Annotated in this window: 69 protein-coding genes, 2 other RNA genes and 1 pseudogene (2 of these 72 cut by a window edge); 18 read left to right on the forward strand and 54 right to left on the reverse strand. The window is 57.7% G+C overall.

What is annotated here, in order from left to right; genetic code table 11:
• The 35 genes from BFL40_RS32315 to BFL40_RS33515 form a co-directional block, all read right to left on the reverse strand.
• Positions 1-467, reverse strand: the 5' portion of a protein-coding gene (locus BFL40_RS32315; RefSeq protein WP_071487748.1) for a phage tail sheath C-terminal domain-containing protein. The gene continues 637 nt to the left of window position 1, outside the view; the window shows 467 of its 1,104 coding nt (coding positions 1-467); its start codon is at positions 465-467; its stop codon lies off the left edge, out of view.
• Positions 464-658 (reverse strand): DUF2635 domain-containing protein, encoded by a 195-nt coding sequence (locus BFL40_RS32320; RefSeq protein WP_071487749.1) that lies wholly within the window; start codon positions 656-658, stop codon positions 464-466. The genes BFL40_RS32315 and BFL40_RS32320 overlap by 4 nt, the downstream gene beginning before the upstream one ends.
• Positions 658-1,224 (reverse strand): phage protein Gp37, encoded by a 567-nt coding sequence (locus BFL40_RS32325; protein WP_071487750.1) that lies wholly within the window; start codon positions 1,222-1,224, stop codon positions 658-660. Before BFL40_RS32325 ends, BFL40_RS32320 begins: the two co-directional genes overlap by 1 nt.
• Positions 1,224-1,715 (reverse strand): phage protein Gp36 family protein, encoded by a 492-nt coding sequence (locus tag BFL40_RS32330; protein WP_071487751.1) that lies wholly within the window; start codon positions 1,713-1,715, stop codon positions 1,224-1,226. Before BFL40_RS32330 ends, BFL40_RS32325 begins: the two co-directional genes overlap by 1 nt.
• Entirely contained in the window at positions 1,712-2,245 is a 534-nt protein-coding gene (locus tag BFL40_RS32335) for an HI1506-related protein (RefSeq protein WP_071487752.1), read from the reverse strand. The genes BFL40_RS32330 and BFL40_RS32335 overlap by 4 nt, the downstream gene beginning before the upstream one ends.
• A gap of 9 nt (positions 2,246-2,254) precedes the next feature.
• Complete coding sequence (locus BFL40_RS32340; protein WP_071487753.1) at positions 2,255-3,148, reverse strand: Mu-like prophage major head subunit gpT family protein; 894 nt, start codon at positions 3,146-3,148, stop codon at positions 2,255-2,257.
• Positions 3,149-3,173: 25 nt separating this feature from the next.
• Positions 3,174-4,142: a phage protease gene (locus BFL40_RS32345; protein ID WP_071487814.1), complete on the reverse strand. Its 969-nt coding sequence runs from the start codon at positions 4,140-4,142 to the stop codon at positions 3,174-3,176.
• Positions 4,143-4,398: 256 nt separating this feature from the next.
• Entirely contained in the window at positions 4,399-4,953 is a 555-nt protein-coding gene (locus BFL40_RS32350) for a phage virion morphogenesis protein (RefSeq protein ID WP_071487754.1), read from the reverse strand.
• A 103-nt stretch (positions 4,954-5,056) separates the two neighbouring features.
• Complete coding sequence (locus BFL40_RS32355; protein ID WP_071487755.1) at positions 5,057-6,343, reverse strand: PBECR2 nuclease fold domain-containing protein; 1,287 nt, start codon at positions 6,341-6,343, stop codon at positions 5,057-5,059.
• On the reverse strand, positions 6,343-7,899 hold the full coding sequence (locus BFL40_RS32360) for a DUF935 domain-containing protein (protein WP_071487756.1): 1,557 nt from the start codon (positions 7,897-7,899) through the stop codon (positions 6,343-6,345). Before BFL40_RS32360 ends, BFL40_RS32355 begins: the two co-directional genes overlap by 1 nt.
• A complete protein-coding gene (locus BFL40_RS32365; RefSeq protein WP_071487757.1) occupies positions 7,899-9,452 on the reverse strand; it encodes a hypothetical protein in 1,554 nt (517 codons plus the stop codon). Before BFL40_RS32365 ends, BFL40_RS32360 begins: the two co-directional genes overlap by 1 nt.
• Positions 9,449-9,961, reverse strand: coding sequence for a DUF3486 family protein (locus BFL40_RS32370; RefSeq protein ID WP_071487758.1), 513 nt, complete (start codon positions 9,959-9,961; stop codon positions 9,449-9,451). The genes BFL40_RS32365 and BFL40_RS32370 overlap by 4 nt, the downstream gene beginning before the upstream one ends.
• Positions 9,962-9,964: 3 nt before the next feature.
• Positions 9,965-10,276 (reverse strand): hypothetical protein, encoded by a 312-nt coding sequence (locus BFL40_RS32375; RefSeq protein WP_071487759.1) that lies wholly within the window; start codon positions 10,274-10,276, stop codon positions 9,965-9,967.
• Positions 10,273-10,584: a hypothetical protein gene (locus tag BFL40_RS32380; protein ID WP_071487760.1), complete on the reverse strand. Its 312-nt coding sequence runs from the start codon at positions 10,582-10,584 to the stop codon at positions 10,273-10,275. Before BFL40_RS32380 ends, BFL40_RS32375 begins: the two co-directional genes overlap by 4 nt.
• A complete protein-coding gene (locus BFL40_RS33505) occupies positions 10,581-10,865 on the reverse strand; it encodes a TraR/DksA C4-type zinc finger protein (protein WP_369679263.1) in 285 nt (94 codons plus the stop codon). Before BFL40_RS33505 ends, BFL40_RS32380 begins: the two co-directional genes overlap by 4 nt.
• The gene (locus BFL40_RS32385) at positions 10,783-11,424 is read right to left on the reverse strand and encodes a hypothetical protein (protein ID WP_071487761.1); all 642 of its coding nucleotides are present in this window, start codon (positions 11,422-11,424) and stop codon (positions 10,783-10,785) included. Before BFL40_RS32385 ends, BFL40_RS33505 begins: the two co-directional genes overlap by 83 nt.
• Positions 11,421-12,056, reverse strand: a complete 636-nt coding sequence (locus tag BFL40_RS32390; RefSeq protein WP_071487762.1) for a transglycosylase SLT domain-containing protein — start codon at positions 12,054-12,056, stop codon at positions 11,421-11,423. Before BFL40_RS32390 ends, BFL40_RS32385 begins: the two co-directional genes overlap by 4 nt.
• A 2-nt stretch (positions 12,057-12,058) precedes the next feature.
• Positions 12,059-12,346, reverse strand: coding sequence for a putative holin (locus BFL40_RS32395; RefSeq protein WP_235864737.1), 288 nt, complete (start codon positions 12,344-12,346; stop codon positions 12,059-12,061).
• Positions 12,346-12,663: a hypothetical protein gene (locus BFL40_RS32400; protein ID WP_071487763.1), complete on the reverse strand. Its 318-nt coding sequence runs from the start codon at positions 12,661-12,663 to the stop codon at positions 12,346-12,348. Before BFL40_RS32400 ends, BFL40_RS32395 begins: the two co-directional genes overlap by 1 nt.
• 122 nt (positions 12,664-12,785) lie before the next feature.
• Positions 12,786-13,091 carry a hypothetical protein gene (locus BFL40_RS33990; protein WP_139213531.1) on the reverse strand — a complete coding sequence of 102 codons (306 nt, stop codon included), beginning with the start codon at positions 13,089-13,091 and terminating at the stop codon, positions 12,786-12,788.
• 192 nt (positions 13,092-13,283) lie between these two features.
• Positions 13,284-13,727: a Mor transcription activator family protein gene (locus tag BFL40_RS32410; protein WP_071487765.1), complete on the reverse strand. Its 444-nt coding sequence runs from the start codon at positions 13,725-13,727 to the stop codon at positions 13,284-13,286.
• Positions 13,724-14,143 carry a gp16 family protein gene (locus BFL40_RS32415; protein WP_071487766.1) on the reverse strand — a complete coding sequence of 140 codons (420 nt, stop codon included), beginning with the start codon at positions 14,141-14,143 and terminating at the stop codon, positions 13,724-13,726. The genes BFL40_RS32410 and BFL40_RS32415 overlap by 4 nt, the downstream gene beginning before the upstream one ends.
• A 21-nt stretch (positions 14,144-14,164) precedes the next feature.
• Positions 14,165-14,234: hammerhead ribozyme type II (locus tag BFL40_RS32420), an RNA gene on the reverse strand.
• Positions 14,233-14,637 carry a hypothetical protein gene (locus tag BFL40_RS32425; RefSeq protein ID WP_071487767.1) on the reverse strand — a complete coding sequence of 135 codons (405 nt, stop codon included), beginning with the start codon at positions 14,635-14,637 and terminating at the stop codon, positions 14,233-14,235. The genes BFL40_RS32420 and BFL40_RS32425 overlap by 2 nt, the downstream gene beginning before the upstream one ends.
• 5 nt (positions 14,638-14,642) lie before the next feature.
• Positions 14,643-14,713: hammerhead ribozyme type II (locus tag BFL40_RS32430), an RNA gene on the reverse strand.
• Positions 14,712-14,957 carry a hypothetical protein gene (locus BFL40_RS32435; RefSeq protein WP_071487768.1) on the reverse strand — a complete coding sequence of 82 codons (246 nt, stop codon included), beginning with the start codon at positions 14,955-14,957 and terminating at the stop codon, positions 14,712-14,714. The genes BFL40_RS32430 and BFL40_RS32435 overlap by 2 nt, the downstream gene beginning before the upstream one ends.
• Positions 14,958-15,016: 59 nt before the next feature.
• Positions 15,017-15,658: a DUF3164 family protein gene (locus tag BFL40_RS32440; protein WP_071487769.1), complete on the reverse strand. Its 642-nt coding sequence runs from the start codon at positions 15,656-15,658 to the stop codon at positions 15,017-15,019.
• Between the two features lie 3 nt (positions 15,659-15,661).
• The gene (locus tag BFL40_RS32445) at positions 15,662-16,045 is read right to left on the reverse strand and encodes a hypothetical protein (protein WP_071487770.1); all 384 of its coding nucleotides are present in this window, start codon (positions 16,043-16,045) and stop codon (positions 15,662-15,664) included.
• The gene (locus BFL40_RS32450) at positions 16,038-16,529 is read right to left on the reverse strand and encodes an HI_1489 N-terminal domain-containing protein (protein ID WP_071487771.1); all 492 of its coding nucleotides are present in this window, start codon (positions 16,527-16,529) and stop codon (positions 16,038-16,040) included. Before BFL40_RS32450 ends, BFL40_RS32445 begins: the two co-directional genes overlap by 8 nt.
• Positions 16,529-16,711, reverse strand: coding sequence for a hypothetical protein (locus BFL40_RS32455; RefSeq protein WP_071487772.1), 183 nt, complete (start codon positions 16,709-16,711; stop codon positions 16,529-16,531). The genes BFL40_RS32450 and BFL40_RS32455 overlap by 1 nt, the downstream gene beginning before the upstream one ends.
• The gene (locus tag BFL40_RS33510; RefSeq protein ID WP_074851709.1) at positions 16,695-17,069 is read right to left on the reverse strand and encodes a helix-turn-helix domain-containing protein; all 375 of its coding nucleotides are present in this window, start codon (positions 17,067-17,069) and stop codon (positions 16,695-16,697) included. The genes BFL40_RS32455 and BFL40_RS33510 overlap by 17 nt, the downstream gene beginning before the upstream one ends.
• Complete coding sequence (locus BFL40_RS32460) at positions 17,069-17,806, reverse strand: hypothetical protein (RefSeq protein ID WP_071487773.1); 738 nt, start codon at positions 17,804-17,806, stop codon at positions 17,069-17,071. The genes BFL40_RS33510 and BFL40_RS32460 overlap by 1 nt, the downstream gene beginning before the upstream one ends.
• Complete coding sequence (locus BFL40_RS32465; protein ID WP_071487774.1) at positions 17,806-18,528, reverse strand: AAA family ATPase; 723 nt, start codon at positions 18,526-18,528, stop codon at positions 17,806-17,808. Before BFL40_RS32465 ends, BFL40_RS32460 begins: the two co-directional genes overlap by 1 nt.
• Positions 18,529-18,588: 60 nt before the next feature.
• Positions 18,589-20,622: a Mu transposase C-terminal domain-containing protein gene (locus BFL40_RS32470; RefSeq protein ID WP_071487815.1), complete on the reverse strand. Its 2,034-nt coding sequence runs from the start codon at positions 20,620-20,622 to the stop codon at positions 18,589-18,591.
• Positions 20,615-20,959, reverse strand: coding sequence for a helix-turn-helix domain-containing protein (locus BFL40_RS33515; RefSeq protein WP_074851707.1), 345 nt, complete (start codon positions 20,957-20,959; stop codon positions 20,615-20,617). Before BFL40_RS33515 ends, BFL40_RS32470 begins: the two co-directional genes overlap by 8 nt.
• Here BFL40_RS33515 and BFL40_RS32475 point away from each other — a divergent pair.
• Positions 20,959-21,834 (forward strand): S24 family peptidase, encoded by an 876-nt coding sequence (locus tag BFL40_RS32475; RefSeq protein WP_235864735.1) that lies wholly within the window; start codon positions 20,959-20,961, stop codon positions 21,832-21,834. The genes BFL40_RS33515 and BFL40_RS32475 overlap by 1 nt on opposite strands.
• 190 nt (positions 21,835-22,024) lie before the next feature.
• Here BFL40_RS32475 and BFL40_RS32480 read toward each other — a convergent pair.
• Together BFL40_RS32480 and BFL40_RS32485 are read right to left on the reverse strand one after the other, a co-directional pair.
• Positions 22,025-22,189: pseudogene (locus BFL40_RS32480) on the reverse strand (winged helix-turn-helix domain-containing protein); the annotation flags it as partial.
• A gap of 45 nt (positions 22,190-22,234) precedes the next feature.
• On the reverse strand, positions 22,235-22,441 hold the full coding sequence (locus BFL40_RS32485; protein ID WP_071487777.1) for a DUF1127 domain-containing protein: 207 nt from the start codon (positions 22,439-22,441) through the stop codon (positions 22,235-22,237).
• Positions 22,442-22,511: 70 nt separating this feature from the next.
• Here BFL40_RS32485 and BFL40_RS32490 point away from each other — a divergent pair, with 70 nt between their 5' ends.
• Complete coding sequence (locus tag BFL40_RS32490; protein ID WP_071487778.1) at positions 22,512-23,393, forward strand: LysR family transcriptional regulator; 882 nt, start codon at positions 22,512-22,514, stop codon at positions 23,391-23,393.
• Here BFL40_RS32490 and BFL40_RS32495 read toward each other — a convergent pair.
• Positions 23,383-24,132 (reverse strand): sulfite exporter TauE/SafE family protein, encoded by a 750-nt coding sequence (locus tag BFL40_RS32495; protein WP_071487779.1) that lies wholly within the window; start codon positions 24,130-24,132, stop codon positions 23,383-23,385. The two genes, BFL40_RS32490 and BFL40_RS32495, sit on opposite strands and share 11 nt — an antisense overlap.
• Before the next feature lie 109 nt (positions 24,133-24,241).
• On the opposite strand from BFL40_RS32495, the gene BFL40_RS32500 reads away from it, so the two are divergent.
• The 3 genes from BFL40_RS32500 (at position 24,242) to BFL40_RS32510 (ending at position 26,348) form a co-directional block, all read left to right on the forward strand.
• Positions 24,242-25,192 carry a LysR family transcriptional regulator gene (locus tag BFL40_RS32500; RefSeq protein WP_071487780.1) on the forward strand — a complete coding sequence of 317 codons (951 nt, stop codon included), beginning with the start codon at positions 24,242-24,244 and terminating at the stop codon, positions 25,190-25,192.
• Between the two features lie 80 nt (positions 25,193-25,272).
• The gene (locus tag BFL40_RS32505; RefSeq protein ID WP_071487781.1) at positions 25,273-25,725 is read left to right on the forward strand and encodes a MarR family winged helix-turn-helix transcriptional regulator; all 453 of its coding nucleotides are present in this window, start codon (positions 25,273-25,275) and stop codon (positions 25,723-25,725) included.
• Between the two features lie 203 nt (positions 25,726-25,928).
• Positions 25,929-26,348: an organic hydroperoxide resistance protein gene (locus tag BFL40_RS32510; protein WP_057710901.1), complete on the forward strand. Its 420-nt coding sequence runs from the start codon at positions 25,929-25,931 to the stop codon at positions 26,346-26,348.
• A gap of 66 nt (positions 26,349-26,414) precedes the next feature.
• Here the strand turns inward: BFL40_RS32510 and BFL40_RS32515 are convergent, their stop codons facing one another.
• Positions 26,415-26,987 (reverse strand): elongation factor P, encoded by a 573-nt coding sequence (locus BFL40_RS32515; protein WP_071487782.1) that lies wholly within the window; start codon positions 26,985-26,987, stop codon positions 26,415-26,417.
• Positions 26,988-27,036: 49 nt separating this feature from the next.
• Positions 27,037-28,170: an elongation factor P maturation arginine rhamnosyltransferase EarP gene (earP, locus tag BFL40_RS32520; RefSeq protein WP_071487783.1), complete on the reverse strand. Its 1,134-nt coding sequence runs from the start codon at positions 28,168-28,170 to the stop codon at positions 27,037-27,039.
• 165 nt (positions 28,171-28,335) lie between these two features.
• Here earP and BFL40_RS32525 point away from each other — a divergent pair, with 165 nt between their 5' ends.
• Positions 28,336-28,704, forward strand: a complete 369-nt coding sequence (locus BFL40_RS32525) for a hypothetical protein (RefSeq protein ID WP_071487816.1) — start codon at positions 28,336-28,338, stop codon at positions 28,702-28,704.
• Between the two features lie 5 nt (positions 28,705-28,709).
• Positions 28,710-29,192, forward strand: coding sequence for a GreA/GreB family elongation factor (locus BFL40_RS32530; RefSeq protein ID WP_071487817.1), 483 nt, complete (start codon positions 28,710-28,712; stop codon positions 29,190-29,192).
• 5 nt (positions 29,193-29,197) lie between these two features.
• On the opposite strand, the gene cysB is transcribed toward BFL40_RS32530, so the two are convergent.
• The 5 genes from cysB to BFL40_RS32555 all read right to left on the reverse strand — a co-directional run bounded on the left by cysB (position 29,198) and on the right by BFL40_RS32555 (position 33,125).
• A complete protein-coding gene (gene cysB, locus BFL40_RS32535; protein WP_003189876.1) occupies positions 29,198-30,172 on the reverse strand; it encodes an HTH-type transcriptional regulator CysB in 975 nt (324 codons plus the stop codon).
• 103 nt (positions 30,173-30,275) lie between these two features.
• The gene (locus BFL40_RS32540; protein WP_071487784.1) at positions 30,276-30,776 is read right to left on the reverse strand and encodes a universal stress protein; all 501 of its coding nucleotides are present in this window, start codon (positions 30,774-30,776) and stop codon (positions 30,276-30,278) included.
• A 70-nt stretch (positions 30,777-30,846) separates the two neighbouring features.
• Positions 30,847-31,764: a 5'-nucleotidase gene (locus BFL40_RS32545; RefSeq protein WP_071487785.1), complete on the reverse strand. Its 918-nt coding sequence runs from the start codon at positions 31,762-31,764 to the stop codon at positions 30,847-30,849.
• Between the two features lie 15 nt (positions 31,765-31,779).
• On the reverse strand, positions 31,780-32,742 hold the full coding sequence (locus BFL40_RS32550; RefSeq protein ID WP_071487786.1) for a putative 2-dehydropantoate 2-reductase: 963 nt from the start codon (positions 32,740-32,742) through the stop codon (positions 31,780-31,782).
• On the reverse strand, positions 32,739-33,125 hold the full coding sequence (locus BFL40_RS32555) for a YbbN family protein (protein WP_071487787.1): 387 nt from the start codon (positions 33,123-33,125) through the stop codon (positions 32,739-32,741). Before BFL40_RS32555 ends, BFL40_RS32550 begins: the two co-directional genes overlap by 4 nt.
• On the opposite strand from BFL40_RS32555, the gene BFL40_RS32560 reads away from it, so the two are divergent.
• Positions 33,124-33,558 (forward strand): PilZ domain-containing protein, encoded by a 435-nt coding sequence (locus BFL40_RS32560; protein ID WP_071487788.1) that lies wholly within the window; start codon positions 33,124-33,126, stop codon positions 33,556-33,558. The two genes, BFL40_RS32555 and BFL40_RS32560, sit on opposite strands and share 2 nt — an antisense overlap.
• 131 nt (positions 33,559-33,689) lie before the next feature.
• Positions 33,690-34,766 (forward strand): 3-deoxy-7-phosphoheptulonate synthase, encoded by a 1,077-nt coding sequence (locus BFL40_RS32565; RefSeq protein WP_071487789.1) that lies wholly within the window; start codon positions 33,690-33,692, stop codon positions 34,764-34,766.
• Positions 34,767-34,844: 78 nt separating this feature from the next.
• Here BFL40_RS32565 and BFL40_RS32570 read toward each other — a convergent pair whose 3' ends face one another.
• Complete coding sequence (locus BFL40_RS32570; protein WP_064451529.1) at positions 34,845-35,126, reverse strand: GNAT family N-acetyltransferase; 282 nt, start codon at positions 35,124-35,126, stop codon at positions 34,845-34,847.
• 597 nt (positions 35,127-35,723) lie between these two features.
• On the opposite strand from BFL40_RS32570, the gene oprI reads away from it, so the two are divergent.
• Positions 35,724-35,975, forward strand: coding sequence for an outer membrane lipoprotei OprI (oprI, locus tag BFL40_RS32575; RefSeq protein ID WP_003172710.1), 252 nt, complete (start codon positions 35,724-35,726; stop codon positions 35,973-35,975).
• Positions 35,976-36,110: 135 nt separating this feature from the next.
• Here oprI and BFL40_RS32580 read toward each other — a convergent pair whose 3' ends face one another.
• The 3 genes from BFL40_RS32580 to BFL40_RS32590 form a co-directional block, all read right to left on the reverse strand.
• Positions 36,111-37,082 (reverse strand): L,D-transpeptidase family protein, encoded by a 972-nt coding sequence (locus BFL40_RS32580; protein WP_071487790.1) that lies wholly within the window; start codon positions 37,080-37,082, stop codon positions 36,111-36,113.
• 82 nt (positions 37,083-37,164) lie between these two features.
• Entirely contained in the window at positions 37,165-37,458 is a 294-nt protein-coding gene (locus BFL40_RS32585; protein ID WP_057703783.1) for a hypothetical protein, read from the reverse strand.
• Between the two features lie 58 nt (positions 37,459-37,516).
• Entirely contained in the window at positions 37,517-38,122 is a 606-nt protein-coding gene (locus BFL40_RS32590) for an arylesterase (RefSeq protein ID WP_071487791.1), read from the reverse strand.
• Positions 38,123-38,132: 10 nt separating this feature from the next.
• Between BFL40_RS32590 and BFL40_RS32595 the strand changes: the two genes are divergently transcribed.
• Entirely contained in the window at positions 38,133-38,816 is a 684-nt protein-coding gene (locus BFL40_RS32595; RefSeq protein ID WP_071487792.1) for an ABC transporter ATP-binding protein, read from the forward strand.
• A complete protein-coding gene (locus BFL40_RS32600; protein WP_071487793.1) occupies positions 38,816-41,326 on the forward strand; it encodes an ABC transporter permease in 2,511 nt (836 codons plus the stop codon). The genes BFL40_RS32595 and BFL40_RS32600 overlap by 1 nt, the downstream gene beginning before the upstream one ends.
• 45 nt (positions 41,327-41,371) lie before the next feature.
• Here BFL40_RS32600 and greB read toward each other — a convergent pair whose 3' ends face one another.
• Positions 41,372-41,845: a transcription elongation factor GreB gene (gene greB, locus BFL40_RS32605; RefSeq protein ID WP_071487794.1), complete on the reverse strand. Its 474-nt coding sequence runs from the start codon at positions 41,843-41,845 to the stop codon at positions 41,372-41,374.
• Between the two features lie 125 nt (positions 41,846-41,970).
• On the reverse strand, positions 41,971-42,972 hold the full coding sequence (locus BFL40_RS32610) for a hypothetical protein (protein ID WP_071487795.1): 1,002 nt from the start codon (positions 42,970-42,972) through the stop codon (positions 41,971-41,973).
• Positions 42,973-43,214: 242 nt separating this feature from the next.
• On the opposite strand from BFL40_RS32610, the gene BFL40_RS32615 reads away from it, so the two are divergent.
• The 3 genes from BFL40_RS32615 to BFL40_RS32625 are packed head-to-tail and all read left to right on the forward strand — an operon-like array spanning position 43,215 to position 46,624.
• Complete coding sequence (locus BFL40_RS32615; RefSeq protein WP_071487796.1) at positions 43,215-44,141, forward strand: ABC transporter ATP-binding protein; 927 nt, start codon at positions 43,215-43,217, stop codon at positions 44,139-44,141.
• The gene (locus BFL40_RS32620) at positions 44,138-44,863 is read left to right on the forward strand and encodes an ABC-2 transporter permease (RefSeq protein ID WP_071487797.1); all 726 of its coding nucleotides are present in this window, start codon (positions 44,138-44,140) and stop codon (positions 44,861-44,863) included. The genes BFL40_RS32615 and BFL40_RS32620 overlap by 4 nt, the downstream gene beginning before the upstream one ends.
• Before the next feature lie 15 nt (positions 44,864-44,878).
• The gene (locus tag BFL40_RS32625; protein WP_071487798.1) at positions 44,879-46,624 is read left to right on the forward strand and encodes a Gldg family protein; all 1,746 of its coding nucleotides are present in this window, start codon (positions 44,879-44,881) and stop codon (positions 46,622-46,624) included.
• A gap of 18 nt (positions 46,625-46,642) precedes the next feature.
• Here BFL40_RS32625 and BFL40_RS32630 read toward each other — a convergent pair whose 3' ends face one another.
• The 3 genes from BFL40_RS32630 to BFL40_RS32640 form a co-directional block, all read right to left on the reverse strand.
• A complete protein-coding gene (locus BFL40_RS32630; RefSeq protein WP_071487799.1) occupies positions 46,643-46,951 on the reverse strand; it encodes a hypothetical protein in 309 nt (102 codons plus the stop codon).
• A gap of 260 nt (positions 46,952-47,211) precedes the next feature.
• On the reverse strand, positions 47,212-47,646 hold the full coding sequence (locus BFL40_RS32635; RefSeq protein WP_071487800.1) for a DoxX family protein: 435 nt from the start codon (positions 47,644-47,646) through the stop codon (positions 47,212-47,214).
• A 103-nt stretch (positions 47,647-47,749) separates the two neighbouring features.
• Positions 47,750-49,171: an MltF family protein gene (locus tag BFL40_RS32640; protein WP_071487801.1), complete on the reverse strand. Its 1,422-nt coding sequence runs from the start codon at positions 49,169-49,171 to the stop codon at positions 47,750-47,752.
• A gap of 236 nt (positions 49,172-49,407) precedes the next feature.
• On the opposite strand from BFL40_RS32640, the gene BFL40_RS32645 reads away from it, so the two are divergent.
• From BFL40_RS32645 to BFL40_RS32655, 3 genes are all read left to right on the forward strand, one after another.
• Positions 49,408-50,214, forward strand: coding sequence for a TatD family hydrolase (locus tag BFL40_RS32645; protein WP_071487802.1), 807 nt, complete (start codon positions 49,408-49,410; stop codon positions 50,212-50,214).
• A 96-nt stretch (positions 50,215-50,310) separates the two neighbouring features.
• Positions 50,311-51,792, forward strand: a complete 1,482-nt coding sequence (locus BFL40_RS32650) for a methyl-accepting chemotaxis protein (RefSeq protein WP_071487803.1) — start codon at positions 50,311-50,313, stop codon at positions 51,790-51,792.
• Between the two features lie 198 nt (positions 51,793-51,990).
• On the forward strand, positions 51,991-53,075 hold part of the coding region annotated (locus tag BFL40_RS32655; protein WP_071487804.1) for a DUF6531 domain-containing protein (this coding region is incomplete at its 3' end). The annotated region continues 2,064 nt past the right edge of the window; 1,085 of 3,149 annotated nt are visible.

A 53,075-nucleotide genomic window follows, 5' to 3' on the forward strand; every position in this document is an offset into this window, starting at 1 on the left:
GCGGTATTGGCTGCCACTCCGATGATGCCTTGCTGCTCCATCGAGTTGGTCCAGGTCTCAATATGCGTACGCAACGCAGTAAGGGCTGTCTGGCTGTACCAGGCAGGAACCAGAATCGTGAAGCCACCCATGGCCGTGGCGTCCAGCGCCGCCTTGATATCGGGCTCAGCATCGCCCTCAACAGCCACGCCCACCGCAGAGATAGAAGCGTACCGGTAGGCGCCGATAAAGGCGGCGGCCATTTCTTCGGCCACGGTGCCACCGAACAAATCTCCGGCCTCCGGCGAACTGTAGAACGGTGTTGGGATATTGGCCTCAACCGTCGCGCCCTCGCCAAGCGGAACGATCAGGCACACGTTTTGTTTGTTGGTCGGCAGGTTCCGTACAGCCAGGCGAAGGTTGAACTCCATGTAAACGCCAGGCTTACGAATGGACGCCGGGATCGTGTCGAATTCAATCATGCTCATTCAGCGGACTCCTTTGCGACTTGTTTGGCACTGCCGCGCGATTGCTTCGCGGGCACCAGAAGTTCTTCCGCAGCCAGACGGCGTCGGTAGTAAGAGGTATCCGGCACGTCGACTGCCTCTTCCCCCTCGATGTATTGGAATGGATCTTCTTCCATAGGCACCCGATGACCAGGTGCAGCGATTACGTGCATTACACGTCCCTCAATTCGATATGGTCTGTTACCACCGGCTCGGGGTTGCCCGATGGCGTGTGGTACTCCAGGGACATGCCCAGGAAGTCCGGCAGATCCTCTTTCGGCTTCTCCCAATCCAGCTCGATCACGAACGACTGGCCCAGGACTGAAAGGTGGTCATTGGCAAACTTTCCGTTGACCAGGTTGGAAAGCTCCGTTGGCTTGATCGCAGCACGGCCCTCCCAGGGCTGCCAATCAACCAGCTTGTGCATGCAGGCTTGCCATAGGTCATAGCTGCCAATGTCATTGGGGCCACTACCGCGCCGGGTTTCCCGCTCACCTCGGGGGTGGCGGGTGGCGATAATCAGGCGGAAGGTGATTGGCACCGTGTAACGATCCTGGCTACGCCGTTGAAACGTCGCCTTTGGGACCATGAGCAAAACGGCAGGGCAACGCTTGAGTAAATCGGATAACAGGTCTGGGTCGCTCAGTTCACCGCCGTAGCTCTGAACCTTGAGGCTCCGCAGTTTGGCGGCCAGCTCGTTCAAGCGGGTCTCGATCAAGTCCTCCAGTTCGCCCAGCATCACAACGCCCTCAGCGTGCGGCGATCCATCAGCCGGGGCTGGCTGATGATCTGCATACCAGATCGGCCAGCCTCGGCCGCACCACGCTCTTTGTCCTCCTGGGCCAGGGTTTCCAGGCGCTTCAAGACATCCTTGTAAAGCACCCGCACGGTCGACTCTTCCCGCCCTGCGTCGTCGTACAGGTGATACCGAGCGATCTCCGCAAGGTCTGCCGTCACCCACTCCGGGGCGTCCTCCCCGGCCGGGCGGAAGCGCAGGTAAAACGAAACCTCACTGCGCGCCCGTGTCACTGCGTCGGCGATCCGTGCCAACGCCATGACCGCTATTGCCACATCGTCGGCATCCCAACCGTCCAAGGGTTCGCCCGCTGCCGCTGCTGTCAGCAACTCCGGCTCAATTACCCGTTTGTTGTCAGGCACTGAAACTTGGGTGATGTCCCTGGCACCGAAGCGGATCAAGAGCTGGCTAGCGGACGGCAGTGAGAGGTTCATTTCGCAGAATCCTTTGCTTTCGGCGAGCGGGCCTTTTCAGGCTTTACTTCCACCGACAGAACCTTACCCACCGGCTCGGTAGCGTCTGCTTGGATTGGCTCTGCGGGCTGCACCACTGGAGCAGTCAAAGGCGCGGGACCGGTTAATGGATCAACGGCATGGTCACTGGCGCCGCCCAGCACGGGTTCCGTACCTCCAGTCTCAGGCGCTCCAGCCACATGGACTGGCTCTGCGGCGACGGCCAGTGATGCAGCCACAGGCGTAATGACTGTTTCAGACGCTTGCGACTGGGTAGCTGGAGCGGCGTCGGGCGCTTGCGAAAGCGCAGCTTTCGAGATGTCTGCATTGGGCTCGTCCTGTACCTGGTCGAATTCATCCTCCTCATAGGCAAGGATCAATTGAGGCTCTTTGATCAGGGCTTTCAGTTGTTCTTCCGTGAAGAAGTCGTCCGCGTACTTGGTCGGCTGGCTTGGGTGCGCGATACCACAACGGCGGAAACCGTTGTGCTTTGCCTTAATAATGATGGTCATACCGCCCCCTTAGCCCAGCCAGCTCGGCGCCAGTACCTCGGCGGTGCCTGCCCACTCGTTGCCGTTGTCGGCGTCTTTAACCAGGATCTTGCGGGCCACACCTTCCAGCTGGGACGGAACGACCAACAGGCCTGGATTAACACCGAGAGGACGGCCGCCGTCAGCGCGGAAGTTCTTCATTGCGGCACGAGCTGCGCCGTAGCTTTCTGCGGTAAGCGGAGCTTTCGAGCAATAAGCGAACTGCCAGAAGCCAAACCCGACGTTGGCGCGGGCGTCGACGCCATAGCGGTACTCGTCACGCATGAAGACCTGTTCGTCGTCCATGCTGGTCATCGCTTTCAGTGCGTAGTCACGACGCTTCTGAAAGATCAAAGGCTTGATTGCGCGGCTGACATCGAGCAGATACCAGGCAGGGCCTTCACCATCCTGATAGTTGCTGACAGAGACCGCCGTACCGGTTCCATCGGTATTTGGATAGACAGGGTGGTCCACGTCGAAGAAGTTCTGGCCGTCGTAACAGAGCGTGGATAGCCCCGCTTTCAGCAGACCAAACACCAGTTCATCAGGGTGCGCGGTAGATGCTCGCCCCATCTCCTGGAACAGCGGCTTATACACGCCGATCTCATCGTCTTCGATGGAGTCACGCGGAACACCGACAGAAGACTCAAACTTTTTGTTGGCGATGGAGTAGCTGTGCGCCGCCATGTTCTTGAGGACACGCTCGCCGATCCACTCACGGAAGGTCGGGAACTGGCCCAGCCAACCATAGGTATTACTGGCCGAGGACGACGGCACCAGAGTGGCGATGCGCTGCCAGTCGGTAGGGGTTGCGGCCTGGGCATTTTGAAACTCTGCCTTGAACGCGGTGAACAGCGCCTGCAAGGCGGCGGTAGTGATAATCATGAAACGCTTCCTATATAGAGGGGAGTTACGCCTTGCCCTTGATGAATTCCGATTCGCTCATGCCCAGCAGCGAAGCGACCTTTTGCTCTTCGGTGTTGAGCGCGGTTTCGGTGTTATCGGGCTTACGTTTGCCCAGGTCCGTCGGATCGCCCACCGATGGCGCCGCCGCTACAAAGTCTTTCAGGCGCTGCAAACCCTCAGCGTCCTGGCAGCTAGCGCGGTGGTACTCCAAGGTCGCAGGAACGATCTTCCCGGTCTGGGTGGCTGCGGTGAGAACGGCGTCCACTTCCTTGTCGTGGTCAGCTTTCTGGAGCTTGACCAGTGCTTGCTCTGCGTTGGTCGCTCGACCGCTCAAGGCGTCGTAGTCCGCACGCGGAACGAACAGGGCCAAATTCGGCTGTTCGGAGTTGGCCGCTTGGGCGGTCTTGAGTTTGTTGATAGCCGCAATGGCCTCTTCTTCGGTGGCGGTCTCGGGCAGGCCGAGCAATGCCAAAAGCGCTGGTGAAAGTTTCACTGGCGTAGTCTCCGGGTCTTCTTGGTTGAGTGCTGTCAGGAGGAAATTCGGCTTATTGGTCAGGCCCGCGCTGACTAGGCGCGCAATGCGCATGGTCACGGAGTCGTAGTCGAATACGGGGGAGAGAAAGCGGTACTCGCGGTTGATGACCTGGAGCGAGGCACGAGGCGTCCAGTCGACCTGGCCCCACAAGGCACCGTCGCGGATTTCCAATTGCTTGATCCAGCCACCGGCCGGGGCGTCTTCGCCTTTCGTTGCGCGGTGCTGAGTGGAGTGCTCCCAGTCAATCGGTAGATCAATGGCCCGATCAGTGAAACTGGAAAGCACCAGGGCCTGGCCCTGTTCATCGAACAGCCACTGACGGCCGTCGCGACCGGAAACAGTCGGGCCTGCCGGAATCAGCTCGACCCACTCCGGCGCCTTGCCGTCAGAGACGGTTGCGGAGAGGTCGGTATTGAGTGCGAGAAGTGTCTTTTTCATGCCGCCAGTTTGGGCGGCCAGGATCAAGCGGAGAGTTTCAGGACGGCTTAAGGTTTTAGCCGTTGAAGAAAGGGTGATCGGTGTATCGGGGGAGCCCATTCTATACGTATAGAATGAATTACTGCGCAGCCCCCATGCAGTTTTAGCCCTACGGCCAAATCTAACGCATCTCTAACGGTAGTTCGTCAGACTGCCCGCCATGGTTGTACCTGCAAGCCCCCTAAAACGCCGTCAGCGGGCTTTCTCTGAACTCGACCTACAGAGGTTCCGAAAGGTAGTCGGAGATGATGGCGAGGATCTCAGCATCATCCTCAGACGACAGCCCCAAATATGGACGGGCTGGCATCACCGTGGAGTGCGCCCCACGAGTAACCCACTGGGCAAAGTTGGACTTACTGCGCTTCACAAAGCGATTGCCCACCGTGCCGTTCTTGGCACTGAAATAAACCTGCTGTGATCGGGCTGCATGGTCGATCTTGCCGCCGAGCTGGTGAATGGCGCCATAAGGCCGATCCGTACCGAATTCTAATGTGTTGCCACTAACGTGGTGTCGGATGGTGTCCTGCAAGTCCCCGCCCTGACGTAGGATCTTGTTATTACCTTTTCTTGCGATGGTTGACGCAGCCAGCGGCGCCCAGGGCGAGCCGTCGGGGGCGACCTGCTGACGAAAGCGATTGTCGGTCGACTGGTGCAGGTACTCGGCGATGTCCAGCAGCGGGACGCTCAAGTCCTCCAGCCGGTCAGCCAACTCATTGAGGGCCGCACTTGCCCGGCCGTCGTCTAGTCCAACATTTAGCATTGCACCCGCCACTCTCACCTCCTACTATCCAGTTACCCCATTGAGTGAGCAGTCCCCGCCAGGACCTCCAGGCCTACACTCAGGGTTTAATCGCGTGTGGCGGCGCGCGGTTTCATCACTTCTTATCGATCTGTGGCCTGCGGTACAGCCGAACACCGATCCTCAGTTGTTCCAGGTAGTCAGGATCATTTGACTCCGGGGAGAACGTCGTTACCCCGTCCCATCCATCGTCACCCACTTCAAATACAGACAGCGCCGGTACTGGCTCACCGTCGATCTGGTAGCGCGAGATGTACCGGCGCCGGACCACAGCTTTGTTCCTGGAATAGAGCCATTCCAGCCTTACCCATACCTCGTCAGGGTCTTTGATCGCGTCGGCCAGGAGTAACAGTTCCCGTGCGTGCCCGCGCTTCCTGATCTTTAAAGCACCGGTTTTGGCATTAGTGAACAGCTCCCGGCCGATCACCACGGCATCTCCCGTCACGTCCTTGAACACGACAGGCGCCGCCTCAGTTGCGCCGAACTCTGCTAGGAAACGGCCTGCATACTCGGAGTCAGTTAAGCCGGTGGGCAACAACCGATTCGCAGGCATCTCGCGGGCTGCTGGAAGTGCACCAGGTGCGCGTCGGTTGGGCAGACCCGCACCCTGCACGCTACTGGCCCGCGCCCCTGGATCGGGTAACGGATCGTAAGCTCGTAGCGGTGGCACTGCGGCATTGAGGCGCGATTGACCTGGCGCATAGTCAAAGCCCGGATCAATCCCTTTGGGCACACGAACAACACGCGGGCCATTGGGGCTGTTCACACCGATGGTCCGATCCTCGTACTCCACAACAGGTGATGGGCCGACCGTCAGCCCCATGCGGTCAACGTCGCGTTGGCTCGCCATGAACTTCTTGCACTTGCAGCCCCAACCATTCTGGGGCGAGTGGGTCGCCCACCAGGGATCATCCAACGGTAATGTTGTTCCATCCCAAAACAGATGCTCAGCTCTCGGGTGTGCGCTGTCGCCGTGCCGGTAGACTCCATATGGTCGACGCTTGCGTAACTCTGGGTCGGCCATCTGAGTTTCACGACCGGCGTTATAGGACTGACGCAGGTTGGTCTCATAGATCACACGGGAACGCCACCCACGGCCACCTTTGTATTGCCAGCCGTGCCTGCCGACGACCTGGTCAAAGTCTTTTCTGAACTGTTCCAGGGTCAAGCCTTGGCTGATCGCCTTCTCTACAGCGCCCCGCATGTCGCCCAGCAGATCACGCTTTGTGGCCCCAGCTACCACAAAGGCCCAGTCATGCTCGACGTTGTAGATGTCAGTCCAGGCCCGAGTCGGGATATCTGTCTTGCCCCGGAAATAGTCGATTTGTTCCTGGAACGGAAGGGAGCCATGAGAGACTGCCATTACAGCCCCCTCAGAATATCGGCACGGCCAGCCAGGCTGGCGGCTGCCAGGCCATCCGCCATAGCATCGGCCATCTGGTTTGTAGTAATTTCAGGATAGGTTTCGACCAGCCGATCCCGGAACTCCTCCAGGCTGCCGACCGAGTCCAGCAGCTCCTTGATCCGGTCGACCATGTCGTCCATGTAGGGACCGGTTACAACCTCCAGAACATTAACCTGGCCATCTACAATGTCTGGCACTGCGGAAGGCTTTGGAGCCGCTTGCTCCCGGTTTGCAGCCCGCGCCAGTGGCAAGTCTGCACCAGGTGACGCCACGCCTAGCAGCTCGGCCCCCTCGGCAGGCTCAGGAATATTGAGCTTGTCACGGACAACCGATTGCTCGACCTTCAACCCCAGCGGCACCAGTTCCTTGAGTGCTTCGATCAGGATCTTGGTATTTTCCGGCTGCGGTACATCAATAATCAAACGTGGGTATGGTCGGCCAGGTGCAAAGTTCAGATCGCACCAGGGGCGTACAAAGTAGCGGTTCAGCGTATTGGATTCGGCCTTGGCGTCAGCTTGGAGCAGATCAAGACGCACCTCGTTGTGAATCGTAGCCTGTGCCTGACTGGAGCCATCGTCCGTAGACATGGTCTGACCAACCACCGCCTTGCTGATCTGCTTATCCCACCACTCGGCCAGGCCTTTGAAAAAGTCCCCAGCACCGGCCACATTCGCGGCCTGGGTGAAATCAATGCGCATGCTTTCTGGAATTACCGCCGCCGCATCACTGCCCAGGTTGGCTACCGCCGACATCAGGGTGGAGATATCTTCCTTGCTGGCTCCTGGTCCGTACCGACCTACGCGCATGGGCATGCCAAAGATGTCAGCGAAGCCCATCCAGTCTTTCCAGGTCCACGCTTTGCACATGTAGCCCACGGCTGCCAGGCGCGCCAGACCACCCCGGATCGGCAAGCCCGAACGAATACGCGGCAGGTGGACGATGAACTTGCACGGCGCCAACGCGACGCCATTTACCGGATCTGCCTCATCGAGCAAGCGCAGTTCCCGGCCCGTGTCGCGGTCGAACTGAAAGAACCGCTGGTCACGCGGCTCAAACCGTAGCGGGTTCCAGATCTTGCCGCTGCGGTCCCACATGATTTCCGAGACGGCATAGCCTTTGCCCATGGCATCGGTCAAGTCGGCCTGGAGTTCGCCAAACTCTGGGGATGCCACCAGCTCCTTTAGCTGATCGGCTCGGCGAATGTCTTCCGGATCATCGCTTGCAGCCTCCACCCGAATATCTAAACCAGAAATTGCGAGCTTGCGGGTGCCTAATACCGAGGCGTAATGCAGATCCCGCTCTTCCATTTCCTCGGCAAGAGTCAGGTAGCCATGAGCCGAACCGTCGGCGGCAGCTTGCAGAATGCTTGCAAGTCGCCCAGGTGTCAGGCCGTTAGCGACCGACTGGTGCCAAACCTGGCGCACGCTGGCGGTGCGAGCGGCTGCCAGCTCTTCGGTGAGCTTGTCGTACTGTATCGGACGACCGTACTGGTCGACGATTTTGGATTGCGCCATTACCAAATGCCTTTTCTGGAGCGCCACCCGGCGCCGATCTGGATCTCTCGATCATGCTGGGATGCAGGTTTAACGCGGTGATATTCGATGATCTCGACTTCCTGGCGTGACGCGTAGTCAGCCAATACAGCAGCGATACCGGCGTCGCCGTGCCGCTTTGGCCCGGCCTTTTCGCCTTTTTCGTTGGTACGCTTTTCCGGGATGCGAGCCACGCCCTTGACCATTCGGAAGGCTCGCACGTCGCTGACCACGTCTTTGTCGGCCGGGATGTCGTAGAAGGTGTCGTCTTCCAAAGCAGCCTTGAATGGCGGCATGTTGTCGCGATACCAACCCTCGGTGAGCATCACCCGCTCAATACGGTTGAAACCAAACTCAATGGCAGTGGCTTCCGATAATTGCGAGCCGTTACCCCTGGCGTCATCGGCGCCTTTGAGCAAGTTGGGCAAACGCCGAAGGATGTAGAACTTGATCTGCTCCTGTTGCTTGAACGGGACGTTACGCAGCTCGACCACAAAGGGCGTGCGCTTGCGTAAATTCTGTTCCTTGAGCAACGGCCAGATGACCGAAAGGTCGCCGGTACGCCCGAAGTCCATGCCGTAGAAGCTTTGGACGTCTAGCGGAATGGCCGAAAGCAGTGGGAGCAAATGCTCTTCGCACCACTCCAGGGACTCAGCTAGACGCAGGTGTTCAGGAATTGTTTCGTAGCCCTGCGGGTACTCCAGGCGCAACACCGGCACGTCTCGGTTACTTCGCTGTTCGACCAGGGCCATGCTAAGAAAGGCCCCGCCGCCTTGGGACGGAACGCAATCAAGCTCTTCATCGGCTGCATCACCGTAGAAGTCGTAGACATCCTGGACCCAAGCGGCTTCCTCCTCGGGCTTGTATTCGATGCCCTTGCGCAGGCATACCCGCTTGTAGAGCCCGTCGGCCACGGCTTCGCGGAACGGGCAGCGGAACAGCATGCCTTTGCGTTTGCCTGCCCGGATGTCGTTGATCAGCTCATTGAACGCATTCTCGGTGCCGTCGTGAGTGCTGATCACATGGACTTCCCCGCCCCAGATCAATAGCGCGAGCGCGGCTTTCAGCAGCTCGGCCAAGTCCTGGTGAAACGCCGCCTCATCAATCACGACCACGCCCTGACGCCCCCGAAGGTTGGACGGGCGGCTGGTTAGCGCAACAATACGGTGCCCGCTGGGGAACACGATGGTGTACGTCTTGATGTGCTTCTCGGGATCGCTATCCGGCCAAATGCCTTCTTCGATCTCTTCGGCCGCATAGTTGAAGGCCCGCGCCCACATGGCACAGGCCTGGATGTACTCGACCGTCATGTCCTGGTTGTAGCCCAGGTAATAGACTGTCTGACCGCCCGCTGGTTTTTCGGCAGCGGCTACCAGGACGTTGTCCGCTGCCTCGGCCCAGGTGAGGCCGATACGACGGGACTTCTCTCCGACCTTGAGCGGCGCACGGATGCCGATCCAGTCTTTCTGATAGTCGAGCAGAACGGCCGGAGCGCTCAAGGCATGAGTGCTGTCCAGGACAAGTGGCAGGCTCACGACGCCATCCCCAGGATCTCGCGGCGGATCTCGTCAACCGTTGCCTGATTCAAGCCGCCTTTCTTGGCGATTTTCTCAACGCGGGATGCTGCCGCCTCGGCCTTCTCACGGTATTCCGCCTGCCATTTCTTCTGGACGACAGACGCTTTACCCAGTTCGGCCACGGCCTTTGCGACCTTCGGCAAGTCCATCTGATCGCCGCCACTCATCAGCAGCTTAAACAGATGCTCCTGGACAAGGCGCATAAGCGCCTCGTTGACCGCGCCCTCATCGTCTGGCGCCGCCTGGACAACGGCCTTAGCCTGCTCGGATGCCATCTTAAGTGACGCCAGCTTGACCTCAAACTCAGAGCCATAGCGATGCAAGGCGCTTTTGCCGATGGAGTAGCCACGGCGATCCAACTCTGCCGCAAGCGCCTCATAGCCGGAAAAATTCGACTCCATGAGGGCGTTATCAAGCCACTCCTTTACCTTGGCCGGAAGCGCGGCCACTTTGCTACGGGGCGGCATGGGTCACGACCAGTACTTTTCAGGGCGAGCAATACCGGGTCGGCATTCAATGGTGTATTCCGCGATGTCGACGCCGATGTGGGTCAACCCGCAAATCCACGGCCCAGATGGTGACTTGTCCAGCGTGACCAGAGAGCGGTCGGCCAGGTAATCCAGTTCGCGGCGCAGTTCCAACTGCGTACCATCAGGAAAGATTCCCTGGATCGTAGAAAGCACAACGGCCTCATGAGGATCCACTGGCCGGGAAGTGTTGAGGGTCAGAAGGATGTACCAGCGTAGAGATTCGCGCCGTACCTTGGCTGGGTCAATGATCATTCACGCACTCCTTTGAGTCGGACATTTTCGAGACGCAAGGCAAGCGCATCGAGCTTGGCCTCAATTACTGTTTGGTTGCGCACGTAGTCCTCACGACGGACGTAGTGCAACGGCATATCTCCCCGCAGGCGTTCAAGGCCAAGCTCCACCTGGCGCAAACGCTCGGAGTCTTTGGCGAACGCCCCGAAGCGGTCATCCAGACGGCTTTCCATTTGAGCCAACAGAACCTTGACTAGGCCCGCAAACATCGCGAGCAGCGTCACGGCCGTTCCGACCAATTGCCAAACCGGCATTTCGATAGTCGTCATCGGCGGTTCATCCGCTCTTGAATGCACTTGCAATCCACACACAAAAGAACGCCAGGTTGCGCAACCCGCCGGCCTTCGGGAATTTCAGTTCCGCACTCTTCACAGTGGGTAGCGGAGACACCGACCGGCTGACGCGCCAGTGCCAATTGCGCCGCAATTGCAGCCTTTCGGGTCGCTTCCTCTATGTCGGATGCGCGATCAAATACGTCCATGGGTGTACCACTCGATAAGGCTTTTAAGCTGCACACGGCAGGAGGCGTATCCCTCACTGTTGCGTACATGGTTTTTGAGGATGTCCGCCTGGGTCACTCCTGAGTCGAGCTGGTCAGCGACTCCGGTGGAGCCAAGAGAATCAGCAGCTCTGCCGGTGGACTGGCTGGTGGCAGACACAGCGACGGCGGCGGGATTGAGGGCTTCGTTCCACACGCGGACAAAGCCAGTAGTGAACACGCCAACAGGAAGCGCTTCGGGCTCATCTTTGAGAGTGCGACGGTAAAGAGTCGTGACACGGGCTATCTCCCCCTGGAGTTTTTCGGTGTTGCGACGATGGCTGGCTTTGGTTTCAGCAAGCTCGGCTGCAAGCACCTGTCGCCTGGCTTGCTCGGCCTGGAGTTCAGCAACAGCCTTGCGGGCTGCCTCGACGGCGGCTTCGGCCAGTGCCTGCTTTTCCTCGGCGTGCTTTTTCCCAAGCCGCTCAACAACAGCGCTGCCCTCGGCCCGGCCACGCGCCAAGCCCTCGTCATATCCATCCTGGTGGTTTAAGTGCAGGCCGATAGCGACCGCAGCAATCACAGCGAGATACCAAGTGGCCGGGCTGATCAGGTCGAGCAAACCTTTCATTGGCACACCCCCTGGCCCCAACCTGCGGCCACATACAACGCTTCCCAACGACGGAGAATGAGTTGTGGGTATTGGCGGTTTTCCTTAAAGGCTGAGGCCGAGCGGCCAGCGTTAAACCGCTCGACTGATCCGAACCAGGTCAGCGGATCGGCGCCCTTTGCCGATGCCAACTTGCGGTCGCGAATAACCCAACCCAGCCCACCGTTATAGGAGGACAGGATCAGCGCCCCTTGCTCACAGGCGTTGCGTGCCTGGATGCGGCTCGCCAGCCAGCGGTCATAGCTGACCAGGGCTTGCATGGACCAGATAGGGTTAAAAGGCTCGACCTTACCAAGGGCCTTTGGGAAAAGTTGAGCCAACCAAGTAGCGGTCGAGGGCATCACCTGGCCCAAGCCTTGCGCACCAACCGGCGATTTGGCATCGAACCGCCAGCGGCTTTCCTGATGGATCTGTGCGGCGAAGGTTGCCACCGGAGCATCAAGGCCCCATTCCGCCTGGGCGATGCGAGTCAAGTCTCGGCGGTAGCGTTCGGCCTGGCTGGGGATCTCGGCCTTGGCAGGCGTGCTGTAGACAGCAATCGCAGCCAGCCCCAACGCGACTGCTCCCATATAGAGAAGAACACGTGAGCGCATAGTCAGAGTCCCAACGTCAGGCCGAGGATGCAGGCCAGCACGACCAGGGCGCGTCGGATACCGGCCATGGGACGGTCATACCGGCGTACTTGATTCGGTCGGGCATAGGGGAACAGCGCCCGGTCGATCCAATAACCGAGCACGCCACCCAGCGTCACCAGGCCGCACTTGTAGAGCACAACCGGGAGCTTGGTGGGAGCAACGATTGCCAGACACGCCATGATTGCAATGGTGATCAAGGTCCAGTCGGTCATGCGTGGCGCACGGGGGCGCCGATGGATAGGGGCCATCAACGAGCTTCCTTCATTGGTTTGAGAACGGAACGGATTTCCGCCATCGAGCGCGCAGCAACAACGGGATTGCTCCGGGCTGGCGCTTGGTCTTGGTAGGTGCCAAATACTGGCGATGTGGTGAGGTGCCTTGGGCGCAGCTTTTCCTTCTGCCGCACAAACTCGGCGACACGGCGCTCGTGGCTTGCCACGATCAACTCAACGCTTACACGCCACTCCGGTGGGCATTTGTCCAATAGCGTCCGCACCTCAGCATCGAAAGGCGTGTCAATAACGAGCTGGGCGTACTGCCTGGATGATCGAGGTGCGGAAGCCATGGGCGAACCTTGCCGGAGTGGATGTCCGGTCTAGATTCGCCTGGTGAGGGGCACTGCTGTGTTTCTTAAACGCACAAGAAAAAGCCCCGCACATGGCGAGGCTTTGAGATACGGGCATGAGGTTAAGAACGCCTGATGGTCCTCATCAGCTCTATATCGCTTTCTGAGGTTCCGGCCTTGCGCTGCTCTGCTTCCCACTCCGCCTCTGACTGATCCTCGGGCGATATGGCCGAAGGGTTCGCGATCTGCTCGTCACATGCGGTGCGGTCTTGCTCCCAGTTATCTCGTGAATGCTGCAATTCGTCCTGGGTCAGCTTGCCGGTGTAGCAGCCGCCGTTGATGAACAGGATATCGGTCAACATCTGGCGGCACGCAGAAAACGCGGAATAGCCTGACTGAGCGTGAAGCTGCTTGTTCGCGGCGCTCATGACACCGACCAGTGAGGACGTGTCGCGGGTCAAGCAAGCATCATTATTCTCGGCCCAAAGACTCTGAGCCAAGGCCCGGTTTGTTGTGGCCTGCCTCAAGTCATCCTTGAGAGCAGCATTAGGGGTTGTTTCCGAGTAAGCCGTCGATGCGAACAAGGCAGAAGCCACTAATACCGCTCTCAAAACCATCATTTAATGGACTGTCCCTTCGTCATAGCCAAATAAGTCAGGCTCGTTGCGACGGTGCAGGAGCCTTTGGCGCGAGATAATCTCATAAATGGTTGGTGACGCAAGCTTGTACTTACGCACCAACTCGGGTGGCTGGATATTTCTGTCGTGCCAATCCTGGAAGATTGCGGCATCCCGCATGGCCTTCTTGAGTGCGTCACCTCGCGGAAGGTAAACCACTGCGCCCCCCATGGTGTCGCATATCGCAAAAACCACAGAGCGGGCAATTTCGGGCACGACGTCTGGCCGATCCTGGAGCCTCACCTTCAACTCCGCTTCAGCAATCCCCACCATTTCCTTGATCGTCCCCTCCCAACGGCGCATAACCGTGGGATTCTCCATATGGGCCAGCACCTTGAGTGGGTCCAGTTTGTCAGAGTCATCCTCAAACAACTGATCATTGCTCATTGTGTCGGCCTCCCGTTGCGCTTCGCGTCATAGGCCAACGCTGAGACAAGGCTCCCCAGTTGCTTAGCGTCCAACCAGTCGACACGCTCAACCTTGAACATCCGCAACGCCATGCCGTCGGCGTATTCCCATGGGCGGTTCGCCTCTGCCAAGAACGCATGGATCTTCCCGACCAGTTTTCCCCGGCCTGGCGCAACATTTGGCACCGTGCAACCTCTGCCGTTGGGCTTTGCTGTGGGCTCCCATCCCAAGCGCTGGAACTCGGCCAGCACCGCCGCCGTTTGCATTGGGGTTATGTCCTTTGCAGACGTGACACCCGCTATACGCTGGAGCAAAGCCCGGTAGGTATCGTCATCTAGGCCCAGGTCTTTCTTGGCGATGTGGATCTTCGATAGCTGTACATTACGTCGATTCATTTTCTCCTTTCTCCCTCACTTCCTCGGCAGCTCATCAGTACCCGGCTGCCACACCGGATAGACCGTCCAGTCGCCTGGAACGGTTTCGCTCAGTGAAGTCTTTCAATAGACGGGTTGTTCGTGACCAGGTGCTTTTTTAGGGAGTTAAAGCTCTTCCAGGACGGATCAAAATAGATGTGCTTCTTTTCCGCCGCTTTCGTAGCTTCTCGCTTTCCAAAAACCTTACGAAGGGATTCGATCTCTTTTTGGCTGTACATTGAGCGGCTGACCTTTCGCAAAAAGCGGCGGGCCTCTTCATGTTTCGGCTCGCCCTTTTCAGACGACATCCACTCGCCTTTGAAATAGCCGTCCACGTACACCGTCGTTTGCCAGCTCTTACTTATCGTCGACACCTGCTGTACCAAGGCGATCTCAAACTGACCACATTGCAGCTTCATAACCCCATAGGGTGTGTCCATCTGCGCCTTAAGCGCATCCCAATCCTCTTGAAGCATCTTGACCTCGGCTGCTCATCAGTACTCGGCCACCGCGCCGAGCAGACCGCCCCGGTTTCCCGAAGCGGTTTCGCTTAGTGGATAGTTGGTTTCATGGTGAGTTTTTCGAGCATTGCCTGGCAGATCTCGCAGTTGCAGCCGACATGCTGGCCCGCCCCTTCAAAGGGAATGCGGGCAACGAGTCGGCCACCGCAGATCATTGCGTTGGCGATCAGGGCGGCTTTGCTGCCGCTGGCTGGGTTCAGGTTGTCTTTGCTGTTTACGGAGATGGACACACCATCGGTGGTGTCGTCTTCGATAGTGATGTGGATCTTGGCCATGTGGGCTGTACTCGCAATAGGTATGAGGCAACTGGTGATGTTTGAGGGGTGGTGTCAGATCAATGCAGCGTCGTCGGCGTAGGTTCCGCAACAAAGATGCTCGCGATATCCAGAGGGATAGGCGCGTATTGATCCGAGTCTCCAATCCGCTCATACACCCGCAGATAGCTTTTAGATCCAACCACCTGGACTGCCTCACCGATGGCCTGCATCGCTCGTTGCCATCGCCCGTCCTGAATCTCCAGCCTGCGAAGGCCCAGCACACGGCCGGTGCTGATCTCGCCCGCTTTATCCGTGCGGAATGCTTCGTTGACCAGGACGCGAACCTCACTACGTGCGTCTTGCGTCCATTCCGCCGCGCACTCATCAATCAACGCTCGCGCAGCCTGTAACCGCTCATCGAACTTGATGGAGTCCTGAACGGCATGAATGATCTTGAAGCGACCATCGAACGTCAGTAGCGTGACATTCCCCTTCTTGCCCCCGATGGCGGCACCATATTGCTCGGCCGACATCTCCACGAAGGCCTTGATGTCGCCGAATGCTGACGCTTTGAATTCGCCCAACAGTGCGGAAACGGCCTGGGCCTTTTTAACAAGCTCAGTGACCAGCTCGTCGCGAGCCAGGTCAATGGGCTTGATCAGTTCCACCGGGACCAAATGGCCCTTGGCGTCTTTGCGATATCCTTCTTGAATAACCATTCTTTACTGCTCCATATTCGTGTCTGGTTTGGTGTTGCGGTGCTTAAGGGCGTCGATGATCTCGCCGATCCTCATACGGCCATTTGCACGTTGTTGGTCTGTAAGAACCGGTTTAGGTGGCGCCTGGAGGCTTTGCCTAACCGGTATTGCTCTAATCAATGTTGCTGGCGCGGGCCATCGTTCACAGCTTGCGAACAAGGCCTCAAATGCTGACCGAACCCGCAACGCGTCTGTTTTTTCGTCCCATCGCTGGGCCTTTCTCAAGGCCACCATCCAAACGTCCAGGGTGTGAGTAACGGCATCGGCAGCGGGCGCACCATCCAGGCGTAAGGCGACCAGCCCCATCAATCCCGCGATGACCTCACGCTGTAGCCAGTCATCAACCATTCAACCGCTCCTGCAATGCTTGCAATGCAAAGGTGGTCTGGCTGGGGCGAGCCAGGGTGGCGGGCTTGACCTCACTCGTTACAGGCATCAGCGCGCTTGAAGTGACTTCGCCCGGCCACTGGCTCATTACCTGGTACAACCAACCGTGCCCTTTAAGAGGCGTCGCCAGGCGCCCCGAGTCGCGAGCCCCCAGCGTTTGTTCAATGGCCCAGATCCAACAAGCAGCCGGGGCATTGAACACAACGCCATTACGCTCAATGCGCTGGGCCTGGATATCCGGCACTACCTCGGCAAGGATCTTGGCGACCCTATCCATAGTCAGTTCCCGCGTCTCCGGCCGGAACAAACCTACATAGCGAATCAGGGAGTTACCCAGTTGACCTGAAAGCTTGAAGGCAAGCCCCAGCGCATCGCGGGCGCCGTCATGGGCGATCAACGCATCCAGGCTGATCGTTGTTCCGCAGTTGGGGCATCGAGTGCGCATCAATGCACCTCCCGTTGTTGCTCGGTCTTTTCAAGTTCTTCCGCACGAATGCGGGCGAACTTATAAGTTTCAGAAAACCCGACGCACTTCTCTCCCTGGTAGAGCCGAATAAGGCTCCGGCCGGAGATGTAGATCTGAACGACGGGCACTTGTGGTTGAACAATCTCAGTGGACAGTTGCATTTCCGGCACCTGCACAGTTGGGGTTGTTGGGGCAATGCTGGCAGGCTCGCCAAAGCTGCATTGATTGCGGGTTATGCGTAGGGGGCTCTTTTTCACGGTAGGTTTGGCACGCCTCAATTGTCAGAACTTCACCAACCGCAATGCACTCAATGCGCCCAAGAGCATCCAACACGCGCCGCTCCACACCTTTAGTGCTGGGACTGGAGTATTTGTTGTTCAGTACAAGACTGACGGCCGTTCGACTGATTCCAACCCTCTCCGCAGCCCGAGTACGATTGGTTTCTCCGACCTCCGCAGCTAACAGGCGGACGAACAACGGCGGTTGGTTGCCCCACTTTGAAATATCGACCTGGTTCATCAAGCCAACTCCAATTGGGCGCGCTGCAAAAGGCTGACTCCAGGACCAGCAACTCCGGCCGCAACAAACTCAGCCAGTAACTTTTTCAACCTGGTGTTCTGCTCTTGCATATCGTTGGATGGGGAAGACTCTCCCGATACGCCACCCGACTCCACATTGGAGAACACCACCTTGTTAAGGTTTGGATCGAATACTTGGAGCGATACAGATTTCTGAATAACGGGATGACGCGGCCCGGTGGACATCCCCGGCGCCAACTTAAAAGTTTGAGGCCCCTGGTAGTCATATTCGCTTGAAAGGAGGTACCCGGCCTTAGTCAACGCACTGAAATAATTAAGCGCATACGCCTGTGTAACTCTGACATCTCCAATACTTGCCATTTCCGCAGCTTGCGCGGCGGTCATCTCACCCATGATTCGCAAGCTACGCCAAAGGCTTTCCGCGCCCGCACCTTGAGTTGAGCGATCACCCGACAGCGTTACCCTAGGGTGTTCGGCCCCTTCGTCACGTACGAGGCGCCATCGGTGATCGGCAAACTCTCCAGCACCATCAACCAGCTCAATAAGCGCGGCTTTATTGAGTGCACGAATGTAGTTTTTGACACTACCGTCCGATTGCCCAGAAAGCTGCACGATTTCCCGTGACGTGAAGCCCTTACGGTTATCGCGCACGGCCTCCCACATGTACTGACGTGGCTCTTTACCGCCCACCAAACGAAGTTGTGTTGCCTTACCCATCAGCGAGTCCTCCGGGCAGGAGCTTCGCCATTATCCCAGCCACGTTTGCCCCAAGCGGACAGATCGATACGATCAAGCATCAGCGCTGCGGCTTCGGACTGAACCCTGTAAAGGTTCACCGCCGCACGGCGCAGGCAACCACTAGTTGCACGATTCAGGTCTTCAAGAAGATCATCAGCAATGTGCAACTTCGGATAACTGGCACTGGCGAGTTGTTTCAGGTCTTCCAGTGTGGCGGCTTGGGCCGGAACCCACTCAAGCACTCGGTTGTGCAGGCGCTCCAGTCGCGACAAAGATGCAGGAACCCGTTCCTCGCCGATCAGAACAATAGTTCCCTGACTGGCGTTATAGATATCCGTCAATACGTTAGCTGCTGCTTTATCCAGCAGGTATTGAACATCATCAATAATCAACGGACGGTTCGATGCAGTGAGTTGTACGGCGATCTGATCAACCATTTCCGACATGGTGCGCGTCGGATGCACCGACATTTCACGAAGGACCGACTGTAGAAAGGCTTTCTTACTCCAGGTATCCCGGCATTCCACGTAATAGGCACGATGCATATTCGCAGCAAAGGCAGCCGCCGCGCTCTTGCCGAAACCGCTTGGGCCATACATGGTGACCAGACCCGGAAGCCCGGCCGGACGCACCTGTGCACGCTTCATGGCACCGGCAAGCAAGCCCACATTGGTCAATGGAACGATTTTGGTTACACTCATTGTGTTGTCTCTCCTTAAGAACGAGCTGGCAGGCTCGTTTACTGCTGTAGAACGCGGGACTCACCCCGCGCGTTGAAACACTTCTTGCATCGCTGTGAAGTCCGGGTGGGAGGGATACAACTCCCACCACCTGGCTTCATCAGCGTTCAATTCTTCTCCTGACTTCACGCGCTCATCGAGCTTTATCCAAAGCCGATATCGAGCTACGTCATCCCCTGGAACAGAGAATTGCGGGCGTTCAGCATCAAGCTCTTGGGCATACTCTTGTGCGAGGGTTAGCGCCTCATTGCTAAGCGTTGCCGAAGGTCGGGTGGACGGTGCAATCATTTCCACCCGATGCCCTGTCAACGTTTCCAACTTGTCCATCGAACGCTTGACCTGGCCTTGCTCACGCTTGGCGCGGCTCTTCTCCAGCATGCTCATCGGCATGTAGTCCGAGGCATTGCCTTCCAGCAGCGCTTCACCAACCATTTCACCGTCTAACGTGTATGCCCAGACGCGTGCAGCATCTCTAACGTCGTAGGCCAACCGTATTTCTTGTCCGTGCAAGGACCGCAGGTCATCCATGAAATAGGTGTTGTTCATCCACTGAACTTCCCCACGATGGGTCTTGCGGATGACTTGTGGGTGCATCAGCGATTCAACTAGCTCTGGTGTAGCGACCACCGGCTCCCAGCCCTGATCCAGTGCTGATTGCCAGGCTTCGTCGGGGCTTGGGTATCGCTGAAGGCCAGTGAACGGGTCCCTGATCCTTTGGAGGCCGCGATGTGGCGTCCGGTTATAGGTCGCTATTTCATCCTCGACCCCGGCCATGAACTCCCCGAAGGTAGGCATTAACCGAGTGGTCCCAAGTTCTTTGAGTTGCTTGCGGCCAAGCCGGTGAACCTTGGTTCCGGCGTGCTTATCCATGTCGGCGCCGATATAGCTGGTTAGCTTCTTAGCTGCCCGAACCCAAACGGTCTTGTGCCCACGCTCGGAAAGACCGCGTGCCTGGCTGTTGTAGGGAATCGAGTGCTGCATGGTCCCGCCGAGGCGGTCTACAACCTCCCGCACCATGTCGTTATCGAAGCCAGAACCGTTGTCGACGTAGAAGATGCCGAACATGCAGCGACGAACAGCATCACGCAGCGCATCCAATACCCCGATAGCCGACTCCGCTTCACCCACGGAGACCCCGACAATGCGACGTGTTGCCACATCCAGGACGGTTGTGATTTCCGGCCGGTAAGGCTTGCCCGTAATCGGGTTGATGACTTCGGCGTCAAACTTGTGCCCGTCGGCGGTGTAAACATCACCTGGGAACATGTTCTTGGTAGTCCGCCGTCTGAACGGCTGAAGCGATTTAAGCTCTTGAGGGCTCATGCGCCCAGCCTGTAGAGCCTCCGGAGAAAGCTTTTTCAAGAAACGCAGAACCGCGTGGATGCTGGGCAATTTACCGGTGTAGTTGCGGGCAAATTCCGAATAGCTCGCTACAACACTCGGTTTAGTTGGGCGCTGATAGCATCTCAGAAAGTCTTTTGCCCACTCAGGGACAGTCAGATCTGGCCGTCGACGCAGCGGGGCAAGTCCAACTTCTCCACCTTCACGGTAGGCGGCAATCCAACGCTTGAGGGTACGCTCGGATAGTGCCCGGCCACCGGCTTTCTTATGGTTCGCCAGCTCAACCCGCTCCATTAGATAGGGGCTCAAGGCTCCGTCATGCGCCTGTTTAACCAAGATATCAATTGCACGGCTTTGAGGGCCTACCGTGGTCATCCGCTCAATTTCACGAATGAAGCACAGCCGCGCCACCATGACCTCCCGCTGTGCGTCAGTCAGTCGAGCGGACGAACGGACCTCTGGCTGGTCATTTTTGATAGCGACCGCCTGCTCAGGCTCCGCCACAACCGCTGGCATGACCTCGGCAACCGACTTCGCCATCAGCGCGGCTTGAGTCTCAGTCGGTAGACAGGCGAATGGATACTCAACCGCTTTGCTTGCAGCACGTTTCCGGCATTCCCACTCAAGGCGCAAAGCAAGCTTACGAATACCCGGCACCGATCCTGGAAGCCCCGGAAGGCCTGCAAGTTCTTGAGATGTATACCAGTTACGCATCGGTCTCTTTCCGCTGGGTTTTACTGTGACCATCCGGACCTTTTTCGGTATGCTTTGGAGATACCGTATTGGACTCTGCACGATTGGGACGCTGACGAATTGGCGAACCATTTGAGTTCCAGCGCTCGGGCCAAAGCTGGGCTGGCTGGAGCCCGAGAGCCTTAGCAATTTCTCGCTCCACGCTCGGGTACGGACGCTTCTTGGCGTTACGTACAGCGCTGTCGCTGAGCCCTTGGTCTCTCGCCAGCTCGGCAAGATTGGTTCCGCGAACACGGAGTTGGAATTTGATCCACTCCCAGCGGCGTTCTAAATCAAGCGGTATGTCGAAGGATTCCATTGCATAACCATCAGTCAGGGTGGTTTTTTGGCTTTCTAACGGCCGGTTCAGCACAATATATCCCGTATACGGGATTTGGTAAACCGAATGCGGGAGTTTTTATTCCCGTTTCCGGACTTGGCAATGTTCGTATTGATAAAAGGCACGTGGAATCAGTGACTTACACGGAAAAGAAACATCCACATCTAGGCGAGAACGCGGTTTCTTTTCCGAATCCGGGAATAGAAACCCGAATAGCAACGGTGGCGAGCCTTTTTGAATCCCGAAAACAGGCAGCGGAAGCTGCCCAAGTCGGACTATCGTCACTTCATAGGTGGATCGCAGGCGAAGGAATGCCCGCGTTCAACTCGCTCGCGCTGCTAGCGGCGGCTGTAGGCGTCTCTCTGGACTGGATCGCATCGGGTCGCGGGGAGATGCACCCGAGCGAGGGAAACCCGGCGCAACCAGCCGAGGAGCTTTCTTATGCCTACGTGCCGCTATATGACGCACGTATCAGCCAAGGACATGGGGCTTGGAGCGACGGCGCCCGCGTTCTAACGATGCTCGCCTTCACCAAATACAGCCTGAACAAGAAGGGTTTGCAGGCTTCCCAGCTCGCCGCCGTACGCGTTGACGGGGATTCCAACGAGCCGTTCCTTAAAGATGGCGACACGGTGATGGTTGACCTGTCCAGGAACCTGATCCAGGGAGAAGCCTTCTATGTCATCCGCTTGGACGACTTGCTCTACGCCAAGCGGTTGCAGCGCCAGCTAGACGGCGGCGTCCTGGTGATCAGCGCCAATACGGCCTATCCATCTATCAATGTCCCGGCAGATCGCCTGGAACGTTTGCAGGTAGTGGGACGGGTGGTCTGGTCAGGCGGCTGGATGATCTAAAGCCCAAGTGCCAAAAAGCCCGCTAAATGCGGGCTCTTTGTTGGTTTCGGTTGTTTTTCGACTTAGCGCCCCTTTTGGCACTGCTCAGGGCTTATTTGGTCCGTTCAGAGACCGCCGTTCCTGGCTTGCCCGTTTTCTTCCCTCTTCTTCCCACCAGTTTCCTTTAGTGCCATATCTCCCACAGCCTCACAACCACTGCGTTGACCGAATCGATCTGCAACACACCGAGACGATCGATCAAGCGGTTGAGATGCCCAGCCTTGATCAATGCAGGCGCCTGGCGCCCGGAAAAACCCTGGGCCGCCAGCGCCATGCGTCGAGCTTGCTTGAGTGAAAAAGACAGGTCGACGGCCATGGGTCTCTCCGTGTGGGCACGCCGACTACCCTACTGCATCCTGGGTCATTTCTGCAGTGGATCTTGCCAGAAATGCAGGTGACGCTCCTGCTCCACATCGCCGCGGTTGAGCCCGATGTCCTTGAGTGCGTCATCACTCAAGTTCGCCAGCAACTGACGCTCATAGTGCAACGTCTGCCAACGGGCAATTGTGTGAAACAACCGGGAAAACGGACGTTTCGCTATCAACACAAAACCTTTCTGACCTTTCATCTTCTCGCCCTCCAGTGGGGATGACGCGAGTGTGTGCCTGAGCATATGATCAATCCAACGAATGTTTCTTATGCAATACATCTCGGAGATTGATCAATTGTCCGGCTACCCGAGCATCGACACTGAAGTGCTGCGCACCTTCGTCGCCATCGCCGATCAGGGCGGATTTACCCGCGCAGGCGAGATAGTCAACCGCACCCAATCGGCGGTGAGCATGCAAATGAAGCGCCTGGAGGAGGACGTATTGCAGCGCAAGCTGTTCGAGCGCGATGGCCGCCAGGTGCGGCTGACACCCGAAGGTCAAGTGTTGTTGGGTTATGCCCGGCGCATCCTGAAACTGCACAGTGAGGTGTTCAATACCCTGCGCGAACCACATATGGTCGGGCTGGTGCGCATCGGCACGCCGGACGACTACGTGATGCGCTTTCTGCCGGGGATTCTCAAGCGGTTCTCCAAGGCCTACCCGCTGATCCAGATCGAGATGCACTGCGAGTCGTCGCTGGTATTGATGCAGCGAAGGGACCTGGCGTTGACGGTTATCAGCCGCGAACCCGGCAGTGAAATCGGCGAACTGTTGCGTACTGATCGCATGGTGTGGGTAGCGTCGTCGTGCTTCTGTGTGGACGAGCACGATGCCTTGCCACTGGCGATTTCCGGCGCCGACTGCCTCTACACCGACTGGGCCCGTGCAGCCTTGGATGCGGCCGGACGCGATTATCGCCTGGCCTACCACAGCTCCAACGTGGCGGCGATACAGGCGGTGGTCAATGCCGGCCTTGCAGTGATGATCAGCATGGAAAGCCTGGTGACTGAAGACCTGCGAGTACTCGGCAGCGACGAGGGCTTTCCAGCACTGCCGTCGATGAGTCTGCGGCTGCTGCGCAATCCAACAATGAACTCCCCCATCACCGACTGCCTGGCGGAGTACATCCTCGAAGGCTTCAGACTTTAAAGGTCAACATCACCGCACACACGGCCAGAAAGCCACAGAACAGGCCGCGCAGCACACGCTCCGGCAGCGCATGCGCAACTTTTACCCCCCAACTGATACTGAGCAGGCCGCCGACCGCCAAGGGCACTCCAATCATCCAACTCACTTCATGGTGCCAGGCGTAAGTCACCAGGGTCACGCCGGTGCTGGGCAATGCCAGGGCCAGCGACAGGCCTTGGGCGACCACCTGGGTGGTGCCGAACAGACTGGTCAGCACCGGCGTAGCAACCACCGCACCGCCCACACCAAACAGGCCGCCCATTGAACCGGAGACAGCGCCGAGCACCCCAAGCCACGGCCAGGAATAGCGCATCTGCGCAGTGGGCGGTGCATTGCGGGTGAACATGCGCAGCAGGTTGTAAGCCGAGAGCGTCAGCAAAAACGCAATAAAGCCGATACGCATCGCACCCGCGTCCAGGCCCACCGCCCAGATCGACCCGAGCCAGGCAAAGCTGAAACCCATGACCCCCAACGGCAGTGCGTGGCGTAATTCAATGCGGTTGCGCTGGTGATAACGCCACAGGGCAAGCATCACGTTGGGCACCACCATCACCAGCGCGGTACCTTGGGCGAGTTGCTGATCCAGACCGAACAGCACGCCGAGCACGGGGATCGCAATCAGCCCACCACCAATGCCAAACAAGCCGCCTACCGTGCCGAGGGCCGCGCCTAACACCAGATACAACGCTAAATCCAACACCGCTCATTACTCCAAAAGCCCAGGCCCTGCATGCTACGCAGTCGGCTCTGGCGTGGAAACGCACAGCAACGCACAATGGCTATGCCAATCTCGCATAAGCGCCCGCCTCATGAACCCGAATACCCTGACCGATCAACTGGGCTTGTTTCTCGATGTATTGGAAACGGGCAGTTTTTCCGCCGCCGCACGCCGCCATCCGTTGACACCCTCGGCGGTCGCCCGGCGTATCGACAGCCTGGAAAGTTCGGTGGGCAGCCGGTTGTTCCAGCGCAGTACTCACGCGGTGGTGCCCACGCCCGCGGGCCTGGCCTTCGCCGAGCGGGCGAGGCGAATTGTCAGCGAGTTGCAATTGGCGCGAGCCGAGGCGGTGTCCTTGAGCCACGCGCCGGAAGGCTTGATTCGCGTGGACGCACCGGCAGCCTTTGGTCGACGCCATTTGGCACCGGTGATTGCAGACTTCCTGAACGTGTACCCGGGGCTGGATGTGCACCTTCACTTGATCGATAGTTTTGTCGATATGCAGGGCACGCACCTGGGTAAGGTCGACCTGGTACTGCGCGCCGGGCATATCGTCGACACCCGGTTGATCGCAACGCCCTTGGCCAGCATCGTGCGCATCGCTTGCGCCAGCCCGACCTACCTGAAAAACCGTGGCACACCCACACATCCACGGGAGCTGAACGAGCATGATGGGCTCGATTGGGACGGCTTGGCGCCCATGTTCGCCTGGCGCTTCGAGCTGGACGGGCGTCGTACCACTTATCGCCCGCAGCGTATTCGCATGAGCGCCAATAACGCCGAAGCGCTGCTCTCGGGTGCCCTCGCCGGACTAGGTATTGCGCACCTGCCCACCTGGCTGGCCAGTGAATACCTGGTACGCGGCGAACTCTTGCCATTGTTTTGTGAAGACGGCTTGCCCAGCCCGGAAACCACCGGAATTTACGCGCTACGCCTGGAACAACAAGCCAACGCCCGCAGCCGGCTGCTGCTGGAATACCTAAAATCCCGCTTCAGCCCAATACCGCCCTGGGATCAGGCACTGCAAAGCAGCTTCGTCTGACCCTGCGGACAGAATTATCTGGCGCATTAAAGACTTGCCCGCTAGATTCCAGCCCAGACACGTTTTTTCGAGGCAGCACCATGAGCAAAAACCCTGATCCCTGCGAATCCCTGATGCTGGGCAACCAGCTGTGTTTCGCCCTGCACTCCACCTCGCTGCTGATGACCAAGGTCTACAAGCCCTTGCTGCAAGCCCTCGGCCTGACCTATCCACAGTACCTGGCCATGATGGTGTTGTGGGAAGAGGATGGCTTGACCGTCGGAGAAATCAGCAGCCGCCTGCTGACCGATCCGGGCTCCCTCACACCACTGCTCAAGCGCCTGGAAGCCGAAGGCCTGCTCAGCCGCACCCGCAGCCGCGAAGATGAACGGGTGGTGGTGGTGGAACTGACCGACGCCGGTCGCGCTTTGCAGGGCAAAGCCATGGGTATTCCCCAGTGCATCCTCGGCGCCAGCGGTCTGGAATTGGAACAGCTTCGCAAACTACAGGCTGATTTGATCGCCTTGCGGGGCAATCTGCAGGCCAACATCTGACGCGGTAAACCAAATACCCATTATCTGAGTGTGAGAGCTGGCTTGCCAGCTCCCACATTTGGTTATGCGGCACGCCAAGAGATTGCTCATCGGAAATAATTTGTAAATTTATCTTGCGCGCAAAATATTAGCGCTATACATTCACTCCTACCAACTGCTTAGCGCACAAATATTTAGCACTACAACCCCAAGAGGACGACACCATGCAAACTCTCTATACCGCAGTAGCCACCGCCACCGGCGGCCGTGATGGTCGCGCTGTTTCCAGCGACAACATCCTCGACGTCAAACTCTCCACCCCCAAAGAATTGGGTGGGGCCGGTGGTCAGGCCACCAACCCTGAACAACTGTTCGCCGCTGGCTACTCCGCCTGCTTTATCGGCGCCCTGAAGTTCGTTGCCAGCCAGACCAAACGCAAAATCCCGGATGACGCTTCGATCACTGCCCACGTTGGCATCGGTCAAATCCCCGGTGGTTTCGGTCTGGATATCGACCTCAACATCAGCCTGCCGGGCCTGGCCCAGGACGATGCGCAAAGCCTGGTCGACGCCGCCCACCAGGTCTGCCCGTACTCCAACGCCACCCGTGGCAACGTTGATGTGCGTCTGCACGTAACGGTCTGATTAACAGACGCCCACAAAAAAGCCCGACTCATGGTCGGGCTTTTTATTCGTACGGGTTGGCCAGAATTACTTCTTGGCGCGACCTTTGTACGAACCACCTTCGCGGGTGTCGATCTCGATCAGGTCGCCGATTTCGATGAAATCTGCAACGGCCAGTTCGGTACCGTTTTTCAGTTTGGCAGGCTTCATCACTTTGCCCGAAGTATCGCCGCGAGCGGAACCTTCGGTGTAGTCAACCTGACGCACGATGGTGGTCGGCAGCTCTACGGAAACCAGGCGCTCTTCGAAGAAAATAGCTTCGCAGACGTCTTCCATGCCTTCTTCGATGAACGGCAGAACGGCTTCGATGTCTTCAGCGTTCAGCTCGTACATGGTGTAGTCGGAAGTGTCCATGAACGTGTAGGTGTCGCCGCTGATGAAGGACAGGGTCGCTTCTTTGCGGTCGAGGATCACGTCGTCCAGTTTGTCATCGGCGCTGTAAACGATCTCGGTCTTGTAACCGGTCAGCAGGTTCTTCAGCTTGGTCTTCATGATTGCGCTGTTACGACCAGACTTGGTGAACTCAGCTTTCTGAACCAGCCAAGGGTCGTTTTCGAGACGGATCACTGTACCGGGTTTCAGTTCTTTACCAGTTTTCATTGCATATATCCGAAATTTGGATGGGATTTACAAAATTCAAGGTGGCGTATCATATCCAACTTTCATAAAACTGTACCAGCGCCGTCGCAAGATCCGCCTGCAAGCCTTGTTCCAGACACCACGTTTCGGCGTGCTGGTTTACCTCTGGCCAGTGCTCCAGCAGTGTTTTCCACGGTTGTGCCATATCGCCATCAGTGTTCCAGGCTTGCCACAACCCGACCAATGCAGCTCTCGCGGCCGGTGACAAGGCGGCGGTGTACAGCGCCAGGAAGGCGTCGAGTTTGTCGAGATGGATGTCTTCGTCCTGGCTATAGATATGCCACAACAGTGGCCGCCCGGCCCACTGGGCACGTACGAACGAGTCTTCACCGCGCACGGCGTTGAAGTCGCAGCACCATAGCAGGCGGTCATATTGTTCCTGGCGCACGAACGGCAACACCTGCACGGTCAGGGCCTTGCATTGATGAACATCCCCGACGGCCAACCCTTCGACACCTAGCCAGCGCTGCACGTCGCCGAGGATGCGTCCCTCCGGCACCAATAGATGAGTGGCACGCCCGTCCGTCGACAACACGTCCAGCCAACTCGCGAGTCCCGCGTTTTCGTAGGCGAACAGCGAGATCAACTGCGCACCGGCGGCCGGAAATACACCCAGGCCTTGCAGGAATTGTTGCTGAGCGCCAGTGTCCTGCTGGAACGCATGGCGCTGTTCAAGCAGCCCCGCCTCACGCAACAGACCACCGGTGCCCGGCCGGAAACCCGGAAAGAAAAAGTACTTCTGCACGCCCTTGAACTTCACCGACGGCAGGCGATGGCAACCCACCACCCAGTCTTCGGCGCTGAGGTAATCCAGGTTCATCCACAGCGGCGTGCGTTCGCAGGCGGCCATGGCTTCCATATAGTCGGACGGAAGTTGGCAGGCAAACGCCGCGATCACTACGTCCGCAGCCAGCGCGCCCTCCCACTCGGCAGGCCAATGGCGCACTTCGACGCCCTCTTGCCATTGCTGATCCAACTGCACATCAATCTCGGGGCACATGCGCTCGAAGGCCCGCAGGTCGTCGACCCACAAGCGCACTTCGCACGCATGCTCCACCACCAATTGCCGGGCCAGGCGCCAGGTCACGCCGATGTCGCCGTAGTTGTCGACGACGCTGCAAAAAATATCCCAGCGGGCTTTCATTCCGGGCTCCAACGATCAAAGGCTTGATTGTCCGCATAAATGCACCGATGCAGAAGGCTTGATCGCGATTATTCTGCACAGTGGCTGTGCGACAATCGCCGCCATCCTGCCCCACGTAGCCTCGCCAAGGCGAGACAGCGGCTACGTTGCTCATCATTCAAGGAGATAGCCCTCATGCCTTTGTCGACGCCAAAGCTCATTTTTGCCATTGCCATGGGCCTCTGGCTTGGGTTTATCGCCATTGTCCTGACCGCTTGGCTGGCATCGCGCTATCTGTTCCCGCAAAGCCTGGCGCCCGTGGCCCAGGCGGTTCAGCAACTGGGTAAGCCTGCTGTTGCGACACCGGAACCACCCAACCGTATGTTTGAGCAATATCAAGAGAACCTGCGCAAACAGGAGCAACAGCAATCCCTGGACCAGGCCCGCAACAATGCGCGCAACCTGTCCAACCCCAAATGCCAGTTCTGGTTGCAACAAGACCAGAACGCGCCTAACGAAAAAACCCGGGCCAATGTCCTGCAATTCTGCGATTAATGACCATGAATAAACACGCCGTTCACCTGTTAATCCTGGAAAAGCTCACCGTCGACCTCGACATCGCCCAACGCGCCGCGCAGACCGCCTACGAAACCGCGACCCACGAAGAAAACATCGCCGAAAACAAATACGACACGCTGGGGCTGGAGGCTTCCTACCTGGCGGCCGGGCAAGCCAAGCGGGTCGAAGAGATCAAGCAGGCGTTGACGCTGTGCCACACCATGCAATTGCGTCCATACGATGATCAGCGAGGAATAGAAGTCGGCGCGCTATTGGGCCTGGAAGACGAGAACGGTCGCCAGCAGTGGTTGTTCCTGGCGCCGGATGCAGCGGGTTTGAAGGTGGACGTGGTTGGGCAACCGGTGACCGTCATCACCCCGCGCTCGCCCCTGGGTAAAAGCCTGCTGGGCAAGTTTGAAGGTGATGAGGTGGAGATTCTGGTGGCAGGCGCTCGGCAACACTTTACGGTTACCGAGGCCAAATAAACCACTCAGTGAACGGGCAATTCTACGCCGTCGAACAGCTCTTCCAGTTCCTGCTTGTTGTGGCACTGGATCGCCTTGGCCATGACTTCGCGGGTCAGGTGCGGCGCGAACTTCTCGATGAAGTCGCACATGAAACCCCGCAGGAACGTGCCGCGACGGAAGCCGATCTTGGTCACGCTGGACTCGAACAGCTCACTGGCATCGAGTACCACCAGGTCTTTGTCGAGGTTGGTATCAACCGCCATCTTGGCGACGATACCCACACCCAGGCCCAGGCGAACGTAAGTTTTGATCACGTCGGCGTCGGCTGCGGTGAACACCACTTTCGGCGTGAGGCCGCGATGGCTGAAGGCTTCGTCGAGCTTGGAACGGCCAGTAAAACCGAATACATACGTCACGATCGGGTATTCAGCCAGGGCTTCCAGGGTCAGCTTCGGCAGCTTCGCCAATGGGTGGCCTTGGGGCACGACCACACAACGGTTCCAGCGGTAGCACGGCATCATCACCAGGTCGCCGAACAATTCCAGCGCTTCGGTGGCGATGGCAAAATCGACAGTGCCGTCAGCGGCCATCTCGGCGATCTGCATCGGCGAACCCTGGTGCATGTGCAGCGCCACGTCTGGGTACTGCTTGATGAAATCGCGGATCACCGGCGGCAACGCATAACGCGCCTGGGTGTGAGTGGTGGCGATCGACAGGGTGCCTTTCTTCTCGTTGGAGAATTCCTGGGCGATCTGCTTGATGCTTTCGACTTTACGCAGGATCTCGCCGGCGGTAGTGATGATACGCTCGCCGGCCGGGGTAACACGGGTCAGGTGTTTGCCGCTGCGCGCGAACACTTCAACGCCCAGCTCGTCTTCGAGCAGGCGGATCTGCTTGCTGATACCGGGTTGCGAGGTGTAAAGGCTTTGAGCGGTAGCGGAAACGTTGAGGTCGTGGTGCGCCACTTCCCAGATGTAGCGCAGTTGTTGAAGCTTCATATGTGTCCCTCAAAGCAGATAGACGCCACGGGTATCAGCGACGGTATATAACTATATTAAAGGAAGGATGGATAAATCTAGAACTTTTTATCGTTTTCACCGATCAAATATCATCACTGCGTCGACGCTGCAGCGACGGCACCATGTAAACCGGGACAGTAGCCAATTGCAGCACCCTCGCAGCCGTGCGCCCAAGCGGTGTGGCGGCCGCAGTAGCATGGCTATGACTACCTACGATCAACAGGTCGACGGAAAGTTTACGCAGTTGGTCGAGAATCACCTCGCACGGGTCCCCCTGTATCACCCGCACCGAGCGAATCAACTGCAAGTCTTGCTCCCCTTCCCCCAACTCCTCACGAAAGCTGTCCAGCACTCGCTGCTCGATCGTCGCCATTACCGTGGTCAGCCCCTGGCTCTGCCATTCACTCAAAGCCCTCTCATCAAGGTAGCTCTGCAATACCGATTCGGCGAACAACCCGATCGGCTCAACCACGTGAATAACATACAAATCCGCCTTGAACGTTCGGGCCAATGCCAGCGCATGCTGCATGACATAGGGCGCATACAGACCGAGGTCCGTGGCGTAAAGCATCGAACGAATCATAGAACCTCCTGGATAGCCAGGATGGCGGAGATTGAATGAGCTTAGCAGCGCCTACAGGAGTTCGACTGACTTAGCTCTCGGTCTGAATCTTCAGTTCATTACTGATGCCATGGGGCACATGCCCGGTGGCCACTACCTCCCTGGCTTTCTCACAATGACCAGCCTGGTCATCGAAAAACACATCGGCGGCGAACGCTTCCAGAAACGCAGACTTTTCCAGGCCACCAAGGAACAGCGACTCGTCCAGGCGGATATCCCATTCGCGCAACGTGCGAATCACCCGCTCGTGAGAAGGCGCCGAACGCGCGGTGACCAGAGCCGTGCGGATCGGGCATGCGTCGTCTGCAAACTCTCGCTGCAACAGGTTGAGCGCCGCGAGGAACCCCTTGAACGGGCCACCATGCAAAGGTTGGCGTGCCGACTCCCGCTCGCTGGCCTGGAACGCCTCCAACCCGCCGGCCTGGTAAATTCGCTCCGACTCATCGGAAAACAGAACCGCATCACCGTCGAACGCAATCCGTAGTTCTTCGCTCGACGCCCGACGCGCACCGCCCGACAGAATCGTCGCCGCAGCAAAGCCGGCATCCAGTGCGCTGCGAACATCTTCAGCATGAGTCGAAAGAAAAAGATGGCAACCAAAGGCGGCCAAGTAAGGATAAGGGCTGCGACCGCCAACGAAAGCGGCGCGGGAAATATCCAGGCCGTAATGCTGGATCGAGTTGAACACACGCAAGCCGGTGTCGGCACTGTTGCGCGACACCAGCACGACCTCGACACGGGCACGACCCAGGCTGGCGTTAAGACTCAGGAGTTTCTTGACCAGCGGGAAGGCATCTCCGGGCTCGAGGGTCTCTTCCTCGTGTTCGATCTGGTACTTGCGGTAAGCCTCAACACCCTCGGCCAAATAGACCTTGTGGCTGTCGCTCAGGTCGAATAATGCTCGTGAGGAAATCGCCAGCACCAGCTTGTCGCCCAATCCTTTTGCCATGGTGTTCCCCCGAAATCAGCGGTTGTGCCGATCAATAAAACTCAAGGCCTGGTACAGCGCCTGCATGCGTGGCAATTCGCAACCCGCCGCTTTGGCAGCGGCCAGTGGTCTGGCGTAGATCGCCGCCAGCTCCAGCGGGCGCTTGTGCACATGGTCGTGATACATGCTGGGCAAGTAGTCATCCATGGTTTCAGTCATGGCGAACATCTGCCCGGCGTAGCTGGCGGGAATTTCATGACCGCAGGCGTGAGCACCCTGTACTACTTCGGCCATCAATGCCTGGATCAACTCGCGGCTGGACTCGTCCGCCATCATCGCCGTAGTGCCGGTGCCCAACAATACGGAGAGACCGTTATACGGCACATTCCACACCAACTTATGCCAGCGCGCCTGATGCACGTTGGCCATGGCCTGGGACTCGATACCCGCCTTGTGAAACAGCGCCGCGCCCTCTTCGACAATCGCCTTCTGGCGAGCTTCGTCGTTGGCCGCCGTGCCACTGTGATAGCCCAGGTTGACCCGGCCCAACGCCTGATGCTCGACAACGCCAGGCGCAGAGCGGTGTACGCCGATATAGCACAAGCCACCGAGCAGGTGCAGCGACGGCGGCAGGTGTTCGCGCAGGCTGTCTTCGACGTCGAGGCCGTTTTGCAACAGCACCACCTTGGCGTCTGGCGCGGCGACCTGAGCGATGGTCGGAGCAAGGTCCAAATTGCCTGTGGACTTAGTACCGACCAACAACCAATCGCACGCAGGCATGTCGGCAGCACGGGCATAGGCCTGCACCGGGTGCAGGTGCAATTTGCCGTGCACCGTACTGTTGAGGTGCAAGCCATGCTCGCTGACGGCAGCGTATTCGCTGCGCAACAAGAAGTGCACATCGAACCCGGCACGCGCCAACATCAACCCGTAGAACCCACCGATGGCGCCGGTGCCGATGATGCCAATGCGTGGCGACGGGAGTGCAACTGCGGTCATGGCAAATCCTCTGGTGTACGGGTGAGTGCTTGATTTACCGCTTCGGCAAGGTCGGCACGAGCAAGGCGTGTGTGTAATTGTCCGAGGAATTGACCCTCGCACACCACGAATAACGCGGGCAAATGAAAAATCTGGTAGCGCTCAACCGCACCGCCGTTGTGCCCGGCGTCGACCCAACACAGGCGGTCCACCGGCAAGCCCCAGCCCGAAAGTTGCTGACGTGCCCAGCGACAACTGGAACAGCCTTCGCTTGCAAACACAACGAGCGAAATACCTGGCAATCCCAGCAATTGCTGATCAATATCCAGGTCGGTCAATTCCAGTTCCTTCACTATACTGCTGCTGCCGCCGTCAACTGGACGGTGCTCGGAGTCTGTGTACATGGGTCGTTTTTTACCTCACCCTGATGATGTCGCTGCCCTGTTAATCCAACGCCCCACTCCCGCTATTACCCGCCAACGCCTGCACACTATCGGCCTGGGCGGCGTCGCCTGCAATTGCCCGCGTGCCTGGCGCCAAGGTACGGCCGTCGATTTGCGTATCCCGTCCCTGGGCGCCAGCGCCCGTTATCCGGGTTATGTAGCCTGGTGCCGCAAGGTGGAAAATGGCTATCGAATCGGCATCTCCTTTACCGATGAACATGCCTTGTTCGGAGCGCGAATGGGCGAGCAAGTGTGCCAGATCGAGCGCTACTGCCGCCTGCACGAAGACGTCGAGCCAACAGCTGAGCAGCTCGAAGTAATGGCCCGCGAGTGGGTCTCGCTCCATGCGGGCGAGTTCTCCCATGAGGCTTTTGTGCAGCCAGTGCTGGATTAAAGCCGGCTTTGCCCATTGTCGCGGGCCCGTGTTACGCGCTAAGGTTCCTCCCCCCTGCATTCAAATCATGCTGTGCTCCGCCGCACGGGGATGGCTGGCGGCCGGCACCCGTGACCCTGACGAGTAACACGATGGCTGATTTACCGATCAACGACCTTAACGTCGAATCCAACGAGACCCTGATCACACCCGATCAGCTCAAACGCGAAATCCCCCTGAGCGACGCTGCCTTGCAGACCGTCACCAAGGGCCGCGAAGTCATCCGTGAGATTCTCGACGGCACCGACCACCGCCTCTTCGTAGTGATCGGCCCTTGCTCGATCCACGACCTCAAGGCAGCCCACGAATACGCCGAGCGCCTCAAAGTGCTGGCGGCTGAAGTGTCCGACACCTTGTACCTAGTGATGCGCGTCTATTTCGAGAAACCGCGTACCACCGTCGGCTGGAAAGGCTTGATCAACGACCCGTACCTGGACGACTCGTTCAAAATCCAGGACGGCTTGCACATCGGTCGTCAGTTGCTGTTGGACCTGGCCGAAATGGGCCTGCCCACCGCCACCGAAGCCCTCGACCCGATCTCCCCGCAGTACCTGCAGGACCTGATCAGCTGGTCGGCCATCGGCGCACGCACCACCGAATCCCAGACCCACCGCGAAATGGCGTCCGGCCTGTCTTCGGCCGTGGGCTTCAAGAACGGCACCGACGGTGGCCTGACGGTAGCAATCAACGCGCTGCAATCGGTGTCCAGCCCTCACCGTTTCCTGGGTATCAACCAGGAAGGTGGCGTGTCCATCGTCACCACCAAGGGCAACGCCTATGGTCACGTGGTATTGCGCGGCGGCAACGGCAAGCCCAACTATGACTCGGTCAGTGTTGCACTGTGCGAGCAGGCGCTGAACAAGGCCAAGATCAAGCCGAACATCATGGTTGATTGCAGCCACGCCAACTCCAACAAAGACCCAGCCCTGCAGCCGCTGGTGATGGAGAACGTCGCCAACCAGATACTTGAAGGCAACCAATCGATTATCGGTTTGATGGTCGAGAGCCATTTGAACTGGGGCTGTCAGGCGATTCCAAAGGATCTGGCCGACTTGCAGTACGGTGTCTCGATCACCGATGCCTGCATCGACTGGTCCGCCACCGAGACCACCCTGCGCAGCATGCACGCCAAGCTCAAGGACGTATTGCCCAAGCGCAAACGCACCTGAAACTGAATTGCGCACACAAAAACGCCGGGCTTAGCCCGGCGTTTTTCGTAGTGACGCTTGCCACAGGCGCTGGATCAGTTACAGCTTCGCGGCATGGCGCTGGTGACGCTCCATATAGCGCTCTACGTAAGAGCACGAAGGGATCACGGTGTAACCGGCGTCTTCTGCAAACTTCAAGGCTTCTTCAGTCAAAGCAGCAGCAATGCCACGGCCCCGCAGTGCATTAGGCACAAAGGTCCGATAGATATCCAGGGTCTGCTTCCCGAGGTCCATATAGGTCAGATAGGCACGATGACCGTCCACATTGGTCTCGAACTGATGACCAGCCTGGTCATGGTGGATGGACAACGCCTCGCTCATCACTACTCCTCGCGGGTCTTGAATTTCGACCCTACCTTACCGATGTTTTTCCGGCGAAGGAACATCTACGCCACCCCGTGCCGGTTTCGACAACGAGAAAACCTATAGCGCTCACAACCAGCACGTAGGGAATAGTAGGCACCAATCCTGCAATAGCTCAAGGCGCACTCGTCATCCCCTGCCGCTGGAGGTTACAGGAAGGGCTTCGATCAACCCTGACATTGCCGGCAGTTGAAGCTTGAGACGAACTGCCGCTCTTAAAGTCACCTCTACTTGCGCAAAAGATACCGAGTGAGGTAAAGGCAACCGGACCACAAGTGTCAGCGTCGATATATAAATTGTCATCTGTTTACCAGGCTTAACACATGCAGGCCGGACCTTTCAGCCCAGGTCCAGTTTCGAGCAAAATGAAAAAAATTGGATAGTTTTTATACAAACCTCCAAAAGATTAGCCAAAATAGATTCGGCACAAGAATTTTTTTTGCTTCTTGCGCTACGTCAGTTTACTTACTACAAGTAATGAGTAGTATGTACGCCGGCTATCAGCTCACTCTGAGAAAGTAGCCATTTAATAGAAAGTCCTTGAAGGGGAACACGATGAACAACGTTCTGAAATTCTCTGCTCTGGCCTTGGCCGCAGTTCTGGCTACCGGTTGCAGCAGCGTATCCAAAGAAACCGAAGCTCGTCTGACTGCAACTGAAGACGCAGCAGCTCGCTCCCAGGCTCGTGCAGACGAAGCCTACCGTAAAGCTGATGAAGCTCTGGCTGCTGCTCAAAAAGCACAACAGACTGCTGACGAAGCTAACGAGCGCGCTCTGCGCATGCTTGAAAAAGCAAGCCGCAAGTAATAATCCCTCGGGGTTGTTATCAAGCCGATCCATTCTTGGATCGGCTTTTTTATTGCCTGGGATTCGACCTCGAATCCCAGGCAATAAAAAACCCGCCACAGCGCAAGGCTATGGCGGGCTTTTGATCGAGCAGACTTATTGCTGCAAATCGACCGGTGCGCTGGACACTACTGGAGCGTTGCCACCCGGCACACCAATTTCCGTCGGCAGGCCATCTTCGGCCGCGACCACATCACGCACCTGATCCCAGTTCACCCGCAGGTTCTTGGCCAGGTCCTCACGCTTGAGCAAGGCATTGATCACCGCGGTGTGCTTGTCGACCACCGACGGTGTACCGTCGTCATTCAGTGGCGTGTGCGCTTCAAGGTAAACCTTGCCACCACTGCTGCCGAACTTGTAGGCATCGTTGAGGATGCGCACCGATGTACCCACCGGCACCATCCCGGCCATCTCCAACACGTTGTTGTTGAACATACGGAAGCAGCCGTGGCTTGTACGCGTGCCGATACCAAATTTCATGTTGGAGCCGTGAATCAAGTAACCCGGCGTGCCCAAGGTGAACTTGAAGGGTCCCAGCGGGTTATCCGGGCCGGCCGGCACCACGTTGGGTAACGGGTCGCCATTGGCAGCGTGTTCAGCTTTGATTGACGCGGGCGGCGTCCAAGTCGGGTTCGGCGTCTTGGCGATGATACTGGTATGCGCGATCGGTGAGCCCCAGCCTTCACGACCAATGCCTAATGGGAAGGTGTAGACGACATTCTGACCCTTGGGGTAGTAGTAGAGCCGGTATTCCGCCAGGTTGATCACGATGCCTTCGCGGGGGCCGGGCGGCAGGATGAACCGCGTGGGCAGCACAATTTCGGTGCCGGCGCCGGGCAACCAGGCATCGACACCCGGGTTGGCCGCGACCATTTCCGAATAGCCCAGGTCATAGGTGGTGCCCAGGTCGGCAAAGGTGTCTTCGTACTTGGCCTTGATCACCTGGACCTGACCGACAATGTCCTCACCAGGTGGCGGCAAGGGCAACTGCAAGGCTGCCGCCGAACCGGCCGCGCAGAGAGCGGCGAGAGACAGGCAGCAGGTGACGACGGAGAGGCGCGACAACATCCGGAAAATCCTTCGCAGAACGACGGGTAGGAAAAACCTGATTGTATACGTGATGCGCGCCTCAAGCATCAATCGACCCTTTCTACAGCTCGAAGCGCAGCTCCGGCCAGATCGGCGGCGTGCCACGCTTTTGCGATTCGAGAATCGCCCGGCACAGCGGGCACAGCCGCTGGTCCTGGAAAATCGAGCGACTCACCGACGACCAACGAGGCTGCGCCGGCAATAATGTGCCGCAGAGCGTGCGGTCGATCGAGCCACCCAACTCCAATTGACGCGCCACCAAATGCACCCGGACTTCCTGGCAGGCGAACAAATCCAGCTGCTCGTCAGGCTCGATCAGTTGGTAGTTAAACAGGGACCAGGCAGGGCGCGACATCGAGGGCTCCAGATCAGGGGGGCGCCACCTTAGCCGAAAGCCTGCCGGTAGAAAAGCGTCATAGCAGAGGTTTTAGCGTCGGCCAGACATTTTCCAGCAACTTGCCCTGCGCACCGACCGCCGGGTGCAGTTGATCTGCCTGCATCAGCTCCGGATGGCCACCAATTCCCTCAAGGAAAAACGGTACCAACGGGACGTTTTTCTCCTTGGCCAACACGCCATAGACCTCAGCAAACGCCGTGGTGTAACGCGGGCCGTAATTGGGTGGCAACTGCATACCCAGTAGCAATACCTTGGCGCCGCCCGCTTTGGACTGATCGATCATCGAAGCAAGATTTTGTTGCAATTGCGCAGGAGGCTGGCCGCGCAGACCATCATTGCCACCCAACTCGATGATTACAACACCCGGCTTATGCTCTGCAAGCGCCGCCGGCAGCCGCGCCAGGCCTCCAGCACTGGTATCTCCGCTGATGGATGCATTGACGACTTTATCGTCAAAACCTTCTTTCTTGAGCCGTTGCTCCAGCAGTGCGACCCACCCTTTGCTGGTATCCAGGCCGAAACCGGCACTGATACTATCGCCAACGATCAGGACTGTACCCGCCGCTGCGTTCTGGGCCATGCACATCAAGGCCAGGCCAGCACTCAAAAACCACATTCGCATCGGATTCTCCATGGGCGCAAGCATTCTCACCGCGCGAAACCTTAGCAAAGTGGTTCCCAGCGCGGAAGGTGAACTGACTATCCTGCACGAACTGAGCCTGGAACTGAACAAGGGCGATAGCCTGGCTATTGTCGGCAGCTCAGGTTCCGGAAAATCCACTCTCCTCGGCCTCCTGGCTGGCCTCGACCTGCCCAGCAGCGGCGAAGTTACCCTCGCAGGGCAAGCCCTGAGCCCCCTCAACGAAGACCAGCGTGCGCGCATTCGTGCCGAGCACGTGGGCTTTGTATTTCAGTCGTTCCAACTGCTCGACAGTCTCAATGCGCTGGAAAACGTCATGCTGCCGCTGGAACTGGACGGCCGCAAAGATGCCCGCGAGCGCGCCAAACACCTGTTGGAGCGCGTCGGCCTGGGCCAACGCCTGACCCACTCGCCACGCCAGCTTTCCGGTGGCGAACAACAACGTGTGGCAATCGCCCGCGCATTTGCCGCCGAGCCGGACGTGCTGTTTGCCGATGAACCCACCGGCAACCTCGACAGCCATACGGGAGAGCGCATCAGCGACCTGCTGTTCGAACTCAATAAAGAGAGCGGTACAACCCTGGTACTGGTCACCCACGACGAGCGCCTGGCCCACCGTTGCCGTCGCCTGATCCGCCTTGAAGCCGGCCTGATGGTCGAGCCCCTGGAGCCTTGATGGCACGTTTGCCGCTGTTGCGCCTGTTCAGCCTTGCCATGCGCCAATTGCTGCGCGATGCCCGCGCCGGCGAATTGCGCGTGTTATTTTTCGCCCTGCTGGTAGCAGTCGCCGCAAGCACTGCCATCGGTTACTTCGGTGCGCGCCTCAACGGCGCCATGCTGTTGCGTGCCACCGAGTTCCTGGGTGCAGACCTGGTGCTCGAAGGCAGCTCGCCGGCCCGCCCGGAACAAATCAGATCCGGGACCGAATTGGGCCTGGATCACGCGCGAATCGTTGAGTTTTCCAGCGTCATCGCCACGGATAACGGCATCCAGCTCTCCAGCATCAAGGCGGTCAACGAGCAGTACCCGCTGCGTGGAGAGCTGAAAAGTACGACCGAGCCCTTCGGCAAGGAAATCCCAGGAGGCGGCCCGAAACCTGGTGAAGCCTGGGTGGAAGCGCGGCTTCTGACTGCGCTGGACATGAAAGTCGGCGACAGCATCGATGTCGGCATGAAGACCCTGCGCCTGGCTCGCATTCTGACCTATGAACCCGACCGCGCCGGCAACTTCTACAGCCTCACGCCCAGGGTAATGATCAACCTCGCGGACCTCGACGCCACCGGCGTAGTCCAGCCCGGCAGCCGCGTGAGCTACCGCGAACTGTGGCGCGCACCACAAGGCAGTACGGCGCTGCAAACCTATCGCGACCTGATCAAGCCGAACCTCGCCGCCAACCAGCGCTTGCAGGATTCACGGGATGGAAACCAGCAAATCGGCGGCGCCCTCGGCAAGGCCGAGCGCTACCTGAACATGGCCAGCCTGGTAGCGGTGCTGCTGGCCGGCGTGGCCGTAGCGCTATCGGCCAACCGTTTTGCCAGCCGGCGTTTCGACGCCAGTGCGTTGCTGCGCTGCCTCGGTTTGTCACGACGCGAAGCCATGCTGCTGTTCAGCCTGCAACTGAGCGTACTTGGCCTGCTGGCGAGCCTTACCGGCGCCCTGCTCGGCTGGTTGGCGCAATTTGGCCTGTTCTATTTCCTGCACGATCTGCTGCCAGCGGACGTACCGCCCGGTGGATTGCTACCGGCATTTGCAGGAATCGGCACCGGACTGGTCGCTCTCGCCGGCTTCGCCTTGCCTCCCCTGGCGGCGCTGGGCCGCGTGCCACCACTGCGGGTATTGCGTCGTGACTTGCTACCTATTCCATCCAGCACTTGGATGGTTTATGGCGCGGCGCTGTTTGCTCTCGGCCTGATCATGTGGCGCCTGAGCCTCGACCTGGTACTGACATTCGCGCTACTTGGCGGTGGCGTGGTGGCTGCACTGATCCTGGGCGGCTTGCTTCTGCTGTTATTACAAAGCCTGCGACGGCTATTGGCGCGTGCATCCCTGCCTTGGCGCCTGGGCTTGGGTCAATTACTGCGCCACCCGTTGGCGGCAGCAGGCCAGTCCCTGGCGTTTGGTTTGATTCTGTTGTCCATGGGACTGATCGCCCTGCTGCGCGGAGAGTTACTGGATACCTGGCAAAACCAGTTACCCAAGGATGCGCCCAACTATTTCGCACTGAACATTCTGCCAGCCGACAAGGACGCCTTTGGCGCTCGCCTGCTGGAGTTACAGGCGCAAGCGGCGCCGCTGTACCCAGTGGTGCCCGGCCGGTTGATCAGCATCAACGGTGCACCGGTGCAGGAGATTGTCAGCAAAGACTCCAGCGGTGACCGTGCCGTGCAACGTGACTTGAGCCTGACCTGGGCTGCCGACCTGCCGCCAGGCAACGTCCTGACCGCAGGCTCCTGGTGGTCGCAGCAGCCGACCGATGAGGTTCCAGGGGTGTCGGTGGAAACCAAAGTCGCTGAAAGCCTGAAACTTAAGCTAAACGATCATTTAGTGTTCACCGTCGGAGGGGAAAATCGCGAAGCCCGGGTCACGAGCCTGCGGACCATCAACTGGGATAACTTCCAACCCAACTTCTTCATGATCTTCCAACCGGGCACCTTGAAGGACCTGCCCGCGACCTATCTGACCAGCTTCTACCTGGCGCCTGGCCATGATCAACAGATCGTCGACCTGTCCCGCGCCTTCCCAGCGGTCACTATCCTGCAGGTCGAGGCCTTGCTGGAGCAACTGCGTAGCATCCTCGCCCAGGTGACCTTAGCGGTGGAGTACGTCTTACTGTTTGTTCTGGCAGCGGGGATGGCAGTGCTGTTCTCCGGCTTGCAAGCAACCCTGGATGAGCGAATTCGCCAAGGCGCGCTCCTGCGTGCACTGGGCGCAGAGCGCAAGTTGCTGGTCAAGGCCCGTCGCATAGAGTTCGGATTATTGGGTGCCGTCAGCGGACTGCTGGCGGCGCTGGGTACAGAACTGGTGACATGGGTGCTGTACCGCTACGCGTTTGACCTGGTCTGGCACCCTCACCCATGGCTGTTACTGCTGCCCGTGATTGGGGCGGTATTGATCGGCGGTGCCGGCGTATTCGGCACTCGCCGTGCATTGAATGCCAGCCCACTGACCGTATTGCGCGAGGGCTGAAACACCGGTGGCCCGTACCCCTTCAGGGGAGCGGGCCATTAACCTCTACTTTACGTACTCGATACCGGTGATCCACCAACACACTTCGCCACTCGGAGTCTGGACCATCGCCTCGTCATCCACTTCCTTGCGCAGCAATGCCCTGGCCATGGGCGAGTCGATGGAGATGTAATCCATTCGATCGTATATCTCGTCATAACCCACAATGCGAAAGCGCTTGGTTTCCCCCTGCTCATTTTCGATATCAACCCAAGCACCGAAAAACACCCGCCCCTCCTGTTCCGGCATGTACTCCACCACGCGCATGTCTTCCAGGCGTTTACGCAAGTAGCGTACCCGCCTGTCGATCTCACGCAGCAGCTTCTTATTGTACTGGTAGTCCGCGTTCTCACTGCGATCCCCCAAGGAGGCTGCCCACGTCACCTTACGCGTGGTATCCGGTCGCTTTTCACGCCACAGGTAATCCAGCTCTTTTTTCAGCGCCTCATGACCTTCTTTGGTTATCAGCTTGGTACTCAAACGCTAGCATCCCCGGGCAATGTCCAATGGTGCCAATACCCGACGGCAACTTGCCTTGGCGTCGACTGGCAGGGGTTGATGATAAATGAACCCTGAAAAGTAGCCAGATCAGAGAACACATCGATTCAACCCTGGCCATCCAAGGCCTGGTCGAGTTCAAGAAGCACACCTTGCAGGCGCTGTCGCATACCCGACAAGTGCGACATAGCAAGCGTCAGCTTCTCGGCCTTCTGGCCAACCTCCAGTGCTTGGTTTTGCAGTTGAGTACCACGCTGCTCCAACTCACGCCCCTTTTCATCCAGTTCGCTCTGCGCCTGTTGCAGTCGAACCTGCCACAGCTCAAGCATTTCCTCTCGCTCAATGATCACGAGCTTTTGTTGTGCCAACTCTTGGGCGACCTTGGCGAGACTGGTCAGCGTGCTGTCTACCTCGAGCAAAGATGCGTGCCCCATCTGGGCTGGGAGCTTCGACGGTGCGGGCTCACTCGGCGCCAACTGAGCAGGCCCCGCACTGGACTCGGCCAGCTCCACCACCTCCGATATGGCGCCGGAAGAGCTCAACTGCTCTCCAACGATATGTTCATGTGAAGACTGCTGGGAGGGCTCGGACGGGTTCGCAACTCTGGGCGACGAGGACATTTGCGACGAGAAGCGAATGGACGGCACGATCAACGCAGCACTTTCAATCGCCGGCAACACAGGAGCAGACATACCCAAGGTAATCACTTTCATCACCAATGCCTTCTTGATGATCATTGAATGATGATCCTCAGGCCTGGCTGGCGGCAACTTACAGCCTTTCAAATCAATAAAATGATAGGCGACCGGGTTCTCGATAACAGTGCCAGTCTTGGTCCCGGAAGCCGCTACCATCAGGATTTGCTTAAAGGCTTGCATGGCCACTTGCAGATCCTCCTTGGACTCAACACCCCCCAGAAAATACCGTTCGAGCTTTTTACGTAACGCCGCGATGTAGACCCTCGAGTTACCGGGCTCGGTCTCTTCATCCAGGCTATAGACAAGAAAGTTGGAGTCGGTCTGAGCGATAGCAAACCCGCAGAGCAGCGCACCATTTACCGGAGCGTCCTGACCGTTACGTTCAAGAACAAGGGTACGTAGAAGCATCATGAAAATCAGGCCTCATTACAAAAGAGCAAACCTTACCTAACTGCCGGATAAACATCCGACCATTAATAAGCCTCGAAACAACGCAATTGTTTCAGCAAGTTATCGCGCCAAACGTAGGACTTTTCTTATAGCTGCGCCGCCACGTTCCCAAACGTCAATATTGAACGTAACCTTTTCATCGCTCAGCCGCTCATGGCGAGCGGCCTGTTTATACATCCCCGCAAAACTCATTCGGTAAAAAAATGCTCGAGATAAGCAGCCTGACAAAGCACTTGGGCAAAAAAAATGTAATCACCAATTTTTCGTTTTGCGCCCAGCACAAGGAATGCATAGGCCTATTCGGGAAGAGTGGTGCCGGCAAAACAACACTGCTGAATTTGATATCCGGATTAGCTAAACCCTCCGGCGGGCATATCAATATTGATGGGGTCGATACCCAAACTCACTCACTTCAAGCACGAAAACTCCTCGGCTATCAACTCCAAGGAGGCTTCAGCCATCATACGATGTCAGTCAAAGGCGCCCTCAACTTTATTGCAACCATTCGAGGGTTCAGTGGGGCCGAAAAAAACAGGCGAGTAGACCGGGCAGCCGTGCACCTTGAGTTATTGTCTGTGCTCAACTACCCCATCGATACACTCTCCATCAGTCTGAAACGCAAAGTTGCCATCGCACAAGCCATCCTGCATTCGCCCAGCTTACTCTTACTGGACGAACCGACCGAGGGACTGTCACCTGATCAACGACTAAAGTTCAGAGCACTTATCCAATCATTGACCGAAGAAATGACAGTCATCATCGCCTCCCGTCACTGTGACGAAGTGTCCAATCTCTGCACTCGCGCTCTGGTTATTGCAAATGGCCACTTAATGGCTGACACCCCGCTGCCCGATTTGCAACGTAACTCCCGGCATTACCGGGCCGTAACCCTGTCCGCAGAAACACCACTGGACTTACTGGCACTTGCCGTATTGCCCGGCGTAGCAGGTATAGAAGAAGATCGGCATACACCCGGCACGGTCACTGTGCTCGCTATGCCGGGGCACACCATCTATCCCCATGTAAGCGCACTGATCGCCCGCCGTGGCTGGAACATAACCTCATTGAGTCTTGAGCCGGGTCGCCTGAATGAAGTCGTTCATCATCTGAGCCAAGAGGTATCCCTTTGAAACTGCTGCCCGTCATTTTCAAACGTCAACTTGCCAGTTATGTCTTCATGCCGAGCACCTACCTATGCATTGCAGTGTTTCTCGGGTTGTGCGCAACACTGGGTCTGCATACGGGTCAGTGGATAGAACACAACGGTAGCGACTTACAGGTCTTTTTCCAGTTACACCCCTGGCTTTATCTACTGCTGATCCCCACGTTGTCGACGCAGCTGTGGTCAGACGAACACAACGCCGGTTTCCTCGACATCATGAAAACACTGCCGATCACCTCAGTAGAATTGGTGATCGGAAAGTTTCTGGCTGCCTGGGTCATGTGTGGCGTTGCCTTAATCCTGACCTTCCCCACCGTGATCATCGCCAACTATCTAAACGCTGTGGACAATACTGTTATCGCATCACAGTTTCTGGCCAGTTGGTTGCTGGCGGGATCTTACCTGTCTGTCGGTTGCTTCATTTGCGCTCTGACGCGCCAACGCGTTGTTATTTTCCTATTGACGCTAGGTTTATTATTTACCGTCAGCGGGCTTTCAGCAGTTTTGGATGCACTTGAGCATCAGGCACCTGTCTGGTTGATCGACAATTTAACCTCGCTTAATCCACTCTTACGCTTCGGCACTATCAGCAATGGAAAACTGACACTTCACGACAGCTTGTACTTCATTAGCATGATACTTGCCTTTCTCTCTGCAACGACTGTCACACTCAACTGCAAAGCCGGTTGAGAAGGAAAGCAACCTATGCGATCCGTTCTTCGTGCGGGTATGACACTTACCGTCATATCGTTACTTTTCCTGGCATTTAATCTGGTGTGGATAAACAATCTTCCCGATGTACGCTGGGACTTTTCTCAACAAAAAAACCATACCTTGTCACTCCCGGCGCGGCAATTACTCACGACCATTGAAAGCCCAGTAGACTTGTATTTCTTCAACTCAAGTCATTACCCGAAAAAAAGCCAAGCATTGAAACGCTATGGTGATCGTGTGGAGGACCTGCTCAAGGAGTATGAAAAAGCGGCAAAGGGCATGATTAATTTACACATTATTGATCCGGAGCCCTATTCAGAGGATGCCTATAAAGCCGGCTTGTTCGGCCTTGACGACAAGCAAGGATTCCTTGGCCTTATAGGCACCCACGCAGGCCAGGGTGCACAACGCATCGATGCATTCAGCCCCGACCACGAGCCCTTGCTTGAATATGAAATCAGCCACCTGATTTATAATTTGATGCACCCCGCTCCCCTCACTATTGGCTTACTGTCTGGGGTGGAGTTGAATGAATCTGCCGGGCAAGTGTTGGAGCAAATGCACCAGCATTTCAACCTTGTAAACCTGGCATCAAACACTGAACAGGTGCCTCAATCGATCAAAACGTTGATGGTCGTGCACCCGCGCTCATTGCCCGAGCAAGCCCTCTTTACGATTGAACAGTTTGTATTGAGGGGAGGCAAACTAATGATTTTCGTCGACCCTGTAAGCGAGATGGAGGCGAGCACCGAGCCAACAGCCTCCAAGCTGGACGGCCTGCTTGCCGCTTGGGGCATACAGATGCCAATGGACAAGCTACTGGTCGATAATCTCTACGCCTCATCGGCGACATTCGGCCCTGGGAAGCCACCGGTTCGGCATCCGGCCAGGTTAAACCTGCCACGGCAAGCGATGACTGCGAGCGATATTAGTAACTGGAAACTGAATTCAGTGATCGTATCCAGCAGCGGCGCACTCTCTCGCGCCAGAAAAAGCCGTACGACATTCACCCCTCTGCTGCAGAGCTCAAGAGACTCTGTGCTCCTGGACGTTGGACGCTTTGCATCGGCGGCCGCATTCGATTCACTCATCAAGAACACGTCCAGTCCTGTGCAACAATATGTAATTGCTGCACGCCTCGAGGGGCCTGCCTATTCGGCATTTCCCGACGGGCTCGACGGACAGCCACCGGGCTTGCAAAAGGCCGCGCAAATCCAGGTGGTAGTGGTCGCCGACACTGATTTACTGGCAGACGCCGTTATCAATTCCGCCCCCAACAGCAACGCACTGTTTGTATTGAATACATTGGATAACCTGGCTGCTCCCGATGTACTTACGAGCATTCGGCCACGTGCAATGGTTAGCCAACCACCGCACCCGCTGGAGCACCTGCGAGAGGCCGCCGCCCAGACCTACACGCAGAAGGCGGGTGAACTGGAACGACGACTTGAGCGAACAGAGAAGGCGTGGCAACAGTTGAATCCACAGACCACAGGCTTCGGCACCCAGGCGGTGGATACCAACACCCAGCTGCAAGCGCTCAACAAAGAACGCCTGCGGCTCCCCATAGAGTTGCACGCGCTCAAGGTTGAGGCGTATGCCCAGGTGCATCGAGCAGAACGAAACCTCAAGCTACTCATGATTATTCCGGTGCCGCTGGCGTTATGCCTGATCGCCTGGGTACTTTTTCTGTACCACTGCCGACGTCGTTCAACTGCTGCCGCTTCATTTCACTGATCACTCAATGATGAGCAATCAACGGCGAGCAATCAGCCCTTGACGGGCAATGCGCGTCAGTTGGCGAATCACCTCTTCGGCATCGCTGGCACTGGGCGCCTGGATAACCGCGAGGTCAAAGCTGTCGCTGGCAAAGCGGGCCAGAGAATCGCCATCTTCCACAAACTGGATCAGGAACGCAGAAGGCCGCCCAGTTCGACGCGGCCAGCCGTCCAGGTAGCGCAACAGTGTCGGCTGGTGCTTACCGCCCAGGAGGATTTTCGGATTGCGTTGGGTCAGGTCCGCAGTGATCGGAGCCAGGCGTATGAGGGGGCGTAGTGCATTCATCGTATCGTGTCTCTGCCTCAAAAGTCTGCGGGCAGGTGAGAGGCAACACCGAACCAGCGCTTTAGCGGTATTTCGAAGCCTGACTCTTGATGAGTGCATGCTTCTGTCGGGCTGCATTGAGTCCCAGTGGCGCCCCGCAATTAGCTGTTTAAATCGGCGCATGAACAGCATCCTAGAGAAGCTGATGGGGCAGTGTCAAGAATCTAGAGCAACGAAAAGGCCCGCTCATGGCGGGCCTTTTCAGGGTATTACGACAGGTATCAGTGAGTGATGGCACGGTCGGCTGACAATTTGCCAGCACCTTCCAACAGGACCGCCAGAGAGCCACCCAGCAAGGCCAGCGCAAACTCATAACCGTTGTTCGCCATAAACAGCCCGTTATGGATATGCACCGAGAAGATTGCCACCAGCGACAAGATGGTCAGGCCCAGTGCCGCAGGGCGTACCAGCAAACCGATGATCAGTGCCAGACCTGCGAAGAACTCGGTACCACCCGACAGCACGGCCATCAAGGTACCCGGCGCCAGCCCGATGCTTTCCATCCACTGCGCGGTGCCCGCCAGGCCGTAGCCGCCAAACCAGCCAAAGAGTTTTTGCGATCCGTGAGCGGCAAATATGATGCCGACAAAAATACGCAGGATAGTCAGGCCGTAACCAGCGCGAGTAGACAGGATGCTTTTAATCAGTGGGCTCATGGTGATAATCCTTTTCAAAGTAGGGGTTGGTTGGCCGCTATATTAATCAGATTAAGCAATAACAAAAGCCGAAAAAACACCTAATATATATCGATTAATTTGATCACTTGCGCGAGGCGACTTTTGACGCCAACGGTTCCAGGGACTCCCGCTCCCGATTGAACGCCAAGTAATACTTATTGACGCTATTAACATAGCTGACGCCGCCCATCCCCACCTGCTCCATGGCAATGCGCTCGACCTGGAAGAACCACTGGTTTGGGTTAAGCCCTCTGCGACGAGCTTCCGCTCGCATACCCTGAACCCGCTCCGGGCCCATGTTGTAAGCCGCCAGCACAAACGCCATACGTTCACGCTCGTTCAGCTTTGGGCTCGCGAAAAACTTACGGCGGATCATCGCCAAATAGCGGGCACCCGCCTGCACATTGCTGTCGAGACTCTCGATATTGTTGACCCCCACCCGCTGCGCCGCCGAAGGCGTGATCTGCATCAGTCCGGTTGGGCCGCCGCTGTTGCGGGCGCCTGGGTCAAGGGCGGACTCCTTGAAAGCCAGTGCCGCCAGGTTCAACCAGTCCATGCCCTGCTCGCGAGCATGCTTTTGCAGAACCGGACGCAGCTTTTCGAGGCGCTGGCGATCGGCGCGGGCCAATGGGTTGCGCACTTGATAAAGGCGTCGGTAGATACGCTGGAACGCCACGTCCTGGTCGGAGGGCGCTCGATAAGTCTTGAGGAAACGATCGATGCTGGCGCGCAGCATCGAGGCATCCTGGCGCACGAACCAGTATTCATCACCCGGTTCGCTGATAGCCACCTGTCGATCAAAGCGCAATTTAGGCAGGATTTTCGACCAGCGCTCGGCAATCGGTTTCTCGACGATAGTGAGATGGAAGATCCCGGCCTGGACCATCTCCAATACATCTTCCACGGCCAATGTTGGGTCAACCCATTCCACCTTCACCGGTGGCTGCTTGTGCAGGGCCAGCTTCTGGTTGACCTGACTGATCGCATCCGCCGCCGCACTGCCAGTGGTCAGCGCCAGGGTGCGTCCGGAGAGTTGCTCCAACTTGGTAAACCGTCGCTCCCCCTTCACCCCCACCAGCCACAACGGCACATCGCTGGCAATCGGGTCACTGGTGCTGATTTTGTGTGCTGCTTTCACATCCAGCAATTCACCGGGGGCCACCAGATCACCCTCGCCACGCGCCAGCGCGCCGAGCAGTTGGTCCTTGGCCTTGGGAATAATCTTGAGGTTGATTTCCTCACCGTCACGGGCATGACCGTTCAGGTATTGCTCGAAGGCACGCAGGCGGTGGTATTCGACACCGATGGCCTGGCCCTGGACCTCACCGGAACTGTTCCGGCTCTGGTTGACCAGCACGCGCAGGGTGCGGCTGGAGCGGATCTGCGCCAAGTCACGGACTTTGCCAGGCTTGGTCACTTCCAGCGGCCCGTCCAGACGTGCGACCGCCGCCATGGGCAGCAGTAACGTCAGGCACAACATAAGCAACGCCGAGGGTCGGATCATCCGCTCTCCGGAAAGAATACTGGCCAGCGCGTTCGCGAAAAACGAAGCGTTGGGGGTCAGAAACAGAGCGCTGTGAGCGCTGGCAAAGTGCGCAAGGGTGGCACTGAGGAAGGCGAACGACCCACCACGATGTCACTTGCAACGTTCAAAGACAGCTATAACTCGCTGTAGTTCTTCGTTTTTCTTATAAATCTACTGCTCTGATATGCTTTCCGGCCGCAGGCGGAGATAGCACCATGCAACTCATTGATATCGGCGTCAACCTGACCAACCCTAGTTTCGACGAGAGGCACCAAGCCGTTCTCGACCGCGCCTATGCCGCCGGCGTGCAACAATTGGTGCTCACCGGCACCAGTGTCGACGGCAGTGAACAGGCCTTGGAATTGTGTGTAAAACTCGATGAAAGCGGCCAACATCTGTTCAGCACCGCCGGCATCCACCCTCACTCCGCCAGCGACTGGAACGGTGACAGCGCCCAACGCTTGCGCGGCTTACTTAAGGACAGCCGCGTGCGTGCGGTGGGTGAATGCGGATTGGATTTCAACCGGGACTTTTCCCCACGCCCACAGCAGGAAAAAGTCTTCGAAGAACACCTGGCCTTGGCCGTCGAGTTAAAATTGCCGGTGTTTATCCACGAGCGCGACGCCAACCAGCGCCTGCTGGAAATTCTCAAGGACTACCGCGACCATCTGCCCGCCGCCGTAGTGCATTGCTTCACCGGCGAGCAACAGGCGCTGTTCAGCTACCTTGATCTCGACTTGCATATCGGTATCACCGGCTGGATCTGCGACGAGCGTCGTGGGACGCACCTGCACCCGCTGGTCAGGGAAATTCCTCGGGGCCGTCTGATGCTGGAAAGCGATGCACCGTACTTGCTGCCGCGCACCCTGCGCCCCAAGCCAAAAAATGGCCGCAATGAACCCGCCTATTTACCGGAGGTGCTGCGAGAAGTCGCCCTGCACCGCCACGAAACGGTGGAAGACCTGGCCGAGCACAGCACTGCCTGCGCCCGCGCCTTTTTTAGGCTGCCCGCTGTGGGTTGATGCGGCGCATTGACCCACGTCAAAACCGGCTTCCTGAGTAGCGGCACAATAATGGCACCTTGCCAATGCTGTTTCCGCTATCAGAGAAAACCTTCCATGGGTGCCTGGCTTAGCAATATCTCGCTGAAATACAAATTCTGGGCCGTCAACGCGGTCGCCTTCATCACCACTCTGCTACTGGTGCTGTACGCCGTGCAGCTCGAACAACAGGCACGCAGCGATGCATCCCAAGCTTCGGCGCAGGCGCAGGCGCAATTGCTCAGTGCCTGGCCGACCGACAAGGCGCTGCCCAAGAACGAGCAATGGCTGACGTTTGTCCGTGGCCAAACGCCTAAGTTGGGAGATGAAGATCTATCCCCCCTGAGCAGTGCCCGTGGTTGGGTCGAGCTCAATCACATGCCGCTTTTCGGCGAAAATCCACTGATCGGTGCTGACGTGATCGCTCGCGCCGACGGTCAACAAGTTGCCGTGCTGGCGTACGGACGCAGCTTAAGCCAAGTGTTCGGCGAACGTTTCGCCAACTATGCCGTGGCGGTCTTGATCCTGATGCTGGCGATGCTCGGTGCCTCGCAGTTGCTGATCCGCTTTCTGCTCAGCCAACTCAACACCCTCAAGGACGTGATGCTGCACGTGGAGAAAACCGGCGACCTGTCGGCCCGCGTGCCCCTGGCCTGCAAGGATGAAGTCGGTCAGATGGCCAGTGCCTTCAACGCCATGCAAGCCGGCTACCAACGCGTGGTCAACACCGTCGCCCGCACCGCCCAGCGACTGGACGAGGGCGCCGCACGACTGGCCAGCAGCATGAACGAGGTGCAACACGGCATGCTCGGCCAACAAAGCGAAACCGACCAGGCCGCCACCGCCATCAATGAGATGACCGCCACCGTTTATCATATCGCTCAACATGCCGGCGCCACCCGCGACCTGTCCCAGACCGCCGACACCCTCGCCGGCAGCGGCCAGGAAGTGGTGACCCGCGTACAACGCTCGATTGCCGGGCTGTCCACCGGCGTGCAACAGACTGCCGAGATGATCCAGAAACTGGCCGAGGACAGCCAGAAAATCAATGGCGTGGTCGGCGTGATCCACAGCATCGCCGAACAAACCAACCTGCTCGCCCTCAACGCCGCCATCGAAGCTGCCCGCGCCGGGGAAATGGGCCGTGGTTTTGCCGTGGTCGCCGACGAAGTGCGCAACCTCGCCAAACGCGTGCAAAACTCCACCGACGAAATCACCCGCATGGTCTCAGCGCTGCAAGCCGGAACCCGCGACGCGGTGGACTTTATGCAAGAAAGCTCGTTCAAAGCCGATGATTGCGTACAACAGGCCCAGGAAGCCGGCGCTGCCCTCGCCGAAATCACCGGCGCAGTGGCGCAGATGCGCGAGAGCAACACCCAAATCGCCGTCGCCGCCGAGCAGCAAAGCCATGTCGCCGAAGAGATGAACCGCGCGGTGGTGAGCATTCGTGATGTGACTGAAAACACCGTGCAGCAGACGGTGGACTCGGCGACTACCAGCAATGAGTTGGCGACCTTGGCTGGAGAGTTGAACAAGGCGATTGGGCAGTTGAAGCTGTAAGAACTCACAACCTGTAATCCTGCACCTACATCCAAGCCTCGGATTGCCGAGGTTTTTGGCGAAACGCCCTACTCCTGCTGGCGAATAGCGCCGACTTCTTTTCCTTACGAACCTCTCCAAAGTCTCTCGCCTGATCAATCAGTGCGAGGGACCGCCGATGTACTTCTCCGTTAACGCCTTGCCCGATAGGTCTGCCTTTTGATCCCGGTCATTGGCAAGTTTGTCTTGACCCCCATGAATCCCAAAGCGCCAGACGTTGAACGCGTCTTTCGTGATTTCCGGGAGTGTCTGAACACTTTTGACGAGTGGGCCGAGAGTTTCTGGAGTGCTTCGGCACTGGAAAGCGAGCAGGTATTCAAGGTTGGGGAAGACGTCGCACTGGTAGCGCCGGTTTCTTCCAAAGCCCCGAGTAGCACGGTTGCCATGTGCAAAGCCCAGGGTTTGTTGACCCTGGTGCATATGTTCGAAAGCACGCGGTTTGTGCCCATCGGCAACACGCCGGTGATGTTGCAAGCCATTGCACAAGATGGCAGCCCGATGGGTGCGCCAATCCATCAAACCATTGGCCCCAGCGGCATTCTTGAGTTCAAAGAGTGCACCCGCGATCAGCGGTACCAAGTCACCTTTTACCCCAATGTTTCCAAGGATCACGTCAAGGCGCTGTATGCGTCTTATCAGTCGGTGATTGGGGGGTTGGAAGTTCGTCTGCGTGACGAGTGGGCAAAGACCTTCAAAGCCCAATGGGGCGACTTCTCAAAAGCCAAACCTCTCGAACGCAGTTTCGTGCAGGGCGTTTCATTTGTAACCGGGATGGTCCAGGCGCTCTACAACCTTTGGGACAACGTCACGCAGGTTCTTGACCTGTTGGCGAACATCAAGCCCAACAGCGAGAAATTGCTGCACTACATCTCCCAAGCCGAACTTGATGAGCTTTTGAAGCTGGGTAACGACGCCATTGCCAGTGGCCTGTTGGTGCTTAGCGATGAACCGCTGTTGTTTATCTATCTGTCGGCAATGGTCAGTTGGATGCGGATGCTACCGCCGCCGGAAATGAATGAGTTGATGGGGGAAATCACCGGCGAGGTGTTGATCAACCTGTTTTTGATCTGGTCGACGCGAGGCATGGGGGTTCGGATTCGCCTGGGTGTTCAGGTCTTGAGTCATATCAAATCCGGACGTGCACGCAAGTGGTTGGAGACGCTGGCTGAGCAGCTTGTGGTGCCCAAGTTGGAAGCGCACGCCGAGGCAGTGAAGCCTTTGTTGCTCGGTAGCGCGGCGACGTC

The organism is Pseudomonas costantinii, from assembly GCF_001870435.1.
GTDB classification, from domain to species: domain Bacteria; phylum Pseudomonadota; class Gammaproteobacteria; order Pseudomonadales; family Pseudomonadaceae; genus Aquipseudomonas; species Aquipseudomonas costantinii.

Bases quoted from the DNA above. Each gene is read 5' to 3' on its own strand.
- BFL40_RS32565 (WP_071487789.1), top strand. From the start codon at position 33,690: ATGGCTGATTTACCGATCAACGACCTTAACGTCGAATCCAACGAGACC.
- BFL40_RS32410 (WP_071487765.1), bottom strand. From the start codon at position 13,727: ATGAGCAATGATCAGTTGTTTGAGGATGACTCTGACAAACTGGACCCA.
- BFL40_RS32650 (WP_071487803.1), top strand. From the start codon at position 50,311: ATGGGTGCCTGGCTTAGCAATATCTCGCTGAAATACAAATTCTGGGCC.
- BFL40_RS32450 (WP_071487771.1), bottom strand. From the start codon at position 16,529: ATGCGCACTCGATGCCCCAACTGCGGAACAACGATCAGCCTGGATGCG.
- BFL40_RS32555 (WP_071487787.1), bottom strand. From the start codon at position 33,125: ATGTACACAGACTCCGAGCACCGTCCAGTTGACGGCGGCAGCAGCAGT.
- BFL40_RS32345 (WP_071487814.1), bottom strand. From the start codon at position 4,142: ATGAAAAAGACACTTCTCGCACTCAATACCGACCTCTCCGCAACCGTC.
- BFL40_RS32505 (WP_071487781.1), top strand. From the start codon at position 25,273: ATGAGCAAAAACCCTGATCCCTGCGAATCCCTGATGCTGGGCAACCAG.
- BFL40_RS32485 (WP_071487777.1), bottom strand. From the start codon at position 22,441: ATGAAAGGTCAGAAAGGTTTTGTGTTGATAGCGAAACGTCCGTTTTCC.
- BFL40_RS32415 (WP_071487766.1), bottom strand. From the start codon at position 14,143: ATGAATCGACGTAATGTACAGCTATCGAAGATCCACATCGCCAAGAAA.
- BFL40_RS32540 (WP_071487784.1), bottom strand. From the start codon at position 30,776: ATGATTCGTTCGATGCTTTACGCCACGGACCTCGGTCTGTATGCGCCC.
- BFL40_RS32440 (WP_071487769.1), bottom strand. From the start codon at position 15,658: ATGGTTATTCAAGAAGGATATCGCAAAGACGCCAAGGGCCATTTGGTC.
- BFL40_RS33510 (WP_074851709.1), bottom strand. From the start codon at position 17,069: ATGAACCAGGTCGATATTTCAAAGTGGGGCAACCAACCGCCGTTGTTC.
- BFL40_RS32435 (WP_071487768.1), bottom strand. From the start codon at position 14,957: ATGGCCAAGATCCACATCACTATCGAAGACGACACCACCGATGGTGTG.
- BFL40_RS32340 (WP_071487753.1), bottom strand. From the start codon at position 3,148: ATGATTATCACTACCGCCGCCTTGCAGGCGCTGTTCACCGCGTTCAAG.
- BFL40_RS32400 (WP_071487763.1), bottom strand. From the start codon at position 12,663: ATGGCTTCCGCACCTCGATCATCCAGGCAGTACGCCCAGCTCGTTATT.
- BFL40_RS32465 (WP_071487774.1), bottom strand. From the start codon at position 18,528: ATGAGTGTAACCAAAATCGTTCCATTGACCAATGTGGGCTTGCTTGCC.
- BFL40_RS32425 (WP_071487767.1), bottom strand. From the start codon at position 14,637: ATGCTTCAAGAGGATTGGGATGCGCTTAAGGCGCAGATGGACACACCC.
- BFL40_RS32645 (WP_071487802.1), top strand. From the start codon at position 49,408: ATGCAACTCATTGATATCGGCGTCAACCTGACCAACCCTAGTTTCGAC.
- BFL40_RS32550 (WP_071487786.1), bottom strand. From the start codon at position 32,742: ATGACCGCAGTTGCACTCCCGTCGCCACGCATTGGCATCATCGGCACC.
- BFL40_RS32390 (WP_071487762.1), bottom strand. From the start codon at position 12,056: ATGCGCTCACGTGTTCTTCTCTATATGGGAGCAGTCGCGTTGGGGCTG.
- BFL40_RS33515 (WP_074851707.1), bottom strand. From the start codon at position 20,959: ATGGAATCCTTCGACATACCGCTTGATTTAGAACGCCGCTGGGAGTGG.
- BFL40_RS32630 (WP_071487799.1), bottom strand. From the start codon at position 46,951: ATGAATGCACTACGCCCCCTCATACGCCTGGCTCCGATCACTGCGGAC.
- BFL40_RS32380 (WP_071487760.1), bottom strand. From the start codon at position 10,584: ATGACGACTATCGAAATGCCGGTTTGGCAATTGGTCGGAACGGCCGTG.
- BFL40_RS32445 (WP_071487770.1), bottom strand. From the start codon at position 16,045: ATGGTTGATGACTGGCTACAGCGTGAGGTCATCGCGGGATTGATGGGG.
- BFL40_RS32375 (WP_071487759.1), bottom strand. From the start codon at position 10,276: ATGATCATTGACCCAGCCAAGGTACGGCGCGAATCTCTACGCTGGTAC.
- BFL40_RS32595 (WP_071487792.1), top strand. From the start codon at position 38,133: ATGGGCGCAAGCATTCTCACCGCGCGAAACCTTAGCAAAGTGGTTCCC.
- oprI (WP_003172710.1), top strand. From the start codon at position 35,724: ATGAACAACGTTCTGAAATTCTCTGCTCTGGCCTTGGCCGCAGTTCTG.
- BFL40_RS32580 (WP_071487790.1), bottom strand. From the start codon at position 37,082: ATGTTGTCGCGCCTCTCCGTCGTCACCTGCTGCCTGTCTCTCGCCGCT.
- BFL40_RS32570 (WP_064451529.1), bottom strand. From the start codon at position 35,126: ATGAGCGAGGCGTTGTCCATCCACCATGACCAGGCTGGTCATCAGTTC.
- cysB (WP_003189876.1), bottom strand. From the start codon at position 30,172: ATGAAGCTTCAACAACTGCGCTACATCTGGGAAGTGGCGCACCACGAC.
- BFL40_RS32625 (WP_071487798.1), top strand. From the start codon at position 44,879: ATGCGATCCGTTCTTCGTGCGGGTATGACACTTACCGTCATATCGTTA.
- BFL40_RS32545 (WP_071487785.1), bottom strand. From the start codon at position 31,764: ATGGCAAAAGGATTGGGCGACAAGCTGGTGCTGGCGATTTCCTCACGA.
- BFL40_RS32500 (WP_071487780.1), top strand. From the start codon at position 24,242: ATGAACCCGAATACCCTGACCGATCAACTGGGCTTGTTTCTCGATGTA.
- BFL40_RS32510 (WP_057710901.1), top strand. From the start codon at position 25,929: ATGCAAACTCTCTATACCGCAGTAGCCACCGCCACCGGCGGCCGTGAT.
- BFL40_RS32515 (WP_071487782.1), bottom strand. From the start codon at position 26,987: ATGAAAACTGGTAAAGAACTGAAACCCGGTACAGTGATCCGTCTCGAA.
- BFL40_RS32560 (WP_071487788.1), top strand. From the start codon at position 33,124: ATGGGTCGTTTTTTACCTCACCCTGATGATGTCGCTGCCCTGTTAATC.
- BFL40_RS32590 (WP_071487791.1), bottom strand. From the start codon at position 38,122: ATGCGAATGTGGTTTTTGAGTGCTGGCCTGGCCTTGATGTGCATGGCC.
- BFL40_RS32490 (WP_071487778.1), top strand. From the start codon at position 22,512: ATGCAATACATCTCGGAGATTGATCAATTGTCCGGCTACCCGAGCATC.
- BFL40_RS33505 (WP_369679263.1), bottom strand. From the start codon at position 10,865: ATGTACGCAACAGTGAGGGATACGCCTCCTGCCGTGTGCAGCTTAAAA.
- BFL40_RS32640 (WP_071487801.1), bottom strand. From the start codon at position 49,171: ATGATCCGACCCTCGGCGTTGCTTATGTTGTGCCTGACGTTACTGCTG.
- earP (WP_071487783.1), bottom strand. From the start codon at position 28,170: ATGAAAGCCCGCTGGGATATTTTTTGCAGCGTCGTCGACAACTACGGC.
- BFL40_RS32355 (WP_071487755.1), bottom strand. From the start codon at position 6,343: ATGGCAGTCTCTCATGGCTCCCTTCCGTTCCAGGAACAAATCGACTAT.
- BFL40_RS32460 (WP_071487773.1), bottom strand. From the start codon at position 17,806: ATGGGTAAGGCAACACAACTTCGTTTGGTGGGCGGTAAAGAGCCACGT.
- BFL40_RS32530 (WP_071487817.1), top strand. From the start codon at position 28,710: ATGAATAAACACGCCGTTCACCTGTTAATCCTGGAAAAGCTCACCGTC.
- BFL40_RS32385 (WP_071487761.1), bottom strand. From the start codon at position 11,424: ATGAAAGGTTTGCTCGACCTGATCAGCCCGGCCACTTGGTATCTCGCT.
- BFL40_RS33990 (WP_139213531.1), bottom strand. From the start codon at position 13,091: ATGAGCGCCGCGAACAAGCAGCTTCACGCTCAGTCAGGCTATTCCGCG.
- BFL40_RS32610 (WP_071487795.1), bottom strand. From the start codon at position 42,972: ATGATGCTTCTACGTACCCTTGTTCTTGAACGTAACGGTCAGGACGCT.
- BFL40_RS32395 (WP_235864737.1), bottom strand. From the start codon at position 12,346: ATGGCCCCTATCCATCGGCGCCCCCGTGCGCCACGCATGACCGACTGG.
- BFL40_RS32470 (WP_071487815.1), bottom strand. From the start codon at position 20,622: ATGCGTAACTGGTATACATCTCAAGAACTTGCAGGCCTTCCGGGGCTT.
- BFL40_RS32585 (WP_057703783.1), bottom strand. From the start codon at position 37,458: ATGTCGCGCCCTGCCTGGTCCCTGTTTAACTACCAACTGATCGAGCCT.
- BFL40_RS32325 (WP_071487750.1), bottom strand. From the start codon at position 1,224: ATGCTGGGCGAACTGGAGGACTTGATCGAGACCCGCTTGAACGAGCTG.
- BFL40_RS32330 (WP_071487751.1), bottom strand. From the start codon at position 1,715: ATGAACCTCTCACTGCCGTCCGCTAGCCAGCTCTTGATCCGCTTCGGT.
- BFL40_RS32320 (WP_071487749.1), bottom strand. From the start codon at position 658: ATGCACGTAATCGCTGCACCTGGTCATCGGGTGCCTATGGAAGAAGAT.
- BFL40_RS32635 (WP_071487800.1), bottom strand. From the start codon at position 47,646: ATGAGCCCACTGATTAAAAGCATCCTGTCTACTCGCGCTGGTTACGGC.
- BFL40_RS32370 (WP_071487758.1), bottom strand. From the start codon at position 9,961: ATGCCGCCCCGTAGCAAAGTGGCCGCGCTTCCGGCCAAGGTAAAGGAG.
- BFL40_RS32600 (WP_071487793.1), top strand. From the start codon at position 38,816: ATGGCACGTTTGCCGCTGTTGCGCCTGTTCAGCCTTGCCATGCGCCAA.
- BFL40_RS32335 (WP_071487752.1), bottom strand. From the start codon at position 2,245: ATGACCATCATTATTAAGGCAAAGCACAACGGTTTCCGCCGTTGTGGT.
- BFL40_RS32455 (WP_071487772.1), bottom strand. From the start codon at position 16,711: ATGCAACTGTCCACTGAGATTGTTCAACCACAAGTGCCCGTCGTTCAG.
- BFL40_RS32360 (WP_071487756.1), bottom strand. From the start codon at position 7,899: ATGGCGCAATCCAAAATCGTCGACCAGTACGGTCGTCCGATACAGTAC.
- BFL40_RS32615 (WP_071487796.1), top strand. From the start codon at position 43,215: ATGCTCGAGATAAGCAGCCTGACAAAGCACTTGGGCAAAAAAAATGTA.